The following is a 57,671-nucleotide window of genomic DNA, read 5'->3' as shown; positions in this document are numbered from 1 at the left end:
TTAGGCATTAGTGGAATTGGCAAAACCACCCTTTCACTACAACTAATCGAACAAATCCAACACAACTTTAATTACATCATTTATCGCAGTCTTCGCTTTTCCCCAACCCTAGAAACAACCCTCACTAACCTACTACAAATCTTCGCGCCAAAATCAGAAACACCCCAAAACATTGAAACCCAACTTTCCCAACTTATCAACTATCTCCGCCAGCATCGCTGTTTAATCATCCTTGATGATATACACACCCTTTTTAGCAGTAAACAACTTGCTGGACAATATCAAACTGGTTATGAAAATTATCACTTATTTTTTCAATTAATTACCCAAATTACTCATCAGAGTTGTTTGATAGTAAACTCTTGGGAAAAACCTAGAGAAGTTGTTCAATTAAAAAAAGAAAATAATGCCATACATTGCTTATTGTTAGAAGGTTTAGGAGAAGCAGCTAAGGAAATTATTAGAGAACAAGAATTATTAGATGAAGACTGTTGGCAAAGTTTGATCGATCGATATCAAGGTAATCCGCTTTGGTTAGAATTTACTGCTAACCTAATTAAAGAGTTATTTGCTGGGAAAGTCTCTGAATTTTTGCAATGTGATACACTGATTTTAAGCGAATCTTTGCAAGCACAACTAGACCAACAATTTCAGCGTTTAACATCATCAGAAATCGCCGTAATGATTCAGTTGGCTAACGAAAATGAACCTGTTTGTTTAGCACATCTCATCAAAAAGTTAGACTTACCAACTTCAGAATTACTCAATGCAATGCAATCATTGGGAATGCGTTTGTTATTGGATGTGAAAGAATGCGATCGGACAAGGTTTTTTAGTTTAAATCCAGTGTTGAAACAGTATGTTAAAAATCGATATACTGAAAGAAACAATTAAGTAGGTGCAAATAAATAAAGTGATAATAGTTATATGAGGATGGGGCAGGCAGGATGCCTACCCCACAAGAGTTACAGCTTTCTTGTGGGGTGGGCATCCTGCCCGCCTTAGTTTTCCCGCCCCTATAGATATATTTACCAAAATGGAATGCTCCCTCAAAATTAGTTTAGGCACTGTTTAAAAGACTTTACTAAATTTACCAAATTGGTTCAAGATTCAAAACAAATCCCGGTAAAACATCTTCTCCTGACAAACTAACCGGAGATTCTAAAACTTCAACATCTCTACCTTGTCGATAAATTTCTACTTTTCGGGAATCACGCACAATCAACCAACCCAAACGAGTACCATTTTCTAAATACTCTTGCATTTTCTCTTGGGTTGCTGTTAAACTATCACTAGGAGAAAGTAATTCAACTACAAAATCAGGACAAAGAGGTAGAAATCGTCTTTTTTGTTCAACAGTTAAAGCATCCCAACGTTCTAAAGGTATCCAAGCTACATCAGGAGAACGATCAGCCCCATTTGGTAATTTAAACCCTGTGGAAGAATCGAAAACTACACCCAATTTACTTTGTTCATTCCAAATCCAAACTTGTGCAGTTAATCCAGCATTGCGGTTGCTTGTTTCTCCTCCCGTCGGTGGCATGATAATTAATTCTCCATTAGCATTGCGTTCAAATCTTAAATTGCGGTTATCCTGACAGAGTTGGAAAAATTGCTCGTCTGTCAGTTTAATTATGGAATTGAAATTAACGGTGAGAGCATTCATCTTGAGATTTTATATTAGGGAATGGTTATATTTGTTATTTTATTTTGGTAATTGCTTACTTTGTGCGATCGCTCTGGCGATGCGTAGCATTATCGCAAATATCCACATACTAAATTCAGAAATAGTCAGGACTTACGCAGTGGGATGGTGCGTTAACGAAGCGTGTAACGCACCCTACGGATAGAGGCTCAAACTTTCCCAGTCCCTAGTCCCTAGTCCCCAATCCCCAATTTCTAAATAGGACTATAACCACTATGTTGGTCTTGATACTCGCGAGAAGCGCGTGCCGGATCGACACCTTCATTACGTACCCGGCGGCGCAAGTCGCCCACATCGGGAGAAATCTTCAAAGCTTCATCACCGCTGATTTTACCCATGAGTAACAAGTCACACAATGCTTGGTTGAGTACTTGCATACCTTCATCAACACCATTTTCTAGCAAGTGATAAGCTTCTTCCTCATTACCCTTCGCTAGGTAATCTTGCATTGCGGGGGTATTAATCAGAATTTCGTGTGCTGCGGTGCGTCTACCATCTGTAGTTTGCAGCAAAGCTTGAGCAATTACAGCTACTAGGGAATCTGCCAATTGAATTCGTATTGGGCCTTGTTCATCTGGGTTATAAATACCCAACAAACGGTTAATGGAATTTAAGGCGCTACGAGTGTGCAGAGTTCCGAATACTAAGTGACCAGTTTGGGCTGCTTTGATGGCTGTATCTACAGTTAAGCGATCGCGCATTTCCCCAATTAATATCGCATCTGGGTCTTCCCGTAAAGCCGCCCTTAATGCGTTGTGGAACTCATAAGTATGTAACCCAACTTCCCTTTGACTAACTAAAGACTTGTTGGAAGTATGAACGAATTCGATCGGATCTTCGATCGTGATAATATGCTTTTGCTGCGTCTCGTTCATGTAGCGAATCATCGCCGCCAAAGTCGTTGATTTCCCCGAACCTGTAGGCCCTGTGACTAGAATTAGACCTTGAGGACGTTTCACCAAAGTTTTTAGTACAGGCGGTAATGCCAAACTATCAAGAGAAGGTACTTCCAGAGGAATTAACCGCAAAACCATTGCGCCGCCTAAGAGTGACTCAAAGCAATTCACCCGACAGCGTACCAAACCAGGATAATAGATCGCCGTATCTAATTCCTTTAACTCTTGGAATCTTTTCATCTGATCCGGCGCTAAGATTTCATTGAGGTACTGGCGAAACAGTTCCGGGGTAATGCGATCGTGATTTCCCACAGGTACTATTTGTCCGCGAATGCGATATCTCGGCACTTCTCCTACCCGGATATGAATATCAGATGCTTGTTGAGTGTGGGCGTGTTTCACCATGCGTTCAATAGAAGGAAACACCGAAGCGTGGCGAGGTTTTGCTTCATGTTCCCCACCTTTTTTTTCCCGACGCGGCGGAACAGGCATTTCTTTTAAACCTGTTTTCAAGCTAGTTGCTTCATCTATTATTTCCGCTTCCCCTTCATGTTCATGCACTGGAAGTTCTGGGGAAATAGTTTCTTGTTGTAACCGAGTTGGTGAGTTGATCGCAGGTGTTTGATTTTCTGCTATTTCGGCGATAAATCCCCCGGCATTGTCCATTTGAGCCATTCCAGACCTGTTTGAACTGTTCATTTTATCTTCCTTTTGTGAATCAATTAACGAAAATCTCTCAACCTGAAACAAGATAGAAGTAGCATTAGCTTCTCTCAAAGAGGAATCGAAAAAAGTGTTGGCGGGTTTTCTAGATAATTGGTAAGTTACGATACAAGGATAATAATAGATAAATCCGCCCGTACTAGCTGATCCCAGGTGCAGCAAATATCGAAAAATTCTCTTAAGTCAATTTGCTATTGTAGATTTTCAATCGCCGTAATTGCCAACTTTACTAATCATTCTTTTAACTAAGTTTCCCTGATGAAAAGGTAATCTATATGAGAATAGCGCATCGTCTTGCTGATTGGTTGGAACGTCGTTGGGTTGTACCTGCCTACAGTGGTTGGGTTTTAGGGGCTTTTTCCCTGTGTTTTCTAGCAGCTGCAATTAATACAATGGCTGGATGGCTTTATGTAATTAGCGGAGTGAGTATTGCTTTGATGGTAATAGCGGCGACTTTGCCTGTTCGATCGCTTCGGAGCATTCATCTCCAACGACTCCCCATTCAACCAATTAGTGCTGGCGACGAACTAACTATAGAAATAGAATTACATAATCACAGTTCTCAACCAAAAACTTTACTGCAAATTAAAGATTTAATTCCTTTTGTTCTCAGTCAACCTGTCTGTGGCGTAATTGAAACCATTTTGCCGGGGCAAACTCACCGTTGGATTTATTACCAACCTACTCAAAAACGGGGACTTTACCTCTGGCATACTATTCAATTACGCACTGCTACACCAATAGGTTTATTTTGGTGTCGTCGAGAGCGTCAACTTCCCACTACTGCCATAGTTTATCCTACAGTTTTACCTTTAAGTACCTGCCCTTTGATAGATGAAATTGGGCAAGAAGATAGCCCGCAATATTTTAGTCGCGATCGCCGTTCTCAACTAGCAAATCAAGACTTAACGCGATCGCTTCGTCCCTACCGTTGGGGAGATCCCTTCCGCCTCGTTCACTGGCGCACTAGTGCCCGCTACGGCGAGTTGCGCGTCCGCGAATTAGAAGTATTTACAGGCGGTCAAGAAGTAATAATCTGTTTAGATAGTGCTAGCCCTTGGGATGCCGAAAACTTTGAACAAGCAGTAATTGCCGCTGCTTCCTTATATTTTTACGCCACTCGCACCCAACTGGGCGCTAAACTTTGGACAGCTAGCACTGGTTTAGTCCAAGGTCATCGCGTCGTTTTAGAAGCATTAGCATCCGTTAACTTTGGCGAAACCCCTGGCAACACCCCCCCACCAGATCAACCAATTGTTTGGTTAACTTCTAATTCTGTAAGTATTAACTCTTTACCCGCTGGTAGCCGCTGGCTATTATGGCCCGATCGCACCACCACTCCAAAAACAATGGTACGCGATCGCCCCGGCATCTTAATTCAACCAGAACAACAATTGCAAACTCAACTACAATCAGGGATTAGGGACTAGGGGTTAGAGAAGAACTCCCCTGCTCCCCTGCTCCCCTGCCCCCCTGCTCCCCTGCTCCCCTGCTCCCCTGCCCCCCTGCCCCCCAGTCCCCAATCCCCTTGCTATCCTGAAAAGAGTCCCCCTGCTAAGACTTCAACCATGAGCAAACAACCTGCCCGTATTTGTATATTAGGTGGAGGCTTTGGTGGTCTCTACACGGCGCTACGCTTGGATTCGCTACCTTGGGAACAAGCGGAAAAACCGGAAATTGTGCTCGTCGATCAAAGCGATCGCTTCCTCTTCACTCCCCTACTCTACGAACTCCTCACCGGAGAATTACAAGCTTGGGAAATCGCACCCAATTTTCCTGAGCTTCTTAGAACCACAAATATTCGGTTTTGTCAAGGAACTGTTTCGGGAATAGATATAGAACAGCAGCGAGTCCAATTACAGGATGGCGCAGAAATACCATACAACAAGCTAGTTTTGGCTTTGGGTGGCGAATCTCCTTTGGATATGGTACCTGGAGCTTCTGCTTATGCCTTTCCCTTCCGTACCTTAGCTGATGCTTATCGTTTAGAAGAAAGATTGCGACTTTTAGAAACTTCGGACAAGGATAAAATTCGGGTGGCGATCGTCGGTGCAGGTTATTGTGGTGTAGAATTAGCTTGTAAATTAGCCGATCGCTTAGGAGAAAAAGGACGCTTTCGACTCATTGAACAAGGTAATCAAATCCTGCGAACATCGCCAGAGTTTAACCGCGAAACAGCACTTAAAGTATTAAATGCTAAGGGTATTTGGATTGATTTAGAAACTACAGTTGATTCCATTACACCTGATAGTATTTCCTTAATTTATAAAGGACAAATAGACACAATTCCCGCCGAACTAGTAATCTGGACGGTGGGAATGCGGGGGTCAAATGTAGTGAAAATTTTGCCCTTGAAACAAAACCAACGCTCTCAGTTAATCACTAGTCCTACTCTCCAAGCGATCGATCGAAAAGAAATCTTCGTTTTAGGGGATTTAGCAGATTGTCGAGATGTTGATAATCAACAAGTACCCGCTTCTGCCCAAGCAGCTTTTCAACAGTCGGATTTTGTCGCTTGGAATATTTGGGCGGCTTTGAGCGATCGACCTTTACTCTCTTTCCGTTATCAAAATACAGGCGAAATGCTGATTTTGGGAACCCAAGATGCCACACTCAGCAGTATGGGTTTACAATTAAATGGTCAGTTAGCTTATACTTTGCGCCGTCTGATTTATCTGTATCGGATGCCTAATTTAAATCATCAGTTGCGAGTAGGTGTTAATTGGATGGCACACCCGATTTTGCAAATGCTTAATTCTGATTAATTTCTCAAAGGACGTTCGCAATTTCCTGAATTTTTTGGTGAGCGTGCGATCGTCTCATCCTAACTTTAGCCGTTCTGTAAAACTTACTCAAATCTACCAAAGTCAAACAATAAAAGCTTCCCCTGAGTAAATTCAATGTTTACTTCCTGCTTCTAAAAATCCTTAACAGCAGTGCCATTAAGTTGGCGTGACTCTTTACTGAGTCTATGTTTAAATTTAAATTAAGAATAGGTTAAGCCTAGCTTAAAAGCAGCGGCTAAGTCAACTGCCCCACCCACAAGGGGATGTGGCTTGTAACTAACCGAAATAATCGGTTGAAATATATGGGTAATTGACTGTACCCTGTCTCCCCGGCACAGCCTTTCCTGTTTGTAGGGAGAAGAATCTGAATCCATTTCACTTTGTGAATATAGATTCAGTTTTTTCTACTATCACGGACAAACCACTTTTTCTTATTGTTTAACAACTAGTGTTGTAGTCAAGAAATGTCATGCCTCAAGTAGATCTTCGTATTGTACCAGAGACTCAGGCTCACTTACATCCCCACCCACTCTTGGGATGGGGTTTTACGCTCGATCAATAAAATTTAAAAATGACGGCTACCAACCCAAGCCGGGACACATCTGTTCCCTGTTCCCTGTTCGGGAGTTCCCTTTCCCCACCAAAATGTCCCGCTCGATTACCAATAGCCAAAATGACAGACTCACAAGACTATCTTTATCCCAGAGGTCGCTATCACGGAGAATTTAAGCCGGAAAATTTGGCATTTAATGCAAATTTGCAAGAATTCGCCCAGCGAGTCACTTATATCTGCGCTTTACAAACAAATGGTAAGCTGACACCAGAAGAAGCTTACGATCAAATCCGTTTACTTTGGAAACAGCTACAAGCTTCTAAAACACAACTGGGAATTGGTGATTTAGCAGAAGAAGCAGAAGAGGATTAGGCAGGGGAGCCAAGGGAGTAGGAGAGAGGATTCAAAACTCTCTAAACGAGAAACTCTACTGTCGCCTGTTTTAAAGCTTCTAAATCTAAGGCGGCTAGATGTTGATAAGCTTGCTCGATCACTCGTTTACCCCGGAGAAAGCCAGTGTTGGCACCGGGACAAAGGTAGTTTAGCGTATCTGGGTCAAAGCGATCGCGCAACCAAGCCACACTCCGCAGTTGTCGCCGCCAATGAAAAGTCTTAGAAGTTCGCAAAGGCACAGGCAAACCTTGCTGATTTGGTATCAGGTGACGACCAGAAAATAATACACCTCCTTGAACACTCGAATAAACACAGGAAGAACCAGGAGAATGTCCAGGTGTCCAAATAACTTGAGTTTGAGGAGTGAGGTTAAACTCTTGCTCAAAAGTCGTTACTTCTAAATCAGGCAAAAGATAAGCTTCTTGTTCTTGAATTAAAACTTGACAACCGAAAGCTGCTTGAATCTCCTTAACCTTGCCAATACCACCGCGATGAGTGATGATTAACCAAGAAACACCGCCCTGATCTTGTAAAAATTGTTGATTTTCTTGATCCCAAGCCGGACAATCGATCAAAATGTGGGTTTGGTTTTCTACAATAAGGTAGGCTGTTGCTCCCAACGTATCACGATTGGGTGGAAAGGCAGAAATAGTGTCCAAGACAGCCCTTGCTAGTTTGGACATAATATGATTCTCATATTGCTCGTATTACTGGGAATAGCTACTTACTTTATCGTGAAGCGTAGTGTCGCTGGCATCACCACAACGCCAATTTGGTTATTGTGGTTAGTGATGATGGCACCACCGTTCGTTTGGACTGGTTGGATTTTAGCTTATGGCAGAAATCGACCAATGCCAGCATTTTTGTTAATTGGTGTGTTCTTTGCTTCGTTAATTTTGTACACTTACCTGATTCAAAAGGGAAGAATACAACCGCAAGCGAAAGCGAATGAGACAACAAATAACTCCAAAACACCGGAAACAGCTAAGCCAGCTGATGCCGAAGCGGCAAAAGTACGCCCCATCAATAAAGAAGAGGAAGCACAACTGCGGGATTGTTTCCCTTGGTCAGTTTACTACCTGCAAGACTTAGAGTACCACCCACAAGCGGTAATTTGTCGGGGACATTTGCGAACTAAATCGGAAGAGGCATATCGGACGATTCGCAGTAATATTGAAGCTAAGTTTGGCGATCGCTTTTTCGTCATCTTTCAAGATAGTTTCACCGAACACCCCTTTTTTGCCCTAGTTCCTAACCCCCAAGCCCACCCCGATGTTAAGCGTAGCAACGCCAATTTGCACCGACCCGGTTTAGCCTTAGCATTATTGTTAATTACCCTCTTTACCACCACTGTCATTGGTACAGAAATCGCAGGCGTTACCGTCAAAGCTCTCCAATCTGACCCCAGTTTATTAATCAAAGGCTTACCATATTCATTAGCACTAATGACCATTTTAGGTGTTCACGAAATGGGTCATTACCTAATGGCTAAACGCTACAAAATTCGCACCACACTGCCCTATTTTATTCCCATCCCCTTTTTCCTGGGAACTTTTGGCGCATTTATTCAAATGCGAAGTCCCGTACCCAACCGCAAAGCTTTATTCGATGTGGGAATTGCAGGCCCATTAGCAGGTTTCATCGTTACCTTACCCCTGCTAATCTGGGGATTGGCTAATTCTAGCGTTGTTCCCCTGCCAGAAAGGACAGGAATATTACAATTTGATGCCCTAATTCCCAATTTTTCGATTTTGCTAGCCATCTTAAGTAAACTAGCGATCGGTAGCGAACTCACCTCTAAATCCGCAATTAATCTTCACCCAGTAGCCGTAGCTGGTTACATTGGTTTAATCATCACAGCCTTAAATTTAATGCCAGTGGGACAACTCGACGGCGGGCACATCGTCCATGCTATGTTCGGACAAAGAAAAGCTGCTGCCATTGGTCAGCTTGCTCGCTTGCTACTGCTGTTCGTCTCGTTAATGCCGATACTTTTCCAAGTAACTCTCATCCCTAGAGATTTCCTCTTATGGGCATTATTCCTGTTTTTGATGCCTGTGTTCGATGAACCAGCACTCAATGATGTCACAGAATTAGACAACAAGCGAGATTTGTTCGGCTTACTTTCCTTAGCGCTACTGTTGTTAATCATTTTGCCTGCCCCCCGATTCTTAATGCAATTGTTGAATTTATAAGCAAAGAAAGTGCTATAATCAGCATATTGTTTGGGCACGTAGCTCAGTGGATAGAGCACCAGGTTCCGGTCCTGGGTGTCGGGGGTTCAAATCCCTCCGTGCTCGTTTTATTTTTTAGTGTTAATTATTTGATTGTTGGACACAGGTTAGTGACCTGTGTATTTTTATTGGGAAGTTTGAGAAACTATTGAATTTAGGGCGTTTTGGCTGTTTGGGTAGTTAGTGCGATCATAAACAATGAAGCGGTTTATACTGTTATATATGTATTGGAAGTGGTGGCGATCGATCGAATTTAACAGCAATGTAGAGAGAAACTCAAATGGAACTTGATATAGAAACTAAGTTAAACAACACCCGTAGCCTGTTACAAGAATTAGGTAACTCAGTCTCTACTTTAGTCAACTCATCCCCTGATGTTTTTGAAGATCAAAGCATTAAATCTTGCCTAAGAGATTTTTTAAATGTTTATCAAGAAGCAGTCCAACGACTAGAGAATCCTAGTTTTCGGATTGCTACTATTGGGACAACATCTTCTGGAAAATCAACGATCGTTAATGCACTCATTGGTCGAAAAATTGCCCCGATTGAAGCAGGGGAAATGAGTGGGGGAGTGCTAACGCTCAAACATTCTGAAAAACAGAGATTAATTATTGAACAAACAGAGGATGCTGCTTGGGATACGGGTGAGTGGACGGGATTAAATGATGAGGATTTATACCAGCGGATTCGCGCAGTTATGCACTGCTATCATGATGCACGTAAAAAGCGGGAGTATGTTGCTCCACAAATAGCCGCTTATGTTCCTCTTTTACCAGGTTGCGATCGCTCTTTTCTAGGTTTACCAAAAGGTATAGGAATTGAATTGATTGATTTACCTGGACTAAAATCAGTTCAAGATCGGACTAATTTAGCAACTATCCAAGAGCAAGTTAATAAAGCTTTTAGCTTAACAGAAAATGCGGGTCAAATTATCCGTCATTTAGCTGAAACTCCTGGGTTAACTCATAAAATAACGACTCTTCCATTTTCTCCCATCTTAGGAGGAATTGATATTATCGGTCATGGAATGACTTATCATAAATTAATCGGCATTGAGCAAACCTTATCCTCAGTCATGGGGTTAACTCAAATTGCTGCGGGTGCGAGTGTTTTAAATCTCGGTGTCAGTATTGCTGGCTTTGCCTATATGGGCTATAAATTGCACCAAATTCAAAAATCTTTAGGCGATCTTCAACAGTCGATGGAAGAAGGATTTAACCGAGTTGAAGCGGGGTTAAATCGAGTTGAAAATCGCTTAGATACTATCTCAGGACAACTCGCTTATCTTTATTTATTAGTAGAAGATAGCCGCCAAAAACAACAAAGCCTTGCTAAAGCGATTTCTCATCTGCATCAAGCAATGTTAATTCAAGAAATTGCTGCTTTAACTGCTGAACTTGACGATCGCAAACGCTTCCCGAATGAATCAGCAAGAGAATCTTTAAAAGTTGCTTCCAGAGTTCGATTATTTTTATCTAATCAAGCCATGCAATCTACCCCAGAATTAGATGCTGAAATTATGCTTAATAGTGATGTTTCTATTCAAGGTTGGGCGGTAGCAACAGCCACAGAAGTCAACCTGCTTCTAGAAATTGGTCAACATCAAGAAGCAAAAGAATTACTAGCTGTGGAAGTTCCCAAGTTTCAACAAGTTGCCCAACAATGGGGAACAGAATTAATCAGTGAAGAAAACTCTTATTTATCAACGGCTTATCGGTTTACCCATTCTCGGTTTAATAAATATATTACTTCCGAAAGGGTAGAAAGAATTACCGAGATTTACTCAAGCGATCGCGCCTTGTCTCCTGAACAAATTCGCCGCAAAAAAACCAATGTCGATGTAGAGTTGGAAATGTCCTACAGTTCTTCTAAATTTGATGAAGTTTGGACACATCGCCAAATAGCTGTAGCTGAATATTTAGATACTCTCAGCGAACTTTCAGCAAGATTAGACAGTTTACAAAATTTTGCCGCTTTATGTGAAAGTCTAAATGTTAAAAGTAGTAAGGAAATTTTACCTGATGCTAATACTGAATCAGGATTATATATTTTACCGGAAAATTGAATAATCTTTGTTAAGCATCATCATCTTCTATGACAATTAATCAATAGATAGTAGCAGCAACTTATGGAACGAGAGCAGGTATTATTAATATTGGCAGAACATCGGGAAATGCTAGAGAAATTAGGAGTCAAATCTCTAGAATTATTTGGTTCTGTTGCCAGAAATGAAGCAACCTCAGATAGCGATGTTGATTTTCTGGTAGAATTTTCCATTGATGCAGGATTGTTTGAATTATTTAGGGTACAGCACTATTTAGAAGATATTTTAGGGTATGCTGTAGATTTGGGAACTAAAGACGCTTTACGAGAACATCTACGAGAAACTGTGTTACAGGAATCAATTCGTGCCTTCTAGAAATTGGTTACTCCGCATTCAAGACATAATTAATGCTGGGAACAGTATTCAGCGTTACACAGCCGGGATGACTTTTGAGGAATTCCAGCAAAATGAAATGCTAATCAAGGCAATTCTCTATGATTTTGTAGTCATTGGTGAAGCGGCAATTAATGTTCCCAGTGAAGTACAATCTCGTTATCCGCAAATTCCTTGGCGGCTAATAGGCGATATGCGAAATGTAATTGCCCATGAATATTTTCAGGTGAATTTAAGGATTATTTGGAATACGGTGCAAAATAATCTCCCTGTTTTGCTGACTCAACTTCAAGATTTACTGGAAACCGAAACGAGATAAAATTCTAGAGATAGCTTAATTTTTCAGTATTAAAAATGCCCAACCGCCATAATCTGATTTATTTTCATCATCCTTGTCTCTTTCTGGTTGCAGCGGGTTAACAATGATATCGGCGGTATTAAAATATCCGCTTAAAATATCCTCAATAACTATCTGATCCGTAAGTCCCTCTGTAATTAATCCAAAAGTAATCATAATTAAAAATTCTTAGGCAATCCCCCAATATAACCGCGCAAAAATGCTTCTGATAATCTTACAGGTTTTTGTCCTTCTAAAGGTTTCGGGGATAAAATTCTTCTGGCTTTAGTATGACCTAATTTATTGCGGTAAATCACAAAAAGTCTTTGTTCATCATCATCTAAATTTAATCCATCTAAAATTGCTGGGTTATGAGTTGTGAAGATGACTTGTTTATTGTACCTTTTAGCTAATTCTACTAATTCTTTAACCAATCTACGAGCTAATCTAGGGTTAAGCGAAACATCAATGTTATCTACAGCAAAGAATTTAGGTGTATCATCGCTGATAAAAAGACAGAAGTAAAATAGAAGAAAGAGAAAGCCTTCATTAGAACTATTTTGAGTAAAATAATCTAGTTCAGGTGCTAAATATTTATCTTTGATTTGAATTACTCTTTCACCCAGAGATAAGTTAGATTTATGGGGAATTGCCAAATCTTCAAACCAATCTATTAGCTGCATTTTGTCTTTTATTTCTTGCAACTTTGCTTGATTTTCTTCTAAACTCAAAACTGTTAAGAGTTTAAATAATCCTTCTCCTTTGATACCTAAAGGTTGTATTTGACCTTCTTCGTTAAAAATGCGTAAGCTTGAGTTTTCGGGAGAAAAAATTAAAAATGTTTTTAGTAAGTTAGTATATTTGTCGTTTTGTCCCAAAAATGAGGCTTTTACACCTTGATAAATTTCTTCTCTAGATTGAGGGGAAAAATTTAGTGGATCTTTATGAATTAAATCAACTATTGCTTGAATTTTTCTCGATAAGTCACTGTTTAATTGGTCTGAATTAACCAAAACCCAATTAGAGTAGGGTTTACCATCGTGCTGTAAATTAAATGTGAGAGTTTTATCTGGGTAAAACTGCAAAGTTATTTTAATTTCTTGGGTTAAATTATCGGTGTTAAAAGCCGATCGCATAAATTGCGAATCTGTAACTCTCATCCCCCTAGAAGCTAAAAACTCATTGTCCAGCTTATCAGCTGCGGCGGCTGCACTTAAAGCTATAGCTTCTAAAATATTAGTTTTCCCACAGCTATTTTCACCTATTAAAACGGTGACTCTTCCCAATTCAATTTTTAACTCTTGAATTGATTTGTAATTTTCTATCCCAATTTCTTTGATCATAATATTTATGGTGATAGAGAACGGAGATTGAGGATTGGGAATCGAGATATTGACTACAGTTGAGTTTTCCCTGGATTTGGGAAAACTCCTTTCCGACAGTTATATTATTCGGTTGTATCGGTACTTGTTTTACCTTGCACTCCTTTAAGAATCCGAGAGAGTTCGCTTTTTTCATCAACACTAATCCGACTGGGAGAACCACTAATAATTCTTTCAAAGTTGCGGAAAGTATCTTTAATTTCTGGGCCTTTTTCACTGATAGTATATTCTCGAATTCCTTTGTCATGCCAAGAACCACGCATTTTAAAGACGTTAATGGCACGGGACATTTCGCCGCGAATTTCTACATATTGCAGCATTAAAATTGTGTCTGTAATGGTGGAAATATGGGAATCAGTGATGGAATGTGAACCCATAAATTGATCGGTGGTATTGGTGAAAAAGCCTGTAATTTCTTCTTGTTTGGCAAATCCAGTTACACCAATCACAAATTGCCGGAAGGCGTTGTTACTAACTCCTCTGGCTAAAGCTGATAGGGAGTCAATGGCAATTCTGGAAGGTTTAAATTGAGCGATTTCTAATTTTATTATCTGTAAATGGTCTTCTAATCCGGCTGATTCTGGGTAAGCACAAATGATTTTTAATAAACCTTTTTGTTCTAAATCTTCAAAGTCTATACCCCAAGAATAAGCGTTGCGGGAAAGTTGGGCGCGAGATTCTTCATAAGCAAAAAGAATTGCTCTTTCGCCACGCATACAAGCGTCTTGTAAAAATTTGCTAACTAATAGGGTTTTACCTGTACCTGTAGCTCCGGTGGCGAGGATAATTGAATCTTTGAAGAAACCTCCACCACACATTTCGTCTAATGTTCTTACGCCGGAAGAGACTCTGGCGTTAGATGAACGTTGAGTTAGACGCATTGCTCCTAATGGGAAGATGTTAATACCTTCTCCGGTAATTGTGAAGGGATATTCGCCTTTCATGTGAGTGGTACCGCGCAATTTTAGGATTTCAATTGTGCGGCGACGGCGTTCTCCTTCTAATACGTTGCGAACAATTACTACGTTATCGGAAACGAATTCTTCGACACCAAAACGCGCTACAGGGCCATATTCTTGTTCGCGTTCTGTGGTCATAATTGTAGTAACACCAACTTGTTTTAGTCTGGCGACTAGGCGAAAGATTTCCCGGCGCACTACAGAGGCGGCATCATATTGTTGAAATACGGCGGTTACGGAATCAATAGAAACTCTTCTAGCTTTATATTTACGAATGGCATATTGTAGTCTTTCAATGAGGGCGGAAAGGTCAAAACTGCCGACTACATCTTGTCCTTCGGGATCTGGAGAAGCATCTAAAATAAATAATTTTCCGTCATCAATTAGGTGTTGTAAATCCCAACCAAAACTGGAGGCGTTTTTAATAATATCTGTTGGTGATTCTTCAAAGGTAACGAATACGCCTGCTTCGTCAAAATGAATGATGCCATGATAGAGAAATTGTATAGCGAGTAAGGTTTTGCCAGTTCCCGATGTACCGCTGACTAAAGTAGTTCTACCGACTGGTAAACCTCCATGACTGATGTCATCAAATCCCTCGATCAGGGTACGAATTTTTTCAACTCCTATTTTGACTCGATTCGGTTGTTTATTTTGATTACTTTTACTCATTGTTTCGCTAGTAGTAGGGAGAGATAAAACTTATTACTATAAACCAAGGGCGGTATTATAGCTTACCATAAAACGGTCTATAGAGATGCTATAGACATGAAAAAATATACTCTATAGTTCTAGTTGTTCTTCTTCTCGCAGTTCTTCATAAAGCAAATCTAAGCCTATTAGGACTTTTTCTCGATCGGAAAGGTCGCCGATTATTTTCCGTACTGGGGGTGGGAGGATTTTAGCGAGGGTTGGAGTAGCTAAAATTTTATCTTCTTCTGCTAATTGAGGATTTTTTAATACGTCAATCACTTTCAGGGCGTAGACACCTTGGAATTCTTCTTCAAGAATGTTCTTTAGTGTTTTTAAAGCCCTCACAGAGTTTGGGGTATTTCCGGCAACATAAAGTTTGAGAACGTAGGTTTTTTTGAGCGGATTCATAAATCAAGTTTTGTTTAAAATGTTCCGAGGTATAGACTAAACTTAAACAACTTTGTTTTCAAGAGTCTTTTGGTAACGAGCGTCGATACATTTCACAAAGATGAGCGATGACATCGATTAAGGTGAGACGGTAATCTAGGAGGATTTCATCGCCGCGCCCTTCCAGTTTTAGTTGTTTAGAAATTTCATCCATCAACTCCATGTGAATCTCTACGATATAAGTAACGGAAATATCTGCAAAGAAAGCTACATTTACGAATTCATCTATTTTTTGATTGAGATTGCTATTGCCGACAAAGTATTCTAAAACGATTTGCCGATATGCGGCTTTAAGGTTTTCGATGAACTCTTGTCTTTCTGCTGAAGGAAGGTTGCGGAAAAAGTTTTGGGGGTTTCGCTTGTAATACACACCTAAGTACCCTAATCGCTCCTTCAGTTTCTCAGCTAGTCGGCGCTGCTGCTGAAGCAGAACGTTTTCTTCCTCTGGGATGGTTTCAGCATCGGGGTTAGTTTCGCACCAAGGGGCTACTGAAGAGAGCTTGAGGAAGTTAGCGATCGCCTGATCAATATAATGGGTTATCTGGCTAAGTTGGCTATGGTAAACATAGATAGCAGCAGTGTCATAAAAAAAGCTCCCTTCTCCCGATGTTAGCTCTTTGCTAGGGTTTTTTGGGGCTTCGGCAATTGTAGTTTCTCGGTTTTCATGGCTGGGATGATAATCGGGTGATTCTGGTGCTGGCTGGGCAAGAGAACTATTTTCTGTGGCTGGTGAATCAGGCTTTAAGATTGCTAATGGGAGGAGTGTTCCCTGTGCGTATAGTTGATTAACTAATGGCAGTAAATCAGGGCCATCCTCTAAAATCAGGCAGTCTAAGATTTGCTTTTCCTGTTCCACAAATTGGAAAAACTCTGCAGGCGATCGATATTGAGTCAGCACGTAGCGTTCGCCGCTTAAATAATGCTGAAGCGATCGGGCTAGAGTCTCAGAATCAAGTAATGTACAGATAGTAAGTGACAATCGCACTCTTGTTTTGCGCTATAAAGGTAGAGTTGTTGTATAATGCCGACCTGGATTCAGGAAGGCGCTTGTGTCAATAATTCAACACAATCTTTAACAATAAGCTAACATTTGTTGAATTGTCATTAATTGTAATTGCCCCGACATAAGTAATTTTAACGCTGGGGTCATAATTGATATAGGCTCAATAAAACGTGCTTAACTATACGGATTCACTTTAGCCCTGCTACAGTTTTGCTTCCACTCTAAACCAGAGGCATCGCCTACCCTCGCTGTAGCCATTGAGTAGGGAATAGAAAAACTAACTACGGAAATTGAGTGAGGGAGGCAATTCCAGCTGTTGTACCCGGTCAGCGAGAAAGCTTACGCTATGTCAAGCCCTGATGTTAAAGAATTCATCGCTTTTGTTCCCAGTTGTACTCAGAGGACTACTTTGGGGAAGATACTGGATATTTTCCAGCACAACCAGTGCGATCGCATTGTAGTAGTAAGTGAACAAGATACTCCTAAAGGAGTATTGCATTTGTATAGTTTACTGCCTTACCTGCGAGAAAAAAAGGGAAAAAAATCCCCGGATACTTCGTCAACAACTGCTCCTGAAAAACCGGAGACGCAAAAAGCTGTTTCTTCTCGTTCTCAGGGGACAGGGAGTAAATCCAGTTTACTCCTGCCTTTATCAGAATTAGATTTTTCTGTCCTCACCCCATTGACTACTTTACCTGCGGAATTTAGTTTGCGAGAATTTTGGCCCTATCTCCGAAATGAAATTTCCCGATTAGGCAAAACTCAAGATTTAGGTTTAGTTAATTTGGCTGGGAAATTTTTAGGATTACTGGATATTCAACGTTTGTTGGAATTTATTGCTACTGATTCGGCAGCACAACAATTAAATCAGGACTCACTTAATTTAGCTAGAGTAGCATTAACAAATCAGAAAAATTTACCTGATGAAGTAGCAACGCTGAATTCCCTAATTCAACTTTTAGAAAGGCTACCTTTGCCTTTAATGTTGCAAACTGGTAATGGTCAATCAGTCAAACAAAATTTGGCTTGGCGACAATATTTTGATTCCCTGCAAGATGCTGATTGGCTGCGAAAAGAAATTGCGGAATTATTAGAGTTTTTGCCCTCGGAAGAACAGGGTAAATTTCACCGCGAAGTCCATTATTACACGGAGAAAGCAAGTAATTCTATCGATAATGAAGAAGAAAGATTTGCTACACCTGTTTCTTTACCTAAGTTGTGCCAGTTAGGGAATAATCCTGATAGCTGCACTTGTGTTTGTCCGATGCAAAATGGGACGGAAAGAGTTTGGCAGTTTGTGAAAATACCTTTAGGTAATCTTTTATATAACCCAGATTTGGCGCTGTCAGAAACCAATTTATCAATTGATTTTTCTCAAGGGAATGAGTTTCGGTTGGCTAGTTTAATTTCGAGGAATATTTTAGGGGAAACAGGAGATAATACAGCCGCAGAATCACCTAAGAATTTATCAGCAAATGATTTGTGGTTGGTGTTGGCGCAGGATGTTACTGAGTCGCACCAAGTAGCTAAGGAGTTGGCGGCTAAAAATGCGGATTTAATGCAATTAAACCGTTTGAAAGATGAGTTTTTAGCTTGTATTAGTCATGAACTAAAAACACCGTTAACGGCGATTTTAGGGTTGTCGAGTTTGTTAAAGGATCAAGTGTTAGGAGAATTGAACGATCGCCAAGCCCGTTATACCAGATTAATTCATCAAAGCGGTCGTCATTTAATGATTATTGTTAATGATATTTTAGACCTAACGCGGATGGAAACGGGGCAGCTAGAGTTAATGTTAGCACCAGTGGATATTCATGCGGTGTGCGATCGGGCTTATCAGCAATCTCGGCAAATTCATTTAAGCAGAAAAAGTGCCGATCCTGACGACTTGAATTCTACTGAACCAGAAACTAGGTTTATATTAACGATTGAATCGAGATTAGATACCCTAATTGCCGATGAAATGCGTCTGCGACAAATGCTAGTTCACCTATTATCTAACGCCCTAAAATTTACCGAAGTTACAGGGGAAATAGGCTTAAGAGTAAGTTACTGGGAAGGTTGGATTGCTTTTACAGTTTGGGATACTGGTATTGGCATTCCCGAAGACAAACAACACTTAATTTTTCAGAAGTTTCAACAATTAGAAAATCCCTTAACTCGCCAGTTTGAAGGGACAGGTTTAGGATTAGTTTTAACCCAACGTTTAGCAAGGTTGCATGGGGGAGATGTTACCTTTACTTCTAAACCTGGAAGCGGTAGTGAATTTACTTTACTTTTACCTCCTAGTCCTCCCAATAGTCAATGGGAAATAGAAACAGAAGGAAAAGGAGAAAAATTCGCATTTAATGGAACTGGTATTAATACTACAGCTAATTTATCGATTACTAATATTTCTTCTCGCTTAGTTTTAGTTGTGGAATCAATTCCCAGGTTAATTGAAGATTTAAGCCAACAACTTTCTAGTTTAGGTTATCGGATTGTAATTGCTCGTTCTGGAACTGAAGCCTTAGAAAAAGCCCGAAGATTACAGCCTTTTGCTATATTCTTAAATCCCCTGTTACCTTTGCTTTCGGGTTGGGATGTTTTAACTTTATTAAAAGCATCTCCCCAAACTCAACATATACCTGTAGTTGTCACCGCTAGCAGAGGAGAAAAAGAATATGCTTATGGCAAACGTGCAGATGGCTTTTTGTCTTTACCAGTGCAACAAGACCCCCTCAAACAAAGTTTAGAAAAAATTACTCAACCAGCTAAAATTTCTCAACAAAAGTCAACGAATACTAGTTTGACAATTCTGCGCTTAAATGCGGGTGAGAGAAATGTGGAGTCGCGAATTCGCAGTCCTAATTCCTCACAAAATCTCGATTCTGATTTGAGTAACTTATTACATCAACATAATTATCGAGTGCTAGAAGCTGATGATTTAGTCCAAGCAGAATTGCTTGCGAGAATTTGGCAACCTCATGTAGTTTTATTAGAGGGTAAGATTGCTGAATCACAAAGTTATTTAGAACAATTAATTGAATACCAAGCTTTAGCTAGTCTCCCGTTAGTGACGATGGATGAAGCGACGACTCAGGCGGCTTTACAAGTGGGAAATAAACAGGAAAATACGAGTTTACAAGTATATCCTTGTTTGGGCATTAATGGTGCTTTGCCAGAAGCTAATATTTTGCTACAAGCAATTCAAGTTGCTGCGGGTATTGGCTGCAAATTAACAATTTTGGTGGTTGATATTTCCACTATGCCAGACTTGGGGAAAAGGTTTACTAATGAACAGCCGGAAAAAAATCGATCGCCAGGGGTAAACTCTAAAAAACGGACAGAATGGCTGCAAGCTTTAATTCAATATTTACAAACGGCTGGCTTGAAAGTTGTTACTGGTCAATCTTGGGCAGAAGTTTTACAACAAGCGCAACATTGTAGTGTAGATTTGCTATTAATTGATTTAGGTAATAGTACAGCAAATTCAAATTTAGTAAAAGCTTTGTGTGATTTACGCCAAGTAGCCCAAAGACCACCAACATTAGTGTTAGTTAGACAAGGAGGAAAATCTCCAAATGAGACTACAGATAATCTGCATAAATTAAGTATTTCTGATGGGGAAACATCTGCGTACAAGATAGATTTTTGGGCGGCAACTTTGGGTGATGTGGCAACTAATATTTTGCCTAGTTCAATCGCAATGGAGGAGTTGTTAAATCAAATTAGACATACTTTGTTACAGGCGAATTCTTCTGGTTCTAATCCTCAACTATGTGTGAATAAATTAGTAAAAACTTATCAGCAAACGCGATCGCTAGATTTATAGTAAGAATGCAGAAGGCTGATATGCAGCAGAATGTAGAGACGTTGTATACAACGTCTCTACATGATTTTTCCCAGAGGTCTATATCTTAAGAAACGTAAATCCGTAGTGGAAATGTAACGGAAAATAAACAGTAACCTTACTACTAACTTGCTTAATTCTTCTTTAACTTTCTGGAGAAATTGTTTCAGTTCATCACAAACTTACCCAATTTTTATAATTAAATGGCACTATCTAAAACAGAGGAAGTTTCTTAAGCTTCCGAGTATAAGGAGCAGCAGTAATGAAAGAACAAAAAGCTAACCAATACATGGAACTTCTGGAAATTCCGCCAGGATATGTAAATATTATGGGCTATGTGGATGAATCAGAAGTTAATGGCCCTGGCTGTCGTGCGGTAATTTGGGTACAGGGATGTTTGCGGGAATGTCCGGGTTGTTTTAATCCGGCTTCTTGGTCTTTTGAAATTAATGATTTAGTTTCTATTGATAGTTTAGTTCACCGAATTTTAAGTAATCCGAAAAATACTGGGGTAACTTTTTCTGGTGGGGAACCTTTTTGGCAAGCGTCGGCTTTAGCTAGTGTAGCAAAACAAGTCCGGGCCCAAGGGTTAAATGTAATGTCGTTTACTGGTTTTACTTTAGAACAATTGCGATCGGAATATGCCCCCGCTGGTGCTCATGAATTGCTAGAACAATTAGATATACTAATTGATGGCCCATATATGCAGCATTTGGCTGTGCATTCCCCTGATTGTCCGGTAGCTTCTAGTAATCAAAAAGTTCACGTTTTTAATCCAGCTTTAAAAGACAAAATTTCTTGGGCAAGTGACCAAATTGAAATTCACATTTTGAAAGATGGAAGTAGAATTGTAACTGGTTATTATGGTCAGTTGCAGTTGGATGAGGCGTGAGGGAAAGTGGGAGAAAGGGCGATCGTGAAATCTTGCACCTGCGATTTTAACCCGCCCGGAAATCAATTTCCGGGCTAATAGCTTAAGTCCATTAAAATGGACTAAAAGCATAAGAATTCTAAGTATTTAGTCCTCTTGTAGGGGCGGGTTTAGCAGATAACCCTTCTGTGTAACAGATCTAAATAACGCTTTTCTCTGGCATCAATTGTCCCATCAGCCGCTGACATTTCATAACCAAAGCTAAGTAACAGAAGCTTTTGGGATTTAGAAAAAGAACTTGTTAACTTTAATAAGTTATTAGACTTAGTATAATCTAAATTTTCTTTCACTCCCTTAACCATCAATTTGGTTAATTCACGCACGCCACCTTGAGCAGGAATAAATTTATTCAGCGTTTTCTGTAACCTTTGCTTTTCCTCTTCTGTCACCTGGCTATCAGCATATATTACACCTAGCAGTAATGTTACTAAAGCAGCAAGAAAAATTACGGAAGGTGTCACATCTTCTTTAGTGAGCTTCACTCTAGCGCAGTGGAGCAGGTGACTGCTTGGGCGGGGTTAGCATTGGTTCAGGTTGGGGAGTGGCGTTTGTTACTGGATTTTTGACTGTACCATTGGGCATAATGGTGGCTTTAAAAGTAGCACCCGTAAAGTCTGCACCTGTAGTTCCAGTAAATTTGGCTCTGAACAAATTAGTATCTGTGAGATTGGCGTAACTGAGGTCTGCACCACTCAAATTAGCACCAATTAGTACCGCTAGGGTAAGATTAGCACCTCTAAGAGTAGCATAGCTCAAGTTAGCACCAGCTAGCATACTATTTCTCAAATTAGCATTGCTTAAATCGGCTCCACTCAGATTCGCATTACTCAGATCCAAATTACTCAGATTTTCCCCGCTTAAGTCACACCCGGAACATTCTTTTGTATTTAATAGTCGTTCTACTGGGTCAATTTCTTGTGCCCAAGTCCCTAATCCTAAAATTAAGGAGGCTAACAAGGATACAGTAAAGAAAATGTTTCTGTTCATCAGCAAAATTCCCCTTTAACTGATAATAGCAGTCTATTGATTTTAGACTGGGAATTTGGGATTGGCGATGAAAAAAAACTCCCATTTCAATGGCTGTTTAAAATTTGCCTGTGTGTAAAAAGTGACCTGATTAAAGGCGATCGCTAAATCAAAAATATTACCAAAGAAACATTTAAAATAATTTCCCTAATCCTTGACAAATCACCTTTAAAGATGCAATGAATGTTTAACAACTGCAAATTACCTGAATAAAATCACAGCAAATAAGGGGTGAATCACATGACTTTCACTATTTTTAATGAATCAACTTACTTGGCAAATTATGCTGATGTTAGGTCAGCAGTTGCCCAAGGTTTTTTTGCTTCAGGATTACAACATTTTCAATTAATTGGTTTAACGGAAGGTCGGACTGCTGTATCACCTTTTTGGGATGAACAAAGATATTTAAATGCTAACCTTGATGTTAGAGCAGCTGTAAATAACAGAGCGTTTTCGTCAGGTTTACAACATTTTATCTCGTTTGGAGAAACCGAACGGCGACCCGGAGCACCCATAGTAGAGCCGACACCGGGATTTAACGAAAACTATTACTATGGACTATATCCTAATGTGTCGCGGGCAGTACTTTTAGGACAATTTAGTTCCGCAATTGCTCAATACAATCGTGAGGGCAGATTTCAAGGAAATACAGCTTTCTTTTCGGGAACTAGGGGTAGTGATATTATTACCGGACTGGGGCCTTCAGGAAGTGCCATAGTAGGTATTAGTGTAGATATTAATGCCAGAGTTGCAGGTGAACCAGATCCAATTCCTACAAGTTTAGGAACAGGCGAAGTAGATGTTTTAATTGGTAGTACCGGAGCGGATAGATTTGGTTTAGGTTTTGGCAGAAGTAGATCTAACCCAACAATTCAAAGGTTTTATCTTGGTCAAGGAAATAACGATTATGCTTACATCATTGGTTTTGAATCAGGAAGAGATATTCTGCAATTAGCAGGTTCACCAAATGACTATACTACTACTACAGGTGCGTTTGGTGTCACAGGAAATCGCACTAGCGGTCTGAGTATTTTCTATTTAGGAGATTTGGTTGCAGCTGTGGAGGGCGTAAATTCTCTTCAAGTTGCTCAACCAGATACTGGTGCGGGATTTTTCCTTTTGACTTAAACAGGGCTTGCTGAAAAAGTCTGTTGGTGGGGGTAGGGACACGGCATCATTAATATTTGCAATTCCTACCGTTATCTCTTTCATGCCGTGTCCCTACAATTTCCGCAGAAATTGGCCTGGATGAAAGCGCCAAAAGGTCCCAAAAACCTTTTGCACTTGTTTTGAGCAAAAAAGGCGCTTTCACCCTTGCCTATATTACTTTTTACATTTATTCAGCAAACCCTAAATAGGGAACAGGGAATAGGAAATAGGAAATAGGGAACAGGATAAATTCTTCACTTGTCCCCTAGTCCCCTAGTCCCCTAGTCCCCTTACCCCGTGAAGCAATTATCTTTGAATCGGTGGTGCTTGAATTGATCCTGGAGTAACTGAGGGTGGAAAATTCGATCGATTTGGTGGGAAAGGTTGATTTGGTCTGTTTCTAGCTTCTGGACTATTACGAATATCGCGGCGAATATCATTTAATGAGTCACCGGAAGCAAGACGATTTCTCCAAGTTCTTAACCCGTTGGAATCGACATCACGACCTAAAACTTCCCGGTAGATTTGATTGATTTGTGTTCTTGCTTCGTCACTGTTAGCGATTCGAGAGCGAACATCTCTAACAGAAGTACCATCTCTTAAGGCATTAGACCAAGTACGATAACCTTCGGAATCAGGTTCACGACCTAAAATTTCCCGGTAAATCCGGCGAATGTCTTCTTCATAATTGAAGTTGCCGCGATTACCAAATCGATCGCGATCGTTGCGGTCATTGTAACGGTCGTTGTAGCGATCTCTAAATCGGTCATTGTTGCGATCGCCAAATCGACTTTCGAGATCCGTTCCTCGCAAATTCGCATTATCAAAAATTGCATTGCGCGTAATCACATCTCTGAGATTTGCATTTCCTAAATCAGCACCTCTGAGGTTAGCATCTCTTAAATTAGCGCCTCTGAGATTAGCATTTCTCAGGTCAGCATCTTCCAAATCCGCACCTTGTAAATCGGCATTTCTTAAATCGCGACCTCTGAGATCTGCGCCTCTCAAATCACAGTTGCGACAACTACCAGTATTAATCAATCTGCGGACATCACTAAAATTTTGGGCTTGTGCAGAATAGGATAATCCCAAGGTGGAAAGTAACAAACTAGCTGTGAGAATTTGTAGTTTCATTTTAAGCGATCTCAAACTAAAACAAGTGTTCTTTAATACAGGACTTACGCCTGGTGGCTCAAAAACCCGGTTTGGAGTGTTAACCTTGCCGATCCAAACCCACGATTTTGGATAGAAACCGGGTTTTTCTGCGTAAATCCTATCATGAATGAATAAATGGAATTTGCTGGCTCCTCAGATGGGAATTTATTTTAGACCCCGAGGAGGAGCTTGGATTGACGGTGAGAAAGTAGAACCATTATTTCTTCTGCTGGGTATTGAATAATCTATTGTGGGTGAATTATTTCTGGAAGGTGAATACCTCCTTGTAGGTTGCTGATAGTTTTGGGCGGGTAAACTTCTTTGAGAAGGAGTTCTCAAAGATGGTGAAAAGTTAGCAGGTGGGAAGCTTCTATTGGGAGCACTCACTGCGGGTACAATGTTTCTGGGGAAAGTTTGGACGGGTACAGAATAATTTCTCCCTGGTAAGCTTCTTGTGGGTGGGTAGACAGTGTTTGGTGGTATGTACCTTCCAGGTTGTACATTGTTGAAATAAGGATTGTACGCTGGGTAACGTCTATTTCTGAAAGAGCGAGCTTCGGAACTATTTTCAATGTCGCGCCGCACTTCGGATAAACTGGAACCGGAAGCTAAACGATTTGTCCAAGTTCTAATTCCTTCTCGATCGACATCTCTACCTAGTACTTCTCGGTAAATTTGATTAATTCTCGCGACTGCTTCATCACTGCGAGCAATATCACGTCGGATGTCGCGCAAAGAGTCAGAGCTTCTGCGTTCTCCTAACCAAGTTCTTAACCCTCTATAATCAGGTTCACGTCCGAGAACTTCGCGGTAAATGTCACGGATTCGATCGACTGAATAGTAATAGTTGTATTCTCGACCATAGCGCCGTCCGTAGTAGGGATCGCGATAATAGCGATCGCGATAATAGCGATCGTCATAATAGCGATAACCCAAAAAGTTAGGATTGTAGTAATCGTCGTAGTAATCGCCAAAAAACAGACCCCAAGACCAATAAAGTGGGTTGACATAATATGGCTGAATACCAAATTGAATGTACAACTGTTTCGCGTTGGCACTGGGTAAGCTAGAATTTGACAAATCCACTTTGATTGGTTTGGCATTAGCTACTGTCTGTTTGGCATTATCTATAGTTTGGGCAGACAATGGCTGGCTTAATCCTAAACCAATGATAATGGTAGTAGTTGTTATAGTTTTTAAGTTCATTTGACTGTTCTCTAGTTACTGATATACTTTTTGCCAAAAAAGTTCCGGTTGTTGACATAATAGCTGAGCCAGCTATTGCTTACAGTTAATCTCGTCACAACCAGACAGTAAAGACTTTCGTTCTATTCTATAAATTTAGGATGACAATTTGATCTGACTGTTGTCATCCTTCTTTGGTTCCCTTTGCATGGTTGATATTATGTCCGGCTAATCAACCATAGTATCGTTGATACAAAACCTTGTAGAGACGTTATATATAACGTCTCTACATTATAGGTAATCAAGCGGACATGATATGACTGGTAATGTCATTCTGGCATCAATATAAATAAGGGCTAGAGTAACCCAGCCCTTTAAGCACCCAGATGGAATTTACATCCATCCCATTTGTAATCACAACCTTATTTTGACTACTGGCAAAACTTGCTCAGTAGGAAATTCTGACTTTGCCAGAGTTAATTAGCCTGTAATTCCTATTCTGTCATGGGATTACTTGTGAGTGAAAACTGAGGTCAAAGAGAAAAATAAAAGTTTACAAATCTAGCCAATTGGCGATCGCATCTGTAGATTTAACAATGTGCATTCCCGCCTCAGCGAACTTTTGATATGCTGCATCCGCTTGTTCTGTAAAATCAATTACTCCCGGAATAACTACAGGAGAGCTACAATCTTCCAATAAGTAAACTTTTTTAGCTTTTTTCGCGTCTTGTTCCTTAATTTCTGTCAGCAAGTCATCCACAGTCCAAGCAACGCAGTGACTTTTCGCTTGTCCTGCAACTATTACCGCATCAAACTCCAAAAGTTGCTTAATTAAATTAACATTTTTCTGGGCAATCGGTTGACCATTAGTATCTTCTAAAACTTCGGCGCGTAAGACTGAGTAATTTTCCGTTAAAGGGTTGTTACCTTTAAGCTCAAAAATCGTTTGACTACACCTAGCAATATTGTGGAAAAATAACGCTTCTTCCACTGCGGAAACTAAGGCGTGACCAATACCACCTAACATAGAATGATAAGGCCAAACTGTTAAAGGATATTTGCCATCGCCGCTAAGTTGTTTTACATAGTGAAAGGCGTGTTGTTGTAATTTTTCGTAATCGTTAACTGCTATGTTGTAAGCAACTGCTGGATTAACTTGCCAAACTCCGGCTTTGACATCATCTAAAGTAATAATTGTTGCTGCTGGTGTGGGGTGTTCGCCTGCTGCATTTACCCAAAATATGGGATGAAAAATTTGCATGGCGGTATGGGTATCCATTGTAGGTGCGATCGTACTAATTACACCCAAATTCCGGTAAATAAATTCGCATAATCTAATATTATCTTCAACTGCGCCTTTACCAGAACGCCCACCCACAAATAATTCAAACTCAGGAATACAAAATGTATTTTGGGGATCGATAATTAATAAACAAATCCGCTTTCGATCGTCTAATGCAGGAGCAATATTATGTTGTTTCGCCCAACTTTTTGCTTCTGCTGCTCTTTCTTGGTAAGGTACTCGCCAAACTTCCCCTACTTTGCTAGCATCAAAGTGCGCCGGAATCGGTAACTCTTTGGTTATTTCTGTTGTTGTCATCTCACCATATCCTATTTATTAATATAAACGCAAATTCCTAACTAATGTCGCTTTAATCCTCGCTGAATTGCAGTTATTTATGTCAAATTCCATAGCTTTTTTTGAGCCAATCTTGGTCATTTTCACTAATAAGTCCTGGTAAAAAGTCCTGGTTTTCTATTTGTTCCCAAGTATAGGAAATTTCTGCTGGAAAAGCTTGTATTCCGATATCTGTTTCCTCAACTGCTAAATCAACTCCATCTAGGTAAGCTTTTTTTATCGCTTCATCTAAGTAAGGCTTTAAACTAGGATTTTGTTGGAGTAAATCAGTAATTTTTCGGCGCTGTTCCCGAATTGTTCTAAGCCAACTTTTAGACCTTTTATTGGGTTGATATTCCCATTTTAATAAGTGTCCAATTAGAACTCCTAGACGATTAATTAATTCTCGTTTTTCCTGTTTACCCAAAGATTCTATTTCCTCAATCAAATTGTCAATATCTAGATTATTTAGGTCACGCTGACGTAATAATTGAACTTGTTTTTGAGTCCAAGCATAAAAGTCAGTTTCGTATAGGTCGATCGGTGGAAGGTTCATAGTTTCTTCCTCAGAGGGCTTTAATTCGATTGTTATTTATTAACTTTAACTGGTTTCAGATTATCCAATTTTAACTCGAAGTCTGGCGGAACACAAAAAATACTATTTGATTCGGCATTACCAAAAAGGTTTTCAGAATTTCCTAAATAGTTATTTGGGTTATAAATTGGGATTTTATGCCAATACAATTTGTAACCACACTCAGCCAAAAAATTTACTAAACTTTTATCATTTTTAGGTTGGTAGTTAATATAAAGAATTGGCTGCAACGCTTTAATTGTGTTAATTGCACCTTGTAAAACAGCCAACTCCATCCCCGCAACATCTATTTTAATTAACCGACAGCGTGGCAAATTTAAACTATCAAGTGTAATAGTCTGGGCAACTTCACTTTCCCCATCTTCACTAATATCTAATTTACTAAAATCATGAGGTTTGCTATAATCCAATACAGGCAGGTTTATCGCGGAAAATGTATCGCTAACTGCCACATTATAACAGTAAGTATTAGTAATACTATTGAGTGCTAAATTAGCACAGAGATTTTGAAAAATCACTCTTTGCGGTTCAAAAGCTAAAACTGTTCCTTGTTCCCCAACTGCTTGAGCTAAATAAACCGTATGACTTCCAATATTTGCCCCAATTTCTACTACTAAATCTTCAGGTTTAATGATTTGTTGTAACAGTTCAATCTCGCCTTCTTTATATTCGCCGTAAGCTGACAAAGATTTGCCTACTTCCAAATCGTTAATATTATAAAGTAAAACTCCGTGACGGCATTTTTTCAAGTTGTTAAATCCATTAGCAGGAAGTAAACTTTGTTCAGGTAATTTATTTTCCATCGCTTTATTTTTTAACTCATTAACCAATTTTTCTAACTCAAAAGCTACTCTTTGAAATACCGGATGCCAATCTCCTAATTTAGTTTGGCGAAACAAGCGTAAAGTTGGATACCAGGGGTTATTTTCTCCTTCTAACATCCAACGCCAATCAGCTACTTTTGATAATACAACCCATACAGTTTTGCCCATTGCGCCCGCTAAATGTGCAACTGATGTATCTACACATATTACCAAATCTAGCTGGTCGATCGCAGCCGCAGTATCAGCAAAATCATTAATTTTTTCGCCTATGTCTTGAATCTTTCCGGTTAAATTTAACTCTGTTAACTCCTGCGCTTTTGCACCTTTTTGTAAACTATAAAAAGCAATGCCTGGAATGTCTAAGAGTGGGAGAAAATTTATTAAATTACAAGAACGATTGCGATCGTTAGTATTACCCGGATTTCCCGCCCAAACTATGCCGATTTTCAAGTAAGTTTCTGGGGGTGATTCTAAAATAATCGAAGTGGTTTTTGGGGGGAATAAATAGGGAATATTTGTGGGAATTGTTTCGGCAGAAGTACCCATCAAATAAGGTAAACTCATTGTTGGCGCACAGTAATCATATTCCACTGTTGTTCCCGAAGTTACTATTTGCTCAATTCCAGGAACGGTGCTAAATAATCGGTATAATTCTTCGTAGCAAGCTAATGTTATATGTGCGCCTTGTTGGGCAATTAAAGGGGCGTACCGGATAAAATGAATGTTATCACCAAAACCTTGTTCGCAAAGGAGGAGAATTTTTTTGCCTTGTAAATCTCCTCCGTACCAAACTGGTTGAAAGGATGCAATTTTGCGATATTCTTGAGTGTACCAACGCCATTCATATTCGGCAAATCCACTTTTCAATTCTCCAGCTATTAATAAACAGATGCCTAAATTTTTATGGGCTTCGGCAAAGTTGGGGTCTAGAGTTAAGGTATATTGTAATTTAGCGATCGCATCCCCCAACCTATCCTGATATTTCAGTGCGTTAGCATAGTTATAATGTGCTTGCACGTAGTTAGGATTTAAGTTTAAAGCTTTTTCGTAACAGGCGATCGCTTCCTCAGCTTTACCTTGAGTTAACAACACATTACCCAAGTTATTATAAGCATCAATATAATTGGAGTTTGAAGCTAAAGATTTTTCATAACAAGCAATAGCTTTTTCTAAATTTTCCTCTTCCTCAAAAGCGTTACCTAAATTGTTGTGTGCTTCTGCATATTCGGGATTTAATTTAATTGCTTGCTGGTAGCAATTAATAGCTTCTTCCAGATAACCTTCTTCTTGCAAAACTAAACCTAAGTTATTGTGAACTTCGGGAAAGTTAGGTTTTAAAGAGATGGTTTTTTGGTAATGAATTTTCGCTGTTGCTAAATCACCCTTAGCTTTGCAAGCATTACCCAAATTATAGTAAGCTTCTGGGTATTTCGGAATTAGGGTGACAGCTTGCTGATATGCTGCGATCGCATCTTCTAACTGATGCTTCGCCAAAAAGCAATTCCCCAAATTGTTATACACTTCGGCTAAATTGGGATTTAAGTAAATGGCTTTTTGGTAATAAGTAATCGCTGTTTCTAAATTACCGTTAATTGCCCAAAGATTAGCCAGATTTTTATAAGCTTCCCAATCTTGAGCATTTAATTCAATAGACTTTTGGTAAAAAGCGATCGCCTCCGCAAAATTACTTCCCATTTTACCTCACCTTGATTACGAACCTTGATATTCTGACAACAATTGCGGTATGTAATCATATCCATCTACCCCGATTTGGCGGAGAAATTGCGATCGATTTTTTTCCATCACACTTTGGAAAGCATCCGCGCCAATTTGTCCTTTAATAATTGTCAGTAATCCTGCTGATTGTCGCCATTGCGGAGAAGAAATGCGCTCCAAAAGATACATTCCTATTGTACCAAAGTAAATCGCTTTTTCTGTTTCTTGTAAACTATAATTAGCCTCAGCCAAATAAGCTAAATTCAGCCCTTGTAAATACAAATCTCCCGAAATTCCCGCCGCTTGATAGCCAATTTCTAAATAAGAAATCGCCGCTTGAGGTTGAGATAAAACCATGTAAGCAATTCCCAAACTTGTACAACAAAAAGCTTTACTTTGTTGTATAGTATATCCAGCGAGATAGCTATCGCTCAATCTTTCTAATAACTCTAAACCTTGCTGTAAATAATTAATTGCGCCCTCATAAACTTCTGTGTCTAATCGATCTAATTCTTGGGCTTGAAAAACCTCACTGTAACCGAGATTTGCTAAAGCGTTAGCTTCTCCCAAGCGATCGCCACTTTGCCGACTTAAAATCAACGCCCTTTGACTATAACTAATCGCTTCCGAGTAATTTTTTTGCGCTACATAAATCCGGCTAATATGATTAAAATTGGCAATTTCGCAAGGTTGATCCTCTGCCGATCGCGCAATTACCAAAGCTTGTTCGTGGAAAGAAATCGCTCGATCGTACTGTCCGATCGCACCGGAAGAATAACCCAACAAAGTGAGAATTCGCGCCTTTTCTTGCGTACCCTCAACCCTTCGCAAAGGTTCATCCAAATAACTGATTGCCGATCGCAAATAATCACCACTAAAAGAAGCAAAAATCCCCCCGTACAAAGGAAAGTACTTCTGTTGAGCGAAAGTTCGGAGAATTTGCAACGTTACTTGAAAACAGCCATTACTTAAAGTATTTCTCGCACTAAAACCGCTAGCCAACTGTGACCAAATTAACGCAAAAGTAATAAAAGTAGAAATCGAAATTTTTGCGCCAAATTTAGCATCATAAACCAGTTTATCAAACCAATTAACCAAACCTCTTTGTAAACATTGTAAAATTACCGCCAATTCCACAAAAGCTGAAACTTCTACAGTTTGTCGAAAAACAAATTCCGTAATTGACTGATTTAATGCTAAACTTTGAAACACCGCTTTCGGAAAGGGATTATCTACTAAAGAAGCCCATAAACTCCAAGGGCCACTATCCCCAGGAACACCTTCAAAACCTAATTTTCCGCGACTTTGATCGTAAATCCAGCTAACTAAATGTTCTTGTAACTTGCCCCAAGATTTTAAACCTTCAGTCAAGCCTAAAGCTAATTGCTGAAGTTGTTCATTTAATTCAGAATTAGAAGAGTTTTGGGCTTGTTTTTGCAGAGAAGTTGCTAATTGTTGAATTTGGTCTAAATTTAAAGGTTGGGCTTGATTTGGATCGATCGCCTGCAACAAAGCAATTAAGCGATTGTCAGCCTCAGCATTCACAATAGCAGTTGTAGACGTAGCGATCGCCGAAGCCACCAGATTTTCCTGGTGATACCGTTGCCATTCGCCTTCAATAGTTTGTAGAGCCCGCAAAACGCGAGTCGCTTTTGCTTGCTTGAGTTCATCCGTAGGATTGTCAATTTCCGACTGTGTAGCGTTAACGCGATCGCTCAAACATTGCTCAAAAATTTCTCCCGTTCCCGCAGTAATACCGCGCAGCAACATCTGATAAACCTGCTGTTTCGAGCGAATTTTTCCCTTCAAGGTAGTTTGAACAATCTCATCAATTAAAGCGAAATAGCGATCGCGCAGAGAAAGAGAATCGGACATAAGCTTGTGCAATCGGGGTCTTGCTTTAAGTTGACATACTCCCCTTGTTAAAACCAGGGGATTCAAAAATGTTGTTTTGCAGCCGAGTGAACTCATGCTACTCCACATTTTCTTCCTGTTTCTTTGACTCTTAACTAGACATTCAACAGATGTTTCCCGCCCCCGTCAGACCGTCTTCACAGGAATTTTCTTTAACGTTCAGGAAGTGCCCCTCCCCAAACGGATCTGAATCTTATTTTGGCAACAATTTCTCTACCTTTTCAGGTTTTATCGTGCAGGTCGCGTCACCTTTACTAATTTCTTGGGTGATATTTGTCTCGACGATCCATGATGGGGCTGAGTCACCCGGTAATCATAATTGCGCTTTACCGCCTACATAATTATACCAGAAACAACAGGATAAATCCTGTTGTGTCGCTATCAAACCCAAAATTAAAAGTCAGGGGTTCTCACGCTCCCATATTTTTTTGATAGCTCGAAAACCACAACTTCTAGGAGAAGACCGAAAAGCGATCTTTAAAGGCAGGGTGTAGGGGGTAGGGGTTAGGGTGTAGAGAAAAAATATTGGAGAGTTCATCAGATTGACGTACCATTGTCACAGTTTTGACAACTCAAAGAGTCAATATAAAAATAAGTTTCGTATTGCTCCTCACACACACACTAACAGAAAAAAAGCCTGGAACTCATGCCTCCAGGCTCTTTTATTTAGGGTTTGCTGAATAAAGGTAAAAAGTAAGATAAGCAAGGGTGAAAGCGCCTTTTTTGCTCACAACAACTGCCAGTTTTTCAGACCTTTTGGTGCTTTCATCCCGGCCTTTTTCCAGGAAATTGTAGGGACACGGCACGAAAGAGATAACGTAGGAATTCCAAATTTTAATGATGCCGTGTTCCTACCCCCACCAACAGACTTTTTCAGCAAGCTCTATTTATAAGGCAGAAGGCTCCAAGCAAAGAAAGGCAAAAGGTAAAAGGCTCCAAGGCTCGAAGGCAGAAGATAAAATTCCCCTTATCCCCTTGTCCCCTTATCCCCTTGTCCCCTTGTCCCCGTTGCCTTTATTTTGCCAACATTTTTGTCACTTCTGCATTCATTAAAGCAATGTCAGGATCGCGTTGAATAGCGCGAAAATACTGCTTTTCCAACAAAGTTCCTTCCGCGCATGGTTGGATCAGAACTCGTGCTTGTTCCAAAAGTTGATTAGCTTCATTCAAAGTCACAGGTTCCTTAGAACCCAAAAACTCATCTATCTGAACAATAAATTGAGAGATCGGACGCAACCAGCTAAACCACTCATCGCCAATCACTAATTGAAAAAACTCGTTGCTTGACTTAATGCGTCCGTGGAACTGTTCATACTCAACTCGTTCAGAATCGAGTAATGCCTTGTGAAGACGCAACAGAGTTTGCCGTAAGTCACGCAGGTGTTGCAATGTTGAATTTAACAAAGGATCAGTTGAAGTCATTGAGTAGCGAACTGAGTAAACACTTTTCCCATCTTGGCACATTGCTAATTTACAGTGGTTAAATTATTTTGGCTCTCATAGATTTTAATAATAGTTTTAATCAGCTTAATTTCTCTAGATCTTTGCGCCCTAGTGTTTCCCTTTGGTATAGAATAGCAATTTTACTGATTACATCTGAGTAAATATTAATACAGAATAGTATTTATTAAACAATAAACCGATCGATATGGCTTCACCAGAAAAGCGCCGCTACACTCCAGCATGGTTAATTTTAGCTCTGGGTACTCTTCTATCAATTGTTGCTGCCCTCACTGTAGCAAAATGGGAAAAAGAAACCCACCGCGCCGAATTTAAAAACCAAGCAGATAAGTTAGCTACGGCGCTGCAACAAAGTATCGATACTAACTTGGGAATGCTCCGTGCTACTGGTAGCTTCTATGCAGCATCAGAAAAAGTTGGGCGACAAGAATTTTCTACTTTTGTTCAAGATTTTATGACTAGATATCCGGGTATTTTAGCATTTAGTTGGTCTCGTCGGGTATCAGCAGCCGAGCGACAAACTTACGAGCAAGCAATTCGAGCCGAAGGTTATCCTAACTTTGAGATTGTCGAACGTGGAGCCTACGGGAAAATATTTAGAGCCCCAGAGCGCCCAGAATATTTTCCCGTAACTTATATAGAAGCTAGAGAAAGCCAAGCTGGAGCTTTAGGTTATGATTTAAATGCTGAATCTACACGCCGAATTCCTTTAGAAAAAGCCAGAGATACAGGAAAAATGGCGGCTACAGAACGAATCAAAATTTTTACTACCAAACAACTTGGCTTTTTAACATTTCATCCTATTTATCGCCGCGATGCTACTCTCAATACTTTAGAATCTCGCCGGGAGAATTTCCAAGGAGTTACCACAGCGGTTTTTCAGGTTTCTGATATTGTCAAAGCTGCTTTAGCTGGAGTCCAGTTAAATAATATCGACTTTTATTTGTTGGATAATTCTGCTCCTAATGATGAGCGTTTTTTGTCTTTTTACCAGTCAAGTAAGAAACAAATAATAACTGATATTGATCAAAAATTTTCAGACCAAATCAATACTGGGTCTTTCTGTTACTACAATTTCTGTACTCGTACCCTTAATGTTGCCGATCGCCAATGGTCAATTATTATTATCCCCCAAGCCGAGTACATAGGCATCCAATCTTTTTGGAGAGCTTGGGTAACGCTGTTTAGTGGTTTAATTTTGACTTGGCTTGTTACTGCTTATTTAATAAGTTCATTACGTCACACTTCGCAAGTGGAAAAATTAGTTTTTGAACGGACAATACAAGCCAAACAACTTCGAGAAACTTTGCAAGATTTACAGAAAAATATGGAAATACTGGACTTAGCTAATGATACCATTATTATTCGTGACTTAGAAAACAGAATTAATTATTGGAATCAAGGCGCAGAAAGGCTCTATGGTTGGAAAAGATCTGAGTGTATTGGTCAGTATACTCATATATTATTGCAAACCATTTTCCCCACATCTCGTGAAGAAGTTTTTACTCAATTTTTAGAAAAGGGAGTTTGGGAAGGTGAGTTAATTCATACTAAGCGAGATGGTAGACAAATTACCGTAGAAAGTCGTTGGACTTTACAAAGAGATGAGCGGGGAAATGCGATCGCCATGTTGGAAATAAACAACGATATTACTCAGCGCAAACAAGCCGAAGCAGCCATACATAAACTAGCAGCTAGAGAACGGGAAAAAGCCAATCAATTACAGCAAACATTAAAAGAATTACAAAAAGCTCAAACCCAACTTATTCAAACCGAAAAAATGTCTAGTTTGGGTCAATTAGTCGCCGGAGTAGCCCATGAAATTAATAACCCAGTCAACTTTATTTATGGCAATTTAGCACATACTGACAATTATATTCAAGAGTTAATAGAACTGTTAAATCTCTATCAACGATACTACCCCAATCCGGCATCAGAAATTCAAGACTACTATGATACTAATGAAATAGATTTTTTAGTCGAAGACTTACCAAAAATGTTATCTTCTATGAAAATTGGTGCCGAAAGGATCAGGCAAATTGTGTTGAGTCTCCGCAATTTCTCCCGCTTCGATGAAGCAGAAATGAAAGCAGTAGATATCCATGAAGGCATAGAAAACACATTGTTAATTTTACAAAATCGCTTGAAAGCTAAACCCAATCATCCCGCTATTGAAGTAATTAAAGAATATGGAAATTTGCCCAAAATTGAATGCTACGCCGGACAACTCAATCAAGTATTTATGAATATTATTACCAATGCGATCGATGCCTTAGATACTTACAATGAACAGCGTTCTGTCGAAGAAATTGAAAATAATCCCAGTATTATTAAAATTTGTACCACAGTTATTGGAGAAGGAACAAAAGAAAATCCCCAGCAGGTTTTAATCAAAATTGCGGATAATGGTCTAGGTATGACTCCCGAAGCGAAAAAGCGACTATTCGACCCATTTTTTACCACTAAACCAGTAGGTAAAGGAACAGGTTTGGGATTATCTATTAGTTATCAAATCGTAGTAGACAAGCATGGTGGTATGCTAAGTTGTGAATCAGAATTAGGACAAGGTACAGAATTTTTGATTGAAATTCCCATGAATCAACAGCAGAAAACTAAAACTGAGAAATGAGTAGATAAAATTACCTCTGGCAAAGTGATATCCTAATAACAAAAATTTCGCAGCTTTAGCGATTAAAATTGGTTCAAGCATTGCATGGAGATCCACAAATGTCGAAAAGCTTATGGCAACGACCACATTTATTGAGTGAGAAACAGGATAAAGAAAAACGTGCTAGTTGGCTAGAACTATTTTACGATTTAATCTTTGTCGCTGCGATCGCCGAAGTCGCCCATTATCTACACGGTCATCTCACAATTTCCGGCTTTTTTAGCTACATACTAATGTTCGTCCCAATTTGGTGGTCTTGGGTAGGTGCAACATTTTATGCTACCAGATTTGATACAGAAAATATTCCCCATAGAGTATTGACATTAATACAGATGGTAGCGATCGCCATCGCTGGATGGCAACTTTCGCCAGTAATGTTAATGGTTTTATTGGGAATAGCTTGTACAATTCAAATCGTTTTGGATTTAATCAAAGGAACTCTACAACCGCAACCAGAATCAGCACAATAACAAATGAATTGGTAGATAAATTATGCCCCATCATCGAGATTTAGAGCGTGCAATTGAGTCTGGCAATTTAGAACAATTAAAATCTCTCCTAATTTTGGCAGAGCTACCTTGACAGTCAAAATTGAGAAATGTAATTAAAAATATATCATGACCCAAACTTTCCCGATCGAGCGCACCCTCAAAACATTTAGTCAACTGCAAACTCAATTCAATCTTCAACGCAGCACAAACGAGCAATTTTTCCCTGAATGGCTAAATATTGACACTGAACTAACACAAAAGGAACAACAAACACTTGATGCCATTCAGCTTATTACTTCTTTTGAAAACTTCAATTTGTTCTATTACAAGGCTTTCAAATATGTTCATTGAACTTCTTCAATTTATAAATTAATAGCTAATATGGTGAGCATTGCCCACTTTAGTTTTACCCAGTGCCGCCTGCTGTTAAATTACCTGTTTGCCGCCACTACTCTCGATATAACGCCGCAAGATTGTATTAATCGCAGTTTTGTACTCTGCACCTTGCTCTCGAAACCATGCCATTACATCAGCATCTAGCTGAATCAGGTTACGCGCTTGGGCTGCTGGTATTCTCAACGTAGCATTCTCAAAAAACTCATCAGTCAGCAGTGGAATATCCGAGTAATCGATATCATCATCAGTCATCGCCTCTAGCGCCGCCCAATCAGTACGAGAGATATTGCTGGAATCGTTGACGCTCATATCGGTTAGCCTTTCGTGCTGAGATGATCCGAATTATATCATCCAGCCGTTCTGTCCAGACTACAACCGCTACACCGTTTCGCAAAAAGCCGATTCCAATCCAGCGATCCTCGCCATAGTCAGTACGCTCATCAAGCTCACTTAGCATTGGGCCATCGAACATCTCAGGAACATCTGCGAAGTCAATCCGATGTTTGGCAATATTTTCTGCTCTCTTCGCTTCGTCCCATTCAAACTGCATGGAGGCTTGATAAAGGCTAAGTACTCGTCAATTTATGATAAGTGATTTTGCTGTTACACAAATGCTGCCAGAAACTCGGTTTTTGCTTATCCTACGCCGCACCACTTAACACACCCTACAAAAACTATACCCCTATCACCATCAGCATTTCCGAGCATTGAGACTCAAGTCACAACCACAAACGCCTACTGTCACCCTGCTCAACAGGAAAACCGCTCATTATATTCACATAGATCTAGAGCACAACAGCTAACCATTATCTGAATTGCCCTAGTACCTGTCATGTCTCGCAAGTAGAAGAATTCGATCATGTTTGATGCTACCCAATTAATTATCGATCGCTTCGTCCAAGAACTACGCGAAGGTTATCGGCGGATTTACGGAGGCTGGAAACCAGACTACGCCGATATCATCGCTTGGGCGGGAAACATGGCATTAGAAAACATTGCCAACAGTGATGCCCTTTACCACAACGTTGAACACACTATCTTAGTCACTCTCGTAGGACAAGAAATCATGCGCGGTAAGCACATCCGCGAAGGTGGAGTATCCTGCGAAGATTGGTTGCATGGCATCATTTCTTTGTTGTGCCATGACATTGGCTATGTTAAAGGTGTTTGTCGTCAAGATAAACCACTAGAAAACTTATACGCCACCGGAATCAACGGCGAAATGGTCAGATTAAACCCTGGAGCTTCAGATGCCAGTTTAGCCCCTTATCATGTTGACCGAGGTAAACAGTTTATTCAAGAACGCTTTGGCTATCACAAATTAATTGATGCCCCCACCATACAACGTAATATGGAATTAACTCGTTTCCCAGTGCCTAATGATGAAGATCATCAAGATACAGGAAATTGTCCGGGTTTAGTTCGCGCCGCTGATTTGATTGGTCAATTAAGCGACCCCAGATATTTGAAAAAAATTGGCGCACTTTACTACGAATTTGAAGAAACAGGCGTGAACAAAAATCTCGGCTACCGCCATCCCGGAGATGTACGCCATAATTACGCCAAATTCTACTGGAATGTGGTTTATCCTTATATCGATCAAGCACTCAGACATTTGGAATTAACCCAGGAAGGTAAACAAATTTTGGCAAATCTTTACGCCAATGTCTTCGTTGTGGAACATGAAATGCCCTTGGTTGAGGCTGCATGAATCAACATCAGCTAGCCAAGTCTGACAGAAATTATGCGGAGTAGCTCGCTATGACTTTCAAAATTCTCAGCTTAGATGGTGGGGGAATGCGGGGAATTATTTCGGCTCGCATTCTCCAAGAAGTAGAAAGACAAGTTCAAGAAAAAGAAGGTAAAGCTTTACACGAATATTTTGACCTGATTGCCGGAACTTCTACCGGATCAATACTAGCCGCATCAATTGCTACCGGAAAAACCGCTCTACAATTGATTAATCTCTATAGAACCAAAGGAAAAATCATTTTTCCGCCTAGCTTTCTGCCTGCATTACAGCCAATTATTGATCTCTTCTCCTCTTCTAGATATAGTCATGAAGGTTTGATAAGGACTTTAAGAACAGAGTTAGGAATCATCAGAATTAGCCAAATTCAACATCCGATGATCTTAATTCTCGCTTATGATTTGCTGTATCGGAACACTACTTTTTTCACTAATTGTCATCCAGATATTGGGGCGCGATGGTACGACGATACCCCACTTTGGGAAATTTGCGTTAGCTCATCTTCCGCACCGACTTACTTCCCTCCATATCTATTAAAACCCTACAACACAGAAAAATTTGGCAATTGGTCTTTTCCCCATATTGATGGGGGAGTCTCTGCCAATAACCCATCTTTAGCGGCAATTAGTTTAGCTTTAAGGATTAGTCAAAACCCAGATGTGCCGCTAGAAATCAAGCAAAAATATAAACTTGACAATCTCAAGTTAGAAGACATTTCTGTACTTTCTGTGAGTACCGGGCGCAGTGGAGAACCATATCTTTATGAAGAAGCAAAAGAGTGGAGACCTTTAGATTGGGCGCAAAAAATTGTTGATGTATTTATGGAACCTAACGCTGAAATTTCCACTACAATTTGTCGGCAAATTATGGGAGGATCGTTCTCAAAACGTTATTTAAGGCTTGAGTTTGAATTAAATGAAAAATTCAGGGCTAAAGCGAACGAAACTTATAAAGATACTCGCGAATTAGTCGGCAAAGATCAGCGAATTAACAGGTTTACTCAACAGCAACTGAGTGAAGCAATTGATGATGCTAGCGATCGATATATCAACGATGCACTGGAGGCGGCAAAAGCATACGTTGAAAAGGGTTGCACCTATTATACCAGAAACGATTGCGGGCCTTTGGTGAAAGATGCGATCGCAGGCTTCATCGCAGCAAACAAAGCACCCGGAAAATCCCCAGTATTACAAAGTTCGTTGTAACGACTTCAGTCGTTCCCTTACCACAGAGAAAAACTAACTTACTTGTAAAACTTGCACCAAATCTCCTACATTTACCAAAGTTTTTCCCACTGGTAAAACAGCTAAACCATTAGTTTGTGCCAAATTAATCAGATTTCCTGAACTCTGGCTACCACCAGCCAGAGTAAATTCATATTCCCCATTTACTAAACGTAATTTTCCCCAAAAGTAAGACTCTTTTTTGCCATCAGATTTCAAATTGTGTTGAGTTTTTGCTTGGACAAATGTAGGTTGCCAAAAATCCGAAATACCCGACATTTTTTTAATTGCTGGTTGTACAAATCGCCAAAAGGTTACTAAAGATGAAACTGGATTTCCGGGTAAACCAAAGTACAGAATTGGCGCTCGCTCATTACCAGAATTAAAAGTAGCAAAAGTCAAAGGTTTTCCGGGTTTAACCGCAATGGCGCGAATCTGAATTTCTCCACCTAATGAAGAGAGAATTTGATCTACAAAATCATAATCTCCCACAGAAACACCCCCCGAAGAAATTAAAATATCAGCAGATTCTAAAGCTTGAAAAATCGCATTTTTTAACTGTTCTGGATCGTCGGGAATAATCCCTAACATTTGGGGTATTGCACCAGTTTGTGTCACCAAAGTTGCCAAAGCATATTGATTTGAGTCTACCAACTGACCGGGTTTTAATGGTTGGTCAGGCGTTACCAGTTCGTCGCCTGTGGAAAGAATTGCCACCACCGGACGACGATAAACTGGAATTTGGGTACATTGGGCGGAAGCGAGGACAGCAATTTCGGTTGCGCCAATGCTAATCCCCGGAGAAAGTAAAGGTGTTCCCGCTTGGGAAAAAGCACCTTTTTTGCGAACAAAGGCTTGAGGTGCAGACTCACTTAAAATTTTGACAGAGTTGCCTTCTCGCTGTGTCACTTCCTGCATTACTACAGTATCCGCCCCTGCTGGCATCATTGCGCCTGTGAAAATTCGCGCCGCTTGTCCGGGTAGAATTGATTTTTGCGGAGTTTTTCCTGCCGGAATTTCTTCGATAATCTCTAAAATCGCTGGATTTTCGGCATTACATTGGGCTACATCAGCATGACGGACAGCGTAACCATCCATCGCTGAATTATCCCAATGGGGAAAGTCTAACTGACTGGTGATTTCTTGAGCCAGAATCCGCCCGGATGCGCCCAAAAGGTCTACAATCTCTATATCCCTCTCAGGATTGAGGGGCTCGATTGAGTTGGCGATAATTTGTTCGGCTTGTTGGACTGATAGCATGGGATTGAAAAGTGAAGCGTTTAGTTGCTGAACTTACCCGAAATATGAAATGATAGATATTTGTGTTTAATTCTGCCCAGACTTTAGAGTTTGTAAAATTATGGCTAAAGGTGTTCGCATCATTGTGACATTGGAATGCACCGAATGTCGCACGAACCCGGAAAAGCGATCGCCCGGTGTTTCTCGGTATACCACAGCAAAAAATCGTCGTAACACGACGGCGAGGCTAGAACTGAAAAAATTCTGCCCCCACTGTAACAAACATACCGTTCACAAAGAAATCAAATAGTCATTAGTCATAGTTACCTCTAACTAGCGACCAATGACCCAAGGAACTATTGCCAAGGAAAATTGACCATGACATATTTTCGTCGTCGCCTATCTCCGATTAAGCCAAGCGAACCCATCGACTATAAAGATGTGGATTTGCTCCGCAAGTTTATCACCGAGCGCGGTAAAATTTTGCCACGCCGAATCACTGGTTTGACAGCTAAACAGCAAAGAGATTTGACTATTGCCATCAAGCGAGCAAGGATTCTGGCATTGTTGCCATTTATTAACCAAGAAGGTTAAACCAAAAATAGATGAGTAGGGGTAATTCTGAATTCTACCTTTGTAGGGGTAATTCATGAATTACCCCTACAAAGGTGCAATTCATAAATTGCCCCTACCAAATATTTACAGTCTGGGGATTTTGGCAATTGTGGAAAAGGGAAGGCTGGTTGAATTTAGATTACATGGAGAACGGCGCTTAGCCGTTGCGGAACGTCCAGATGGCAAAACTAACTGGATTGTAGTTGACGATCGCGGTCAATCTTACAATATTCACCCCCGGCAAATCACTTACGAAGTTAACGGTGCAACTTACCAGCCAAAAGAAATTCCGCAGTTTCGCAAAGAGGTAGAGACTTATCTCGACCCAACAAGTTTAGAAGTGGCTTGGGAAATTTTGGCAGAAACCGGAGAAAGTGTAAATATTCCAGGGATGGCAATGTTGCTGTATTCGGAGCAAACACAGGCTCAGTGTTATGCAGCATATTACCTCCTGTCGGAAGACAAGATTTATTTTAAGCAAAAGAGCGATCGCTACGAACCACGTTCGGCAACTTTGGTGGGAGAAATTAAACACCAAATAGAAGTAGCTGAACAACGGAAACGCGAGTCAGAAGAGTTTTTAAGCCTTGTACAGCAAGTAATCGCTGGTAAACCATTAGAATCTTACAGTAGCGTCCGCGAAGCATTTTCCGAAACTAGATATCGTAATCGTATTGATGCGTTAGAAAGGTACGTCATACTAGGAGAGGAAGCTACTGGGCGAGCTTTAGCCCAGGAAACTTTGGCTGCTCTAGAATTACCAACAAACCCACAAGCGGCTTTTGATTTGTTGGTGAAATTGGGATTGTGGAGTTACCATGAAAACCTGTTTCTCCGGCGCAGTCAGATTCCAGTTCACTTTTCAAATAAGGTGCTAGAAGTGGCTCAGCAGCGTATTGATACTCCTCCCCCAGACCCGGATAGCGATCGCTTGGATCTCACCAAACTCAAGGTTTATACCATTGATGACGAGAGTACTACGGAAATAGATGATGGTTTGAGTTGGGAAAAACTCCCCGACGGTAGGGGACGTTTGTGGATACATATTGCTGACCCTAGTCGTTGGGTAATGCCGGGAGATGAATTAGACCTGGAAGCAAGACGGCGTAGCACTACGTTATATTTGCCTACAGGAATGATTCCCATGTTCCCCACAGAGTTGGCAACAGGGCCAATGAGTTTGGTACAGGGGAAAATCTGCAACGCCTTAAGTTTTGGGGTAATTTTGGATGAAACTGGGGCAGTGCAAGAGTACAGTATTCATCCGACGATTATTAAGCCGACTTATCGGCTGACTTACGAAGATGTAGATGAGATGCTGGATCTGGCAGTACCAGCGGAACCGGAATTAACTGCGATCGCCAAAGCTGCCCAAATTAGGCAAGCTTGGCGACAGTCTCAAGGGGCAATTACAATTAATTTGCCCGAAGGACTGATTAAGGTGGAAGATGACGAGATCCATATTCAAGTTTTGGATGACTCGCAATCTCGTGTGATGGTTGCGGAAATGATGATTTTGACCGGGGAAGTAGCCGCCCGTTATGGTCAAGAACATGGGTTAGCTTTGCCTTTCCGCAGTCAACCACAACCAGAACTGCCTTCAGAAGAAGAGTTATTGCTGCTTCCGGCTGGGCCTGCCCGTGCTTGCGCGATGCGGCGTTGTATGCCTCGTAGTGAGATTAGCATTACTCCGGCACGTCACGCTAGTTTGGGGTTGGATACTTACAGTCAGGTAACTTCTCCGATTCGCCGTTACAGCGATTTGTTGGCTCATTTCCAAATTAAAGCGCATTTGCGGGGCGATCCGTTGCCTTTTTCCGCAGATGAGTTAAGGGAAGTGATGATGAGTGTGTCAATGGTGACGCAAGAAGCTAGTTTGGTGGAACGTCAAACTCATCGTTATTGGGCGTTAGAATATTTGCGGCGCAACCCTGGACAAGTTTGGCAAGCTTTGTTGCTGCGTTGGTTAAGGGAAGATGACAGGTTAGGTTTAATTCTGTTGGAAGATTTGGGTTTAGAGTTGCCGATGGGCTTTAGGCGATCGGTTCAGTTGGGCGATCGCTTAGATGTTCGCGTCAGCTACGTCGATCCGCGCCAAGATGTGATTAAGTTTGAAGAAACCAGCGATCAAACAGCACAAGCAACAGCTACTTAACAAAATTTATGAGCAGAACTTTGGTTATACAAAGTTGGTTAGCTCTTTGCAGAAGAAAGCTTTAACAGCAAACTTCTGCAAAGAGCTTTTATACGAATAAACCTTCATTTCTAACATTTTCACTATTCACCCAAACATCATCATTTTCTTCTAGAAAACTAGTGATAAAAAATTCTACTTGCATTAATCCAAATTCTATTAAGTCGCCGTCTTTAAGCAAGGAACTTTCTAAACTCGTTAATCGTTTATTATTAACTTTAGTCCCGTTTCTGCTGCCAGCATCTTTAATAAAAAATTTGTTTCCAGCTTCGTGACCAAGAATAGCGTGACAACGAGAGATGGAAAGGTCAGGAATAGCGATCGAACAATCTGATTTACTCCGTCCAATTAGCCATCGTTCTGAATGATCGATAATCTGCACCGTTTCCGCATGGGAAAGATTAGTTACTAAAAAAGTTGACTTCCCTGTAGTCACTGCCTGAATATAAAAAGGCGCTACTTCACAACGTTTAGGAGCATTTAAAATTGGCTCTATAATTGTTGTTAATTGATCGATATCATTTTGGCAGTTGGCTACCAAGGAGCGTAAAAAAGAAGTATTCTTTTCTAAGAATTTGAACGCTTTATCTGTATTTTGGGTTGGATAAGTTAGGTCTGAAAGCATACCGATTCTCAACAAAACGTGCTAAAAATAATACACAGATGCACCTTTGCACAACAGGTAATGCTATTTCAACCTTCAGGTGCAACAGTATAGATAAAGGTGTACTACATTCCCAAAATTTAAACAATCACTAAAAGGTGATAATTTACCAAAACTTTACATATTTTTCCCGGACTACCAAGCTTTATAAAGATTTTGCTAAGAAGAGTCTAGATAATTATGCTGTTATTTATAGTAACTATTCCACAGGTAAGCTCTGCAATCTGGGTAATTATAGTGACAAATACCCAACTGATTGGCAATACTTATTTAACAAAGCGTTACCATTAGACTCGTTTTATACGTATTTTTCCCAATTTATTCTGAAACTAAATTTCAGACAGCTATTTAACTGGCATAGCAAATGTCGTGTTCTCCCAAAAGACAGCGAATATCATTTGATATAAGGCCAAGATTGGGTTTCTATCTGTGGTAGCCAACTCATGTCATCCTCAAATCCTCGCTTCGTAAAAATAGAAATCACCGCCAGTTCCTCTGATCCAGAACTTTTGGCAGGTTTAGATGCTTTGTTGCGCCTGGGTTTGTTGACTGATACCCAAGTCAAAGAAATATCTCGGCAATACTTGAGTTGTCGTTTACCACAAGTAACTGCGACAGCAACCGTTCCGGCAACGAACAGCCGCAATGAGTCAGATCTCGTTGTTCCTGTGGCTGCGGAAACTGCAACTCCTAGAACAAAAGCGACGACTCAGGAACCACCAAGCCGAATTAACCGCATTTTACAGTCACTCATGGCGGAACTTAGCGTCAGGTGGCTGCTATTTTTAGGTGTTTTCATGGTGGTAGTTTCCTCCGGGCTGTTGGCGGCTACTCAATGGGAAAAATTTCCCTCTTTTGGACAGTACGGAATTTTACTAGGTTATACTTTGATTTTTTGGTTAGTCAGTTTTTGGGCGGGTAAACAAAGTAATTTACGATTAACAGCCCAAACTTTGCAGGCGGTAACTTTATGTTTAGTACCTGTGAATTTTTGGGCAATGGATGGTTTTGGCTTGTGGGGAAATTTATGGGAATGGCTAACAGTAGGAATTGCTTCTGTTGCCCTTACAGGAATTACTATTTTAATTTTACAACCTCAGCGTTCCTATCATAACGGTTTGGGATTAGTTAACTATTTAGGATTAAGTTATTTACACTGGGGTTGGGCTTTTCGCAGCTTTCCGTTAATTGCTGTTTATTTAGGAATTGTTGGTACTAGTTTAGCGACTGTTTATACTTACCGAAATTGGGGAAGGCGAGAAGAATCAGGGGAGAATAATCAATTAGCGATCGCCTTCCATCAAAGAGTAACTACATCGGTAATTTATGCAGTAGCAGTTTTATTAATTCGGGCAATTTTCTTAACCAGAACTCCTGTAGAAATTACCCAATTAGGTTTAGCGATCGGAATTTGTGGCTGGCTTTTGGCTTGGTTATCCCAACAAAGACCAAATCCTTTAACTTCTGCACCACCCTTTTCTCAAATAAACTGGGAATTATTAGGAGGAGGTTTAATATTTTTAGGTTGGTTTGTTTCAGTATATGAGTTTCCCGGACAAGCTTTAGCAGTAAGTGGAATTGATTTATGGTTTTTTGATAGTCGGTTAAAACGATTTTGGCGCAAGTTTGATTTAGCAGCTTTTTTGTTAATCGGTTTTCAGGCAATTTTCTTGTTTTGGCGGTTAGTTCCTGTCAACATTCAACAAAGTTTAGTTAATACAGCCCTTCAATTAGCTAATGCAGAAAGTCACTCTTACACTTTGTTAGGTGTGGTGTTATTCCCTTATGTAATTTTTATTGTGGGAGTGACTAATTGGTTAGATAAACGTCAGAAACTTGATTTAGTATGGTTTGGCGAAGGAATAGCTTTAGTTTTAGGTTTGATATTGACTTTAATTAGTTTACTTAATCCTTTGTTGCGATCGCTAAATCTCCTAGCCTCCACCCTAACCTTAGCATTTGTCACTCACAAACGCCCCCGCACAGCTTTAGTTTACCTAACTCACATTTCTGGTTTACTAACAATTACCTCAACCATTAACTATCTATTGCCCAAAATAAATGTAAATATCTGGATGGCAATTTTACAAGGTTTAATGGTAACAGAATTTATATTTAGTATCAGCAACATCCCAGTCGTAGGGGCGATTCATGAATCGCCCCTACCCCAATCCCCAATCCCCAGTCCCCAACAAAATTGGCGGCGCAGTTCGTGGCATTTAGGTTTATTTTTAGCAGCATTAACTTATACAATTACTCTCAATATTAATGATAATAATCCTATACCGAGTTTGCTATGGTTAATTACACCTTTGGCGCTGACTGGCGTAGCAACTTTTAGCGGAAGTTCGCGCCGAGAATTAGCGGCTTCCTTAAGTATAGCTGCTAATGTTTTGGCGCAAGTTTTGCTGTTTCCCTTTCCCGAAACTAGATTATTTTGTTTCGGTTTAGCTACAATATTGATGTTTGTAAATACTCGCTATTTACAACATTTATTATCGGCAATAATTACTCTTTGTTTCGCTTTTGGGTTCTTTGGACAATTGCTTTGGGATAGATTTTTAGGATTTCCGAGAGAGGCTATACCAGCTTGGTTGATTGCTTTGGCGATCGCTATTAATATACTATGGTTATATCGCAGCTTTCTTGCTAGCAAAAGCACTACTTTAGCTAGAGTTTACACCGAAGCAACTGACAAATGGGCAACTGTTCTTTGTGGTTTTGAACTATTGCTGCTAACTTTCCATTCCGCCAGCCTTTATTCAGGATTTCTTCCCCCTTCAATCCCCGTTTTAATCGCCATAATTCTCATTTTTATTGCTATTGCTTATCGAAATTGGCAACAACCAACTAATTTGGCAATCTTTGCTTTAGCTTGGAGTTTGGAACTTTTAACGGCAGAAATTATAGGTTTTGTTGGTCGTTCTTTAATTAATTTAAGCATAGCTAATATTGCTTTAGGTTTAACAACTCAGCTTTTAGGTGATTGGTGGCGACGCAAAGTTGGCGCAGAAAGATTCCCTGTCAGTTTGCATATCGTTCCGTTAATTTATGGCATTTTAGGCGGGATTTTACGTACAGGTAATTTGGCTAATTGGACAGGTTTAAGTTCAATGGCAATTTCTTTAATTGCTATTGGAATCGGTAGACGCAAAGCAGATTTCAAACCTTTACTTTATTTGGGTTTATTCGGTGTTTCCGCTTCAGCTTACGAATTACTATTTTATCAACTTTTACAATCAGATAAAGGAGGATTTGGCGATGGTTTAATTGCAATGGCGGCGCTTGGTACTGGTATTATGTACGCTTATCGAGTGTTATCGCCTTGGTTGTTGCGATATTTACCAATTACACAAGAAGAATTAAAAATAATTGCCCATTTACATTGGGCTTGGAGTAGCTTTTTATTAATGTATGCAATTATAAACCCAATTCAAGGTAGTAGATTTGTCGGATTAGGTGTAGGTTTATTTTTAATTCAATATGCCATTTTACAAGGGCGCAACAATCCTAATTTAAACCTGGGAGAAACTTGGGTTTATTTGGGACTTTTAGAAGCTGCGGCGATTAGATTTTATTGGCAAGGTACGCCAGTCGAAGTGTTATTTTCCGATCCTTTGAAACCTTTTCGAGTGGCGATCGCTTGCGTTGTGGCATACTTTTTCTATATCTTACCTTGGCAAAATTGGGGTTGGCCTAAAAGACCTTGGTTAGTAGCAGCAATTGTTTGGCCTTTAGTAATTATTTGGGAAACTCGCACAATTGTCCATCCCCTAAGTTTACTAATCGCAGCCGGATTTTATATTATCATTGCTTGGCTCGATCGCCAAATCCGTTTCTCTTACATTAGCGCAGCATTAATTAACTGGACATTGTGGCGTTGGTTTTTAGATTTACGACTCACAAATGCTTTGTGGTATGTTATTCCTGTTGGTTTATCTTTGCTATATATCGCCCAAGTCGATCCAACTTTAAACCAACCAGAACAAAGAGAAAACCGTCATTACTTACGCTGTTTAGGAATTGGTACAATTTGTTTAGTTTCCCTGTGGACAGAACAATGGACGGGGCTAGGTTCTGGTATCCTAAGTATAGTAGCAATTTTCGCCGGATTAGCTCTCAGAACCCGCGCTTTTCTGTATATTGGAACTATCACCTTTTTAATCAATGCCTTTAATCAGTTAGTAATTCTTAACTTCCGTTACTCATTTTTTAAATGGTTAATCGGTTTATTGGTTGGCATTGTGTTTATTTGGATAGCTGCTAACTTTGAAACTCGCAGAGAACAGCTAACAACTTTATTAAGAAACTGGATTACTGAATTACAAAACTGGGAATAATTTAGATTAAACTAGCAATGACTACTAATATTCAAGTTCAACCACCCTTAGAATTTATTCCGCCAAACTTCAATCCTTTGGTTTTCCAAAGTTGCGAGTTTGTGTTGCCGCTTTGGTTGCGATCGCGCACTAATATAGCCGAAATAAAAGCCGAAAACTTAGACACTTTAGTTGATTTATATCAGCAATTTCAGTCAAACAAAATCCGCTTTTTAATGGCATTTCGTCACCCCAGCGTTGACGATCCTTACCCTTTAATGTATCTCTTAACCAAATTATTGCCCAAAGCAGCTAAACAACAGGGTATTTCATTACAAAAACCGACGATCGCACATTTTATTTACGATCGCGGAATTCCTCTTTGGGCGGGTTCTTTTATCGGTTGGCTTTATTCTCAATTGGGTGGAACTCCTATCCATCGAGGTAAGTTAGATCGGGCGGGGTTACGTTCAATTCGCCAACTATTTGTTGATGGACAATTTCCCATGATGGCATCTCCAGAAGGTGCCACAAATGGGCATAATGAAATAGTTAGTCCCATTGAACCCGGAATTGCCCAAATGGGTTTTTGGTGTGTAGAAGACTTGTTAGCAGCGAAACGTTCTGAAGAAGTTTTCCTTGTGCCAATAGGAATTCAATATCACTATATAAATCCGCCTTGGGCATCTTTAGAAAAGTTGCTAACTCAATTAGAAATTGATAGTGGTTTATCCGAAAAATCAGCAGTTGATGTCCCCACAGATGGGGTGAAATTTAGCAGCGAAAGAGAAGCAATTTTATATAAAAGATTGTATCGTTTGGGATTTCATATACTTGGATTAATGGAAGGTTTTTACACCAAGTTTTATCATAAAACTCTCCTGGAAATTCCCCCATCTTCAGTTAGTAACCCAAGCGAACTTTTATTTTTGAAGTTACAAGCATTATTAGACACAGCATTAAAAGTAGCAGAAGAGAGTTTTAATATTCCGGCTAAAGGCAATGTGATCGATCGCTGTCGCAGATTAGAACAAGCAGGATGGGATTGGATTTATCGCGAAGATATCAAGAATTTAGAAGCATTATCACCCCTAGAAAAAGGTTTAGCCGATCGCATTGCCGAAGAAGCATCTTTGCGAATGTGGCACATGAGATTAGTAGAAAGTTTTGTTGCCGTCACAGGTAAATATGTTTACGAAAAACCTTCTGTAGAAAGGTTTGCTGAAACAACTTTACTATTGTGGGATATGTTAACTCGCATCAAAGGAGGTAATCCTTTTAAACGTCCCAAATTAGGTAAACAAAGAGTGGAAATGGCGATCGGAAATTCCCTTTCTGTTTCCGATCGTTGGGATACTTATAAAGCTAGTCGTCGCAAAGCTGTAAACGATCTCACTCAAGATTTACAAATAGCATTAGAGAAAATGATCGTCAAAAATTCTTAGAGATTGTTTGAAAAGCGATCGGTTGCGATTTTATGCCCTGGATGATCCCCCCTAACCCCCCTTAACAAGGGGGGAACCGAACTCAAAGTCCCCCTTATTAAGGGGGATTTAGGGGGATCGAACTCAAAGTCCCCCTTATTAAGGGGGATTTAGGGGGATCGAACTCAAAGTCCCCCTTATTAAGGGGGATTTAGGGGGATCGAATTCCAAGTCCCCCTTATTAAGGGGGATTTAGGGGGATCGAATTCCAAGTCCCCCTTATTAAGGGGGATTTAGGGGGATCGAATTCCAAGTCCCCCTTATTAAGGGGGATTCCCCCCTAACTCAGATCTTGCACCAAGAGGCAGAGCCTCCATTTTTCGTTCCCAGGTTGAACCTGGGAACGAGGATCTGGGAGGTTCTACCTCCCCTGCTGCAAGATCTGAGCTAACCTCCCTTGTTAAGGGGGGAACCGAACTCAAAGTCCCCCTTGTTAAGGGGGATTTAGGGGGATCGAATTCCAAGTCCCCCTTGTTAAGGGGGATTTAGGGGGATCGAATTTAAAACATCCTGTTAGAAGTTACTTTTATCTTCGCCTCAGATGATGTCTAGGGCTAACTCCTGGATTAATTACAGCAGCTAAATCTTCCGATACAATTTCTTCTACTTGACTTGGTAATTGTTCAACGGAAGCGATCGTCCTAAAAATTCGTTCTTCAATTTTCTCTACAAAGCTTTGATGAAAATTATAATTGTATTCTACTACTAAAGAACTAGCTGTCGGATTAATCCTTACATAACTAACAAAATCCAAAGCAGCGATTAAATGTTTAAGTTTATTCGCATATTCCGCATCATCAACTAATCGAGGAATGCGAATGCGAATGCGTCCGGGTATTGCGTGAACAACCCGATAATTTAACTTTTCCTGCACCTCTTTTGTCATCACTGACATAAGCCATTCCTGCCCTATACTAAAGAATTCAGAATCTAAAACTCAGAATAGAAACAATTCTGGATTCTAGATTCTGAATTCTGGTAATATTCTACATCTTACCTTGGTACTAAATGCCGCCGAGGGCCAACACCAGGATTAATTACAGATGCCATTTCTTCAGGTGACAATTTTTCAATTTCCGCTTGCAGTTGTTCAACTGTGAAATTATAACCCCGTTCTGCGGCAATACTTACAAAAGTTTCTGGATCATCTGTAGCCCTGAGTTTTGCTTTTAAAGCATCATCTTTTTGAATAGCTTTAAAAAAGCGTGCGGCACATTCTTGAGAGCTAATGGCACATTCTTGAGACATAATTTACCTCGCCTTTGTTAAATTTTGGTGCAAAAAATCTTCCTGAAGTCGCTACTTACTGGCGACTCAATTGTTGGTGTAGGTGCAATTCCCTACCCTAAATTCGGCAAAATTAAATGAGAGATATTTGTCAGGATATGTGAAAAAATTAAAAATTTCACTAAATCTTGACATAAGTTAAAGATTTTCGTATCAAGCGTCACTTGTAAACGAGTAACTTTGTGCTTTAGATCCCCGACTTCTTGAAGAAGTCGGGGATCTGGAGGGGATCTGGACACAATAACCTTTATAGTGATTGAAGTTGCGGTTTATTAAAAGATTGTGAAAGCGATTACACTTCTTGGTTCTACAGGTTCGATCGGTACTCAAACACTCGATATCGTCTCCCAGCACCCAGACAAATTTCGCCTTGTCGGGTTAGCCGCTGGACGCAATGTAGAAATGTTGGCACAGCAAGTTCGCCAATTTCGACCGGAAATAGTGGCAATTTGCGACGAAGACAAACTCCCGGAATTGAAAGCAGCAATTGCTGACCTCGACCCCCAACCGATTTTATTAGCTGGGGATGCCGGAATCATTGAAGTTGCACGTTACGGCGACTCGGAAGCGGTAGTTACCGGAATTGTCGGCTGTGCTGGCTTGTTACCCACAATTGCTGCCATTGAAGCAGGAAAAGACATCGCTTTAGCTAATAAAGAAACTTTAATTGCTGGTGGCCCTGTAGTTAATCCTTTAGTCGAGAAACACGGCGTAAAACTGTTGCCAGCTGACTCAGAACATTCGGCAATTTTCCAATGTTTGCAAGGAGTTCCCAAAGGCGGCTTAAAGAAAATTATTTTAACAGCTTCCGGTGGTGCGTTTCGAGATTGGCCTGTAGAAAAATTAGCCGAAGCCAAAGTTTCCGATGCTTTAAAACATCCTAACTGGTCAATGGGTCGCAAAATCACCATTGATTCTGCTACTTTAATGAACAAAGGTTTAGAAGTAATTGAAGCACATTATTTGTTTGGTGCGGATTACGATGATATCGAAATAGTCATCCATCCCCAAAGTATTATTCACTCTTTAATTGAGTTACAAGATACTTCGGTTTTAGCGCAATTAGGTTGGCCTGATATGCGCTTACCTTTGCTTTATGCGATGTCTTGGCCGGAAAGAATTTATACAGATTGGGAAAGATTAGATTTGGTAAAAGCTGGCAGTTTAACTTTCCGCGAACCAGACCATAAAAAATATCCTTGTATGCAATTAGCTTATGCAGCTGGTCGTGCTGGTGGTTCGATGCCTGCGGTTTTAAATGCGGCAAATGAACAAGCTGTGGCTCTATTTTTGGATGAAAAGATTGGATTTTTAGATATTCCTCGTTGTATTGAATGGGTTTGCGATCGCCATCGCACAGATCATCAACAAAACCCCTCTTTAGATGACATTTTAGCAGCAGATCAATGGGCAAGACAAGAAGTTTTGGCAGTTAGTAAGTTAGTCAGTCAAAATCAGCCGATTATTGCACAGGTAGCTTCGAGATTGTAGAGACGTTGTATACAACGTCTCTAGCGAACAATTTTAAAACTAGCGATCGTTTTTATTCAGAGTAAAGTAGGGAAAGAGCGATCGCTAATTTTATTAGAAACAAAGTGAAAAAAGCCAATGCGTAAACAAACTATTCAATATACATCACCATTAGATGCCTTAGTTGCTGTTGCCAAGCGACTAAGCTTGTATGAAAACCAGCAAAAAATGGAGTCTGAAGAATTTTTTAACCTATATAATCAGGGATTATTGCCAGATGATGCTCTATTTATAGAATGGGCAAATGATTACCATCATTACCTAGCTTTGCATCAGGAACTAACGCAACGGCTGAATGTCGATGTCGCAGAACAGGAAGCTTGGTTATGCTTGTCAAGGAATCAACTAAACAATGCCTACACTGAGGACGACGATTACCCACTTGATGCAATTAAAATAGCAAATCCCGACTATGCAGGAAGCTGATGTCGTTCTCAGCCAATAGCTTTCTATCAACAAGTAAAAAAAGTAATTAAAAATTACCCATGCCTATAGAATTAATCATTTTAATCGCTGCTTTAATCGTCACCTTTTTAGTTTTTACTTGGTTGATTAAAGTTGTCAAAGCAACCATACAAACTGCTATTACGATCGCCCTACTTGTTTTAATATTACAACTAATCTTTGGCATCGGCCCTAGTCAACTTTGGCAAAAAATCATCGAACTTCCCCAACTAATTTGGCAGCAACCAACTAAATAAATGGAGGTACGTTGTTGCGCTTTAGCGCTAAAGCGCAACAACGTACCTTTATTTAAACTTTTCCAGTCAACTTCGCAAAAGCACTTTGTACAACGGGAGGTAATTGACGCATAATTTTACCTTTTTCTCTGTCAATTGCTACCAAAGTCACCCTAGCTGTCACATACAATTCTTCGCCATCTAAAGACTGAATTTGGTTATCCCAATTCAACCTTACACCATCGACTTCTGTCATTTTTGCTTTGACAACTGCGGTCATTCCTAATCTTAATGGTCGATGATAACGAATCGAAAGTTCGACAACTGGTAAATCGCAACCTAATGCAACCAAATCAGCAAAATCAACGCCGATCGATCGCAAACATTCTACCCTAGCTTCTTCCAACCAAGCAAGATAAGTACCATGCCAAACAACCCCACCATAATCAGTATGATGTGGTTGCACTCTTACCGGATATTCAAACCAAGCGCCAGGTGTTATCTGAAGCAAGTTTTGGATAGCAGTAGTAGGAGGAAGTTGCGGATTTCTTTCTTCTGACACAGTAACTCTCATCCTTAAAAAACACTAGACAACCAAATTGTAAATCTAAAAGTAAATTACTACCCTTCTGCCTTAACTAAAAACTCTACAAGGGCGGGTTTTGTGATTTAATTCTTTTGCTGTGATTGCAGACTTATCTACTAAACCCACCCCTACATTTTCCCTTCTTTTCCTTCTGCCTTCTGCCTTCTGACTTCTGCCTTTTCTAACGTGGTTTGATCACTTTTGGCGCAGCAATAGCTGAAACTTGGGTTGGATCGATAAGAAACTTATCTGCATTATAAACCCCTGACCAAGCTGCTAAAAGACGGGCTGCCAATCTTAATAATTCAGCTTCCGAATTAAGTCCCCAAAGTTGCATTAAAGGCGAGTTATCTACAGGTTGTTTTCCTAATGCTAAGCGCCATGCCACAGGTACACCAGCTATACTGTTGAATGTACCAGATAATGCACCTACGATCGCACTTGTTACCTGTGCTTTTGGACATCTCGCCGCCCGCATTACCGAAAGTCTCAAATCTTCAATCGTACTTAAAAAACAGTAAAAAGCTAACGCTACTGGAGTATGAGTTGGCGCAGTAACACCACGAGGAATTAAAGTTTTTAAAGTAGTTTCTAATCCAGCACCTGCTGCTAATAAAACTTCCACTTGTCTAAGTTGCTGAACTAAGGAAGTTTCCACATCCAAATAATTAATAGTTTCCCTAATTAAGGTATCGGGATTAAGTTTTTCTTTTAAGGCAAGAGCGATCGCATATCCGATCGCTAAAGTTCCATCTTTCAACACCGAATCATCTTGCCAAACATCCGCCACCTGTTGCAAATTTTGCCTTAACTTCGCCTCATCTTCATGGAAAAATAGCGCCACTGGTACTGTAGAAATAATCGCCCTAATATCACCACTAGTTCTTTTAATTCCCGGATAAGCAGGAGTAGTAACACTCCCCAAATTAGTTTCCTTTATTAAAATTCCCTCGCGTTTTTCTGATTCATTCTCATTAGTTGATTCTGAAGCTTCACACCAATGGGCTAAATCCAACCTGCCACTCCGAATCAAACCTTCAGTACCACGTACCACCAAACGTCCTGTACTATAAGGTTGCTGATTCTGTTGTCTTGTGCCTAGTTGCCAAGAATCGCCATAAGCACCCAAAATTTCTCCAAATACAGTGCCTAAAAAAGCACCTCGAAACCTACTTAAGAGAGAGTACCGCATCAATCTTATTTAACTAGCAACTCTTAAAAGACACTGGGCTTATCCTAACTCATCTACCTCTGGTAAAGACCTATCTTTTGCCAGAAGTTTCCTTCTATTTCCACAGTTTAGCCTAAAAGTACACAGAAATTTCAAATCAATACAGGGGAAATGTTTGACGCAAGCGAAATACTCACTGACCAAATCGATACAATTTTAGAACGTTGGGAAGCTGCTGTTCGCCAAGACTCGCGCATAGAAAGTTCAGCTGATTTATCAGAAACAGCATTAAAAGATTCTATGCCAGTACTTTTAAACGGAATGGTCAAAGCATTAGCTCATCAGGGAAGCGAGAGTTATGAAATCGTTGCTTCTGCTAGTTTAGAGCATGGTAGCGCCCGTGCTAATGAAGGATATAATGCCGCAGAAATTGCTTGGGAATACCAAATATTGCGCCGAATTATTTTTTCAGTTTTAGAACCTCAGCTTTTGCCAGGTTCTCCTGAAGAAATTCTCAGAACTATTCGCACTCTTGATGCCGTAATAGATGAAGCAATTTCTCAATGTTATACAAGTTATGTGCAACAGCGAGTTAAAGAGCTAGAACAGGTAAGAAGTCAGCTAATTCTGACTAACCAAGAACTGACTCGGTTGCTCCGTACTAGTAAAGATAGTCTATCTTATATGGCTCATGAATTAAAAACACCTTTAACTTCAATTATTGGTTATTCAGACTTATTTCTGCGCCAGCAAAAGCAAGCTGTAGATGTTCACCTAACAGTGCCAAATTTACGGAATATTGAGCGAGTGCTGCAATCTGGTAGGTTATTGTTGCGCTTAATTAATGATGCTTTAGAATTGTCTAGCTCTGAGGCTGGGAAAATCCAGTTAAATCTTGCTTGTATCGATGTTAAACAAGTAATAAAAGATGTAGTTGCCACAATTGAACCATTAGCTCAAGCGAAGAATTTAGAATTAAAAATAGAATGCGATCGCGCCCCTAATAAAGTAACCACAGATATCTTTCGTTTACAACAAATTTTAACTAATCTTCTTAGTAATGCCATTCGCTACACCGATCGAGGTTTCATCCAATTAGAATGTTTATCCCATGACGATCGGCAATGGTCTATTATTATCAGTGATACCGGAATTGGTATTCCCCAAAAAGATTTAACTCGGATATTTGAACCCTTTATGCGAGCAAGTTCTAATCTTCATCGTCGAGATGAGCAAAGTACAGGTTTAGGATTAGCGATCGTTGCTCGATTAATCAAACTTTTACAAGGTGAAATTAAGGTTGTTTCTGAACTAGGTGTTGGCTCAACCTTTACAATAACTTTTCCTGGTGAAATATAAAAGTACGTTATAACAGTACGTTGTTGCGCTTCAGCGCTACTGGGACAAGAGCGCTGAAGCG

General features: G+C 40.1%; 49 protein-coding genes, 1 tRNA gene and 1 pseudogene (1 of these 51 running past the window's edge). 26 read left to right on the top strand and 25 right to left on the bottom strand.

Features of this window, described 5'->3' with window-relative positions:
- Positions 1 to 894, top strand: the 3' portion of a protein-coding gene (locus tag ACE1CC_RS01370; protein ID WP_413268681.1) for an NB-ARC domain-containing protein. The gene continues 483 nt to the left of window position 1, outside the view; only the last 894 of its 1,377 coding nucleotides appear in the window; the start codon falls outside the window, past its left edge; it ends in the stop codon at positions 892 to 894.
- Between the two features lie 196 nt (positions 895 to 1,090).
- On the opposite strand, the gene ACE1CC_RS01365 is transcribed toward ACE1CC_RS01370, so the two are convergent.
- Positions 1,091 to 1,666: a Uma2 family endonuclease gene (locus tag ACE1CC_RS01365; protein ID WP_413268680.1), complete on the bottom strand. Its 576-nt coding sequence runs from the start codon at positions 1,664 to 1,666 to the stop codon at positions 1,091 to 1,093.
- 233 nt (positions 1,667 to 1,899) lie between these two features.
- Positions 1,900 to 3,093, bottom strand: coding sequence for a type IV pilus twitching motility protein PilT (locus ACE1CC_RS01360; RefSeq protein ID WP_413268775.1), 1,194 nt, complete (start codon positions 3,091 to 3,093; stop codon positions 1,900 to 1,902).
- Between the two features lie 506 nt (positions 3,094 to 3,599).
- Here ACE1CC_RS01360 and ACE1CC_RS01355 point away from each other — a divergent pair.
- From ACE1CC_RS01355 to ACE1CC_RS01345, 3 genes are all read left to right on the top strand, one after another.
- Complete coding sequence (locus ACE1CC_RS01355; protein WP_413268679.1) at positions 3,600 to 4,754, top strand: DUF58 domain-containing protein; 1,155 nt, start codon at positions 3,600 to 3,602, stop codon at positions 4,752 to 4,754.
- A 138-nt stretch (positions 4,755 to 4,892) separates the two neighbouring features.
- Positions 4,893 to 6,089, top strand: coding sequence for an NAD(P)/FAD-dependent oxidoreductase (locus tag ACE1CC_RS01350; RefSeq protein WP_413268678.1), 1,197 nt, complete (start codon positions 4,893 to 4,895; stop codon positions 6,087 to 6,089).
- 694 nt (positions 6,090 to 6,783) lie between these two features.
- The gene (locus ACE1CC_RS01345) at positions 6,784 to 7,035 is read left to right on the top strand and encodes a DUF7219 family protein (protein WP_413268677.1); all 252 of its coding nucleotides are present in this window, start codon (positions 6,784 to 6,786) and stop codon (positions 7,033 to 7,035) included.
- Between the two features lie 41 nt (positions 7,036 to 7,076).
- Here the strand turns inward: ACE1CC_RS01345 and ACE1CC_RS01340 are convergent, their stop codons facing one another.
- Positions 7,077 to 7,739: an MBL fold metallo-hydrolase gene (locus ACE1CC_RS01340; protein WP_413268676.1), complete on the bottom strand. Its 663-nt coding sequence runs from the start codon at positions 7,737 to 7,739 to the stop codon at positions 7,077 to 7,079.
- Positions 7,740 to 7,742: 3 nt separating this feature from the next.
- On the opposite strand from ACE1CC_RS01340, the gene ACE1CC_RS01335 reads away from it, so the two are divergent.
- The 5 genes from ACE1CC_RS01335 (at position 7,743) to ACE1CC_RS01315 (ending at position 12,046) form a co-directional block, all read left to right on the top strand.
- Positions 7,743 to 9,251, top strand: coding sequence for a site-2 protease family protein (locus tag ACE1CC_RS01335; RefSeq protein WP_413268675.1), 1,509 nt, complete (start codon positions 7,743 to 7,745; stop codon positions 9,249 to 9,251).
- Positions 9,252 to 9,283: 32 nt separating this feature from the next.
- Positions 9,284 to 9,356 (top strand) — tRNA-Arg (locus ACE1CC_RS01330).
- Between the two features lie 214 nt (positions 9,357 to 9,570).
- On the top strand, positions 9,571 to 11,355 hold the full coding sequence (locus tag ACE1CC_RS01325; RefSeq protein ID WP_413268674.1) for a dynamin family protein: 1,785 nt from the start codon (positions 9,571 to 9,573) through the stop codon (positions 11,353 to 11,355).
- 63 nt (positions 11,356 to 11,418) lie between these two features.
- Positions 11,419 to 11,709 (top strand): nucleotidyltransferase family protein, encoded by a 291-nt coding sequence (locus tag ACE1CC_RS01320; protein ID WP_413268673.1) that lies wholly within the window; start codon positions 11,419 to 11,421, stop codon positions 11,707 to 11,709.
- The gene (locus ACE1CC_RS01315) at positions 11,699 to 12,046 is read left to right on the top strand and encodes a HepT-like ribonuclease domain-containing protein (protein ID WP_413268672.1); all 348 of its coding nucleotides are present in this window, start codon (positions 11,699 to 11,701) and stop codon (positions 12,044 to 12,046) included. Before ACE1CC_RS01320 ends, ACE1CC_RS01315 begins: the two co-directional genes overlap by 11 nt.
- A gap of 15 nt (positions 12,047 to 12,061) precedes the next feature.
- Here the strand turns inward: ACE1CC_RS01315 and ACE1CC_RS01310 are convergent, their stop codons facing one another.
- The 5 genes from ACE1CC_RS01310 to ACE1CC_RS01290 form a co-directional block, all read right to left on the bottom strand.
- Entirely contained in the window at positions 12,062 to 12,241 is a 180-nt protein-coding gene (locus tag ACE1CC_RS01310; RefSeq protein WP_413268671.1) for a hypothetical protein, read from the bottom strand.
- A gap of 2 nt (positions 12,242 to 12,243) precedes the next feature.
- Positions 12,244 to 13,407 carry an AAA family ATPase gene (locus tag ACE1CC_RS01305; RefSeq protein WP_413268670.1) on the bottom strand — a complete coding sequence of 388 codons (1,164 nt, stop codon included), beginning with the start codon at positions 13,405 to 13,407 and terminating at the stop codon, positions 12,244 to 12,246.
- Between the two features lie 104 nt (positions 13,408 to 13,511).
- Positions 13,512 to 15,077, bottom strand: a complete 1,566-nt coding sequence (gene kaiC / locus ACE1CC_RS01300; protein WP_413268669.1) for a circadian clock protein KaiC — start codon at positions 15,075 to 15,077, stop codon at positions 13,512 to 13,514.
- Positions 15,078 to 15,188: 111 nt separating this feature from the next.
- Positions 15,189 to 15,506: a circadian clock protein KaiB gene (kaiB, locus tag ACE1CC_RS01295; protein ID WP_073594531.1), complete on the bottom strand. Its 318-nt coding sequence runs from the start codon at positions 15,504 to 15,506 to the stop codon at positions 15,189 to 15,191.
- A gap of 58 nt (positions 15,507 to 15,564) precedes the next feature.
- Entirely contained in the window at positions 15,565 to 16,530 is a 966-nt protein-coding gene (locus ACE1CC_RS01290; RefSeq protein ID WP_413268668.1) for a circadian clock protein KaiA, read from the bottom strand.
- A gap of 364 nt (positions 16,531 to 16,894) precedes the next feature.
- On the opposite strand from ACE1CC_RS01290, the gene ACE1CC_RS01285 reads away from it, so the two are divergent.
- Positions 16,895 to 20,362 carry an ATP-binding protein gene (locus tag ACE1CC_RS01285; protein WP_413268667.1) on the top strand — a complete coding sequence of 1,156 codons (3,468 nt, stop codon included), beginning with the start codon at positions 16,895 to 16,897 and terminating at the stop codon, positions 20,360 to 20,362.
- Between the two features lie 280 nt (positions 20,363 to 20,642).
- Positions 20,643 to 21,272, top strand: a complete 630-nt coding sequence (locus ACE1CC_RS01280) for a 4Fe-4S single cluster domain-containing protein (RefSeq protein ID WP_413268666.1) — start codon at positions 20,643 to 20,645, stop codon at positions 21,270 to 21,272.
- Positions 21,273 to 21,421: 149 nt separating this feature from the next.
- Here ACE1CC_RS01280 and ACE1CC_RS01275 read toward each other — a convergent pair whose 3' ends face one another.
- Positions 21,422 to 21,793 (bottom strand): tellurite resistance TerB family protein, encoded by a 372-nt coding sequence (locus ACE1CC_RS01275; protein WP_413268665.1) that lies wholly within the window; start codon positions 21,791 to 21,793, stop codon positions 21,422 to 21,424.
- A gap of 1 nt (position 21,794) precedes the next feature.
- Positions 21,795 to 22,298, bottom strand: a complete 504-nt coding sequence (locus tag ACE1CC_RS01270) for a pentapeptide repeat-containing protein (RefSeq protein ID WP_413268664.1) — start codon at positions 22,296 to 22,298, stop codon at positions 21,795 to 21,797.
- A gap of 279 nt (positions 22,299 to 22,577) precedes the next feature.
- Here ACE1CC_RS01270 and ACE1CC_RS01265 point away from each other — a divergent pair, with 279 nt between their 5' ends.
- Positions 22,578 to 23,465 carry a hypothetical protein gene (locus ACE1CC_RS01265; protein WP_413268663.1) on the top strand — a complete coding sequence of 296 codons (888 nt, stop codon included), beginning with the start codon at positions 22,578 to 22,580 and terminating at the stop codon, positions 23,463 to 23,465.
- 327 nt (positions 23,466 to 23,792) lie between these two features.
- Here ACE1CC_RS01265 and ACE1CC_RS01260 read toward each other — a convergent pair whose 3' ends face one another.
- From ACE1CC_RS01260 to ACE1CC_RS01230, 7 genes are all read right to left on the bottom strand, one after another.
- Complete coding sequence (locus ACE1CC_RS01260; RefSeq protein ID WP_413268662.1) at positions 23,793 to 24,620, bottom strand: pentapeptide repeat-containing protein; 828 nt, start codon at positions 24,618 to 24,620, stop codon at positions 23,793 to 23,795.
- Positions 24,621 to 24,806: 186 nt separating this feature from the next.
- Positions 24,807 to 25,847 (bottom strand): DUF4214 domain-containing protein, encoded by a 1,041-nt coding sequence (locus ACE1CC_RS01255; protein ID WP_413268661.1) that lies wholly within the window; start codon positions 25,845 to 25,847, stop codon positions 24,807 to 24,809.
- 532 nt (positions 25,848 to 26,379) lie between these two features.
- A complete protein-coding gene (locus ACE1CC_RS01250) occupies positions 26,380 to 27,426 on the bottom strand; it encodes a cysteine hydrolase family protein (protein ID WP_413268660.1) in 1,047 nt (348 codons plus the stop codon).
- Positions 27,427 to 27,508: 82 nt separating this feature from the next.
- The gene (locus ACE1CC_RS01245) at positions 27,509 to 28,000 is read right to left on the bottom strand and encodes a DUF29 domain-containing protein (RefSeq protein ID WP_413268659.1); all 492 of its coding nucleotides are present in this window, start codon (positions 27,998 to 28,000) and stop codon (positions 27,509 to 27,511) included.
- Positions 28,001 to 28,032: 32 nt separating this feature from the next.
- Complete coding sequence (locus tag ACE1CC_RS01240) at positions 28,033 to 30,558, bottom strand: FkbM family methyltransferase (RefSeq protein ID WP_413268658.1); 2,526 nt, start codon at positions 30,556 to 30,558, stop codon at positions 28,033 to 28,035.
- Positions 30,559 to 30,573: 15 nt separating this feature from the next.
- A complete protein-coding gene (locus ACE1CC_RS01235; protein ID WP_413268657.1) occupies positions 30,574 to 32,454 on the bottom strand; it encodes a tetratricopeptide repeat protein in 1,881 nt (626 codons plus the stop codon).
- Between the two features lie 1,053 nt (positions 32,455 to 33,507).
- The gene (locus tag ACE1CC_RS01230) at positions 33,508 to 33,915 is read right to left on the bottom strand and encodes a hypothetical protein (protein WP_413268656.1); all 408 of its coding nucleotides are present in this window, start codon (positions 33,913 to 33,915) and stop codon (positions 33,508 to 33,510) included.
- 226 nt (positions 33,916 to 34,141) lie between these two features.
- Here ACE1CC_RS01230 and ACE1CC_RS01225 point away from each other — a divergent pair, with 226 nt between their 5' ends.
- From ACE1CC_RS01225 to ACE1CC_RS01215, 3 genes are all read left to right on the top strand, one after another.
- Positions 34,142 to 36,583, top strand: coding sequence for a CHASE domain-containing protein (locus tag ACE1CC_RS01225; protein ID WP_413268655.1), 2,442 nt, complete (start codon positions 34,142 to 34,144; stop codon positions 36,581 to 36,583).
- Between the two features lie 98 nt (positions 36,584 to 36,681).
- A complete protein-coding gene (locus ACE1CC_RS01220; RefSeq protein ID WP_413268654.1) occupies positions 36,682 to 37,092 on the top strand; it encodes a low temperature requirement protein A in 411 nt (136 codons plus the stop codon).
- Positions 37,093 to 37,239: 147 nt separating this feature from the next.
- On the top strand, positions 37,240 to 37,464 hold the full coding sequence (locus tag ACE1CC_RS01215; RefSeq protein WP_413268653.1) for a hypothetical protein: 225 nt from the start codon (positions 37,240 to 37,242) through the stop codon (positions 37,462 to 37,464).
- A gap of 75 nt (positions 37,465 to 37,539) precedes the next feature.
- On the opposite strand, the gene ACE1CC_RS01210 is transcribed toward ACE1CC_RS01215, so the two are convergent.
- Together ACE1CC_RS01210 and ACE1CC_RS01205 are read right to left on the bottom strand one after the other, a co-directional pair.
- Entirely contained in the window at positions 37,540 to 37,818 is a 279-nt protein-coding gene (locus ACE1CC_RS01210; RefSeq protein WP_413268652.1) for a BrnA antitoxin family protein, read from the bottom strand.
- A complete protein-coding gene (locus ACE1CC_RS01205; protein ID WP_413268651.1) occupies positions 37,781 to 38,059 on the bottom strand; it encodes a BrnT family toxin in 279 nt (92 codons plus the stop codon). The genes ACE1CC_RS01210 and ACE1CC_RS01205 overlap by 38 nt, the downstream gene beginning before the upstream one ends.
- A 309-nt stretch (positions 38,060 to 38,368) precedes the next feature.
- Here ACE1CC_RS01205 and ACE1CC_RS01200 point away from each other — a divergent pair, with 309 nt between their 5' ends.
- The gene (locus ACE1CC_RS01200; RefSeq protein ID WP_413268650.1) at positions 38,369 to 39,220 is read left to right on the top strand and encodes an Npun_R2479 family HD domain-containing metalloprotein; all 852 of its coding nucleotides are present in this window, start codon (positions 38,369 to 38,371) and stop codon (positions 39,218 to 39,220) included.
- A 50-nt stretch (positions 39,221 to 39,270) separates the two neighbouring features.
- Entirely contained in the window at positions 39,271 to 40,464 is a 1,194-nt protein-coding gene (locus ACE1CC_RS01195) for a patatin-like phospholipase family protein (protein WP_413268649.1), read from the top strand.
- 33 nt (positions 40,465 to 40,497) lie between these two features.
- Here ACE1CC_RS01195 and ACE1CC_RS01190 read toward each other — a convergent pair whose 3' ends face one another.
- The gene (locus tag ACE1CC_RS01190; protein WP_413268648.1) at positions 40,498 to 41,742 is read right to left on the bottom strand and encodes a molybdopterin molybdotransferase MoeA; all 1,245 of its coding nucleotides are present in this window, start codon (positions 41,740 to 41,742) and stop codon (positions 40,498 to 40,500) included.
- 100 nt (positions 41,743 to 41,842) lie between these two features.
- Between ACE1CC_RS01190 and rpmG the strand changes: the two genes are divergently transcribed.
- The 3 genes from rpmG to ACE1CC_RS01175 all read left to right on the top strand — a co-directional run bounded on the left by rpmG (position 41,843) and on the right by ACE1CC_RS01175 (position 44,491).
- Complete coding sequence (rpmG, locus tag ACE1CC_RS01185; RefSeq protein ID WP_073594966.1) at positions 41,843 to 42,031, top strand: 50S ribosomal protein L33; 189 nt, start codon at positions 41,843 to 41,845, stop codon at positions 42,029 to 42,031.
- A 68-nt stretch (positions 42,032 to 42,099) separates the two neighbouring features.
- Entirely contained in the window at positions 42,100 to 42,315 is a 216-nt protein-coding gene (gene rpsR / locus ACE1CC_RS01180) for a 30S ribosomal protein S18 (protein ID WP_073594967.1), read from the top strand.
- A gap of 130 nt (positions 42,316 to 42,445) precedes the next feature.
- Positions 42,446 to 44,491: a ribonuclease catalytic domain-containing protein gene (locus ACE1CC_RS01175; RefSeq protein WP_413268774.1), complete on the top strand. Its 2,046-nt coding sequence runs from the start codon at positions 42,446 to 42,448 to the stop codon at positions 44,489 to 44,491.
- An 88-nt stretch (positions 44,492 to 44,579) separates the two neighbouring features.
- Here the strand turns inward: ACE1CC_RS01175 and ACE1CC_RS01170 are convergent, their stop codons facing one another.
- On the bottom strand, positions 44,580 to 45,155 hold the full coding sequence (locus ACE1CC_RS01170) for an FHA domain-containing protein (protein WP_413268647.1): 576 nt from the start codon (positions 45,153 to 45,155) through the stop codon (positions 44,580 to 44,582).
- A gap of 482 nt (positions 45,156 to 45,637) precedes the next feature.
- On the opposite strand from ACE1CC_RS01170, the gene ACE1CC_RS01165 reads away from it, so the two are divergent.
- Both ACE1CC_RS01165 and ACE1CC_RS01160 read left to right on the top strand, forming a co-directional pair.
- Positions 45,638 to 49,534: a hypothetical protein gene (locus ACE1CC_RS01165; protein ID WP_413268646.1), complete on the top strand. Its 3,897-nt coding sequence runs from the start codon at positions 45,638 to 45,640 to the stop codon at positions 49,532 to 49,534.
- 17 nt (positions 49,535 to 49,551) lie between these two features.
- Complete coding sequence (locus ACE1CC_RS01160; protein WP_413268645.1) at positions 49,552 to 50,958, top strand: 1-acyl-sn-glycerol-3-phosphate acyltransferase; 1,407 nt, start codon at positions 49,552 to 49,554, stop codon at positions 50,956 to 50,958.
- A 565-nt stretch (positions 50,959 to 51,523) separates the two neighbouring features.
- Here ACE1CC_RS01160 and ACE1CC_RS01155 read toward each other — a convergent pair.
- Both ACE1CC_RS01155 and ACE1CC_RS01150 read right to left on the bottom strand, forming a co-directional pair.
- Positions 51,524 to 51,892, bottom strand: coding sequence for an HMA2 domain-containing protein (locus tag ACE1CC_RS01155; protein ID WP_413268644.1), 369 nt, complete (start codon positions 51,890 to 51,892; stop codon positions 51,524 to 51,526).
- Between the two features lie 98 nt (positions 51,893 to 51,990).
- Positions 51,991 to 52,245 (bottom strand): Nif11-like leader peptide family natural product precursor, encoded by a 255-nt coding sequence (locus ACE1CC_RS01150; RefSeq protein ID WP_413268643.1) that lies wholly within the window; start codon positions 52,243 to 52,245, stop codon positions 51,991 to 51,993.
- Between the two features lie 321 nt (positions 52,246 to 52,566).
- Between ACE1CC_RS01150 and dxr the strand changes: the two genes are divergently transcribed.
- The 3 genes and pseudogenes from dxr to ACE1CC_RS01135 all read left to right on the top strand — a co-directional run bounded on the left by dxr (position 52,567) and on the right by ACE1CC_RS01135 (position 54,515).
- Positions 52,567 to 53,775, top strand: a complete 1,209-nt coding sequence (gene dxr, locus ACE1CC_RS01145; RefSeq protein WP_413268642.1) for a 1-deoxy-D-xylulose-5-phosphate reductoisomerase — start codon at positions 52,567 to 52,569, stop codon at positions 53,773 to 53,775.
- Between the two features lie 117 nt (positions 53,776 to 53,892).
- A pseudogene (tumA, locus tag ACE1CC_RS36680) lies at positions 53,893 to 54,111 on the top strand (antitoxin TumA); the annotation flags it as partial.
- Positions 54,112 to 54,299: 188 nt separating this feature from the next.
- Complete coding sequence (locus ACE1CC_RS01135) at positions 54,300 to 54,515, top strand: hypothetical protein (RefSeq protein WP_413268640.1); 216 nt, start codon at positions 54,300 to 54,302, stop codon at positions 54,513 to 54,515.
- A 52-nt stretch (positions 54,516 to 54,567) separates the two neighbouring features.
- Here the strand turns inward: ACE1CC_RS01135 and ACE1CC_RS01130 are convergent, their stop codons facing one another.
- A complete protein-coding gene (locus ACE1CC_RS01130) occupies positions 54,568 to 55,056 on the bottom strand; it encodes an acyl-CoA thioesterase (protein ID WP_459563778.1) in 489 nt (162 codons plus the stop codon).
- Positions 55,057 to 55,261: 205 nt separating this feature from the next.
- The gene (locus tag ACE1CC_RS01125; RefSeq protein WP_413268638.1) at positions 55,262 to 56,272 is read right to left on the bottom strand and encodes an ADP-ribosylglycohydrolase family protein; all 1,011 of its coding nucleotides are present in this window, start codon (positions 56,270 to 56,272) and stop codon (positions 55,262 to 55,264) included.
- A gap of 150 nt (positions 56,273 to 56,422) precedes the next feature.
- Between ACE1CC_RS01125 and ACE1CC_RS01120 the strand changes: the two genes are divergently transcribed.
- Positions 56,423 to 57,610, top strand: coding sequence for a sensor histidine kinase (locus ACE1CC_RS01120; RefSeq protein ID WP_413268637.1), 1,188 nt, complete (start codon positions 56,423 to 56,425; stop codon positions 57,608 to 57,610).
- Positions 57,611 to 57,671 lie beyond the last annotated feature (61 nt).

This window comes from Floridaenema aerugineum BLCC-F46 (assembly GCF_041929345.1).
Classification (GTDB): domain Bacteria; phylum Cyanobacteriota; class Cyanobacteriia; order Cyanobacteriales; family Aerosakkonemataceae; genus Floridanema; species Floridanema aerugineum.
Note: the sequence above shows the minus strand (reverse complement) of the source record. Positions and strands in the feature narration are given on the sequence as shown.

Coding starts and splice junctions, on each gene's coding strand:
- ACE1CC_RS01320 (WP_413268673.1), top strand. CDS start 11,419: ATGGAACGAGAGCAGGTATTATTAATATTGGCAGAACATCGGGAAATG.
- ACE1CC_RS01270 (WP_413268664.1), bottom strand. CDS start 22,298: ATGAACAGAAACATTTTCTTTACTGTATCCTTGTTAGCCTCCTTAATT.
- ACE1CC_RS01245 (WP_413268659.1), bottom strand. CDS start 28,000: ATGAACCTTCCACCGATCGACCTATACGAAACTGACTTTTATGCTTGG.
- rpsR (WP_073594967.1), top strand. CDS start 42,100: ATGACATATTTTCGTCGTCGCCTATCTCCGATTAAGCCAAGCGAACCC.
- ACE1CC_RS01155 (WP_413268644.1), bottom strand. CDS start 51,892: ATGTCAGTGATGACAAAAGAGGTGCAGGAAAAGTTAAATTATCGGGTT.
- ACE1CC_RS01360 (WP_413268775.1), bottom strand. CDS start 3,093: ATGCCTGTTCCGCCGCGTCGGGAAAAAAAAGGTGGGGAACATGAAGCA.
- ACE1CC_RS01305 (WP_413268670.1), bottom strand. CDS start 13,407: ATGATCAAAGAAATTGGGATAGAAAATTACAAATCAATTCAAGAGTTA.
- ACE1CC_RS01160 (WP_413268645.1), top strand. CDS start 49,552: ATGACTACTAATATTCAAGTTCAACCACCCTTAGAATTTATTCCGCCA.
- ACE1CC_RS01325 (WP_413268674.1), top strand. CDS start 9,571: ATGGAACTTGATATAGAAACTAAGTTAAACAACACCCGTAGCCTGTTA.
- ACE1CC_RS01150 (WP_413268643.1), bottom strand. CDS start 52,245: ATGTCTCAAGAATGTGCCATTAGCTCTCAAGAATGTGCCGCACGCTTT.
- ACE1CC_RS01215 (WP_413268653.1), top strand. CDS start 37,240: ATGACCCAAACTTTCCCGATCGAGCGCACCCTCAAAACATTTAGTCAA.
- ACE1CC_RS01235 (WP_413268657.1), bottom strand. CDS start 32,454: ATGTCCGATTCTCTTTCTCTGCGCGATCGCTATTTCGCTTTAATTGAT.
- ACE1CC_RS01365 (WP_413268680.1), bottom strand. CDS start 1,666: ATGAATGCTCTCACCGTTAATTTCAATTCCATAATTAAACTGACAGAC.
- ACE1CC_RS01205 (WP_413268651.1), bottom strand. CDS start 38,059: ATGCAGTTTGAATGGGACGAAGCGAAGAGAGCAGAAAATATTGCCAAA.
- ACE1CC_RS01195 (WP_413268649.1), top strand. CDS start 39,271: ATGACTTTCAAAATTCTCAGCTTAGATGGTGGGGGAATGCGGGGAATT.
- ACE1CC_RS01335 (WP_413268675.1), top strand. CDS start 7,743: ATGATTCTCATATTGCTCGTATTACTGGGAATAGCTACTTACTTTATC.
- ACE1CC_RS01250 (WP_413268660.1), bottom strand. CDS start 27,426: ATGACAACAACAGAAATAACCAAAGAGTTACCGATTCCGGCGCACTTT.
- ACE1CC_RS01165 (WP_413268646.1), top strand. CDS start 45,638: ATGTCATCCTCAAATCCTCGCTTCGTAAAAATAGAAATCACCGCCAGT.
- ACE1CC_RS01225 (WP_413268655.1), top strand. CDS start 34,142: ATGGCTTCACCAGAAAAGCGCCGCTACACTCCAGCATGGTTAATTTTA.
- ACE1CC_RS01310 (WP_413268671.1), bottom strand. CDS start 12,241: ATGATTACTTTTGGATTAATTACAGAGGGACTTACGGATCAGATAGTT.
- ACE1CC_RS01170 (WP_413268647.1), bottom strand. CDS start 45,155: ATGCTTTCAGACCTAACTTATCCAACCCAAAATACAGATAAAGCGTTC.
- ACE1CC_RS01355 (WP_413268679.1), top strand. CDS start 3,600: ATGAGAATAGCGCATCGTCTTGCTGATTGGTTGGAACGTCGTTGGGTT.
- ACE1CC_RS01120 (WP_413268637.1), top strand. CDS start 56,423: ATGTTTGACGCAAGCGAAATACTCACTGACCAAATCGATACAATTTTA.
- ACE1CC_RS01135 (WP_413268640.1), top strand. CDS start 54,300: ATGCCTATAGAATTAATCATTTTAATCGCTGCTTTAATCGTCACCTTT.
- ACE1CC_RS01125 (WP_413268638.1), bottom strand. CDS start 56,272: ATGCGGTACTCTCTCTTAAGTAGGTTTCGAGGTGCTTTTTTAGGCACT.
- ACE1CC_RS01240 (WP_413268658.1), bottom strand. CDS start 30,558: ATGGGAAGTAATTTTGCGGAGGCGATCGCTTTTTACCAAAAGTCTATT.
- ACE1CC_RS01340 (WP_413268676.1), bottom strand. CDS start 7,739: ATGTCCAAACTAGCAAGGGCTGTCTTGGACACTATTTCTGCCTTTCCA.
- ACE1CC_RS01280 (WP_413268666.1), top strand. CDS start 20,643: ATGAAAGAACAAAAAGCTAACCAATACATGGAACTTCTGGAAATTCCG.
- ACE1CC_RS01350 (WP_413268678.1), top strand. CDS start 4,893: ATGAGCAAACAACCTGCCCGTATTTGTATATTAGGTGGAGGCTTTGGT.
- ACE1CC_RS01260 (WP_413268662.1), bottom strand. CDS start 24,620: ATGAAACTACAAATTCTCACAGCTAGTTTGTTACTTTCCACCTTGGGA.
- ACE1CC_RS01200 (WP_413268650.1), top strand. CDS start 38,369: ATGTTTGATGCTACCCAATTAATTATCGATCGCTTCGTCCAAGAACTA.
- ACE1CC_RS01255 (WP_413268661.1), bottom strand. CDS start 25,847: ATGAACTTAAAAACTATAACAACTACTACCATTATCATTGGTTTAGGA.
- ACE1CC_RS01345 (WP_413268677.1), top strand. CDS start 6,784: ATGACAGACTCACAAGACTATCTTTATCCCAGAGGTCGCTATCACGGA.
- ACE1CC_RS01285 (WP_413268667.1), top strand. CDS start 16,895: ATGTCAAGCCCTGATGTTAAAGAATTCATCGCTTTTGTTCCCAGTTGT.
- ACE1CC_RS01190 (WP_413268648.1), bottom strand. CDS start 41,742: ATGCTATCAGTCCAACAAGCCGAACAAATTATCGCCAACTCAATCGAG.
- kaiB (WP_073594531.1), bottom strand. CDS start 15,506: ATGAATCCGCTCAAAAAAACCTACGTTCTCAAACTTTATGTTGCCGGA.
- ACE1CC_RS01220 (WP_413268654.1), top strand. CDS start 36,682: ATGTCGAAAAGCTTATGGCAACGACCACATTTATTGAGTGAGAAACAG.
- rpmG (WP_073594966.1), top strand. CDS start 41,843: ATGGCTAAAGGTGTTCGCATCATTGTGACATTGGAATGCACCGAATGT.
- ACE1CC_RS01210 (WP_413268652.1), bottom strand. CDS start 37,818: ATGAGCGTCAACGATTCCAGCAATATCTCTCGTACTGATTGGGCGGCG.
- kaiC (WP_413268669.1), bottom strand. CDS start 15,077: ATGAGTAAAAGTAATCAAAATAAACAACCGAATCGAGTCAAAATAGGA.
- ACE1CC_RS01265 (WP_413268663.1), top strand. CDS start 22,578: ATGACTTTCACTATTTTTAATGAATCAACTTACTTGGCAAATTATGCT.
- ACE1CC_RS01230 (WP_413268656.1), bottom strand. CDS start 33,915: ATGACTTCAACTGATCCTTTGTTAAATTCAACATTGCAACACCTGCGT.